A 55,194-nucleotide genomic window follows, 5' to 3' on the forward strand; every position below is an offset into this window, starting at 1 on the left:
TGATCTACCAGGAGCCGATGGCGAGCCTCAATCCGGCGATGAAGGTCGGGCGGCAATTGATGGAGGTCCCGCTCCTGCACGACAAGGTTTCGGAGAAGGAAGCTTATAGCCGCGCCTTGGAAATGGTGCGCGCCGTGCGCCTGCCGGACCCCGAGCGCATGATGCGTTCCTACCCGCACCAGCTTTCTGGTGGCCAGCAGCAGCGCATCGTCATTGCCATGGCCCTGCTTTCCAACCCGGCATTGCTGCTCCTCGACGAGCCGACCACCGCGCTGGACGTGACCGTCGAGGCGGGCATCGTCGAGCTGGTGAAGGGGCTTGGCGAGCAGTTCGGCACATCGATGATCTTCGTGTCACACAATCTCGGCCTGATCCTGGAGACCTGCGACCGGATCACGGTGATGTATTCCGGTGAGGCGGTGGAGACGGGGTCGATCAAGGACGTCTTCGATCATATGCGGCATCCCTACACGCAGGGCCTGTTCCGCTCCATCCCGCTGCCGGGCGCGGACAAGAATTCACGTCCGCTCGTGGCGATACCCGGCCAGTTGCCGCTGCCGCATGAGCGACCGAAGGGCTGCAATTTCGGACCCCGCTGCCATCATTTCAAGGCCGGCCTGTGCGACGCCGGTGAAATCCCGATGATCGCGGTGGACGGACATGAGGGTCATTTCAGCCGCTGCGTCCGCTTCAACGAGATCGACTGGTCCGCACTTCCCGAAGGCGCAAACACGAACAAGGAGCCGGTGACGCCCGGCAAGCCGGTGCTGAAGATCCAGGACCTGAAGAAATACTACCACGTGGCGGCGAACGCGGTGTTCGGCGGCGGCGAGACCCGCACCGTCAAGGCCAACGAGCAGATCAGTTTCGAGGCGCGCGAGAGCGAGACGGTCGCGATCGTCGGCGAATCGGGCTGCGGAAAGTCGACGCTTGCCAAGGTCCTGCTCGGTCTCGAAACCGCGACGTCGGGCACCGTCACCCTGGACAACGCCAATATCGAGAGCACCCCTGTGGAAGACCGCGACACCGACACGGTCGCCGGTATCCAGATGGTGTTCCAGAACCCGTTCGATACTTTGAACCCCAGTCATTCGGTCGGGTCGCAGATCATCCGCAGCCTCGAGAAATTCAAGGTTGGCAACACGGTGGAGGAACGCCGCCAGCGCATGTTCGAGCTGCTGGACCTGGTGAAACTTCCGCGCGCTTTTGCCGAACGCATGCCGCGCCAGCTTTCCGGCGGCCAGAAGCAGCGCATCGGCGTCGCGCGCGCCTTTGCCGGCAATGCGAAGGTGGTGGTTGCCGACGAGCCGGTTTCGGCGCTGGACGTCTCCGTGCAGGCGGCGGTGACCGAATTGCTGATGGATATCCAGCGCAAGAACAAGACGACGATGCTGTTCATCAGCCACGACCTGTCGGTCGTTCGCTATATCGCCGACCGAGTCGTCGTCATGTATCTCGGCTACATCGTGGAGCAGGGGACGACGGATCAGATTTTCTCGCCGCCCTACCATCCCTATACCGAGGCGCTTCTATCGGCGATCCCGATCGCGGATACCAGCGTCGTCAAGAAGCACATCGTGCTCGAGGGGGACATTCCCTCCGCGATGAATCCGCCATCCGGGTGCCCGTTCCAGACCCGGTGCCGCTGGAAACAGTTCGTGCCGGGAAACAAGTGCGAGACCGAAGTGCCGCCGCAGCGCGAGCTTGGCGGCGGGCATAAGAGCCTGTGCTGGCTCGACGACGAACAACTGGCATCGATGGAGCCGGTGATCAGCTTCGCTGCGGCGGATGAGGTCACTGCCGATCCGGCAAAGAGCTAGGAATGACCGAACCGACCTAGCCGCAGGATCTCATCTGGGCTGCGTAGCGCTCGGACATGCCGGCGGTCTTCCTGGCGTAGTTCTGGATCGCGGTGTTGTTGCGCCAGCTACCGCGTGCATAGCCGCCGTGCCCCGAATAGTAGGCCAGATAGAGATTGTAGGCGTCGTGCCGTGCAATGCCGAGCGTTTTGGCGGACTTGGCATGGTACCAGCCGACGAAGTCCGCTGCGTCCGAGAAGCTCGTGCGGCGCGCCATGTGGCTGCCGGTCTCGCGCTGGTACTGGAGCCATGTGCCATCCAGGGCCTGTGAGTATCCGTACGCCGTCGAAATCCGCTTGCCGGGAATGAAGCCGAGGATTTTCCTGCGGGGCGGGCGGGCGCGGCTGTCGAAACCGGACTCCATGCGGATCGTCGCCATGATGACATGGGCGGGAATCCCGTAGCGTTGCGAGGCGTGGCCGACGTCGCGGCGCCAGCCTCCGGTCCAGCCGGACTTCTGGCTGAAGACGGCGCAGACATCATTGATGCGGTCTGGCTTGCTCGCGCAGGCCGAGACGGCGAGGAGCAGCAGGATACACGACGAACGCAGGATACTCGAAATACGCATGCTGCAACCGTAGCGCGTTCCGGTAAACTAAAGCTTTCGGCGAATTTTAACGAATTCAGTCGGTGAAGGCCTGATCGTGCATTTGTGCTCACGCACCGGAAAAGGAATTATTTCCTTGCGGAGACTCTTTGTACAAAGTATAATTTTGCCATGTACAAAGCGTCATGTGGTCTACAATCATAAGGTGTGTACATATGGCAATACATGTTCAGGATGAGGAAGCCGATTGGCTCTTGCGCGAGTTCGCTCGCAGGCGAGGCCTCGGCCTTACCGCCGCGCTGAAGATCGCGGTACGTGAGGCCAGCAGGCAGGAAGACGATCGCGTCGCAACGTTCATGGCCCGTATCCAACCGGTAATAGACCGCTCTCGTGCCAGGCAGGTCGCGAAGGGAGCGACAACTGTGTCGCAGCGAGACGACAAGGCGTTCATGGACGAGATGTGGGGGGAGGAAAAATAATGTACGTTGATTCCTCCGCTATCGTTGCGATAGTCGCAGCCGAGGACGACGGCGCGGAACTCGCAGCGTCCCTGGGCAGGAGTGGCGATCGTGTCACTTCCGTCGTGACGCAGTTCGAGGCGGCAATTTCGCTCGGCCGACTTCATGACGACTATGAATTCGGCGTTTCACAAGTCGCCGAATTCGTCGACAAGGCCGAGATAAAGGTGCTCGACATTCCTGCCGACATCTTCGGCGATGTCGCTCAGGCATATCGCCGTTATGGGCGTGGGACAGGGCATCGGGCAAAGCTGAATTTTGGCGACTGCTTCTCCTATGCGTTCGCTAAGCGTCTGAACATGCCGCTCTTATTCAAGGGCGATGATTTCTCGCGCACGGATATCGAGTTGGGTTAGAGTCCAATGCAACTTGGATCAATCACGCGTTGACGTGGGAATTATCTCTCGAGAAGTGAAGATCTGTACATAGTATTATTGCCAATGTTACATGATTTTCTGTTCGAAGAGGCAAGATATGTTGCTTTCATATGTGCTGTTCATCCGACTCCATCTAAGAAGATCGCCGGCTCCCCGCCGGCGTGGTGTTCCAATCTCTGCTCGCGGGAATTCCGGCGGTGGACCACGCAGTCGTCGCCGTGATTCCTCCCGTCGACGAGCTAAGGGGACGTGGAAGTGGCCAATTGCGCGGATGGCTCGCTACCTGTGTTGCCTGACAGGTCGCAAAACATGAGTACTATTCTCATGTAAAACAACAACTTCAGCTCAAATTTGACCGATTGATAAAAATTCTCTTCGTGGTAGCATTTCCCGAAAAGGCGATTATGGGGACCCACGATGGCTGAGGGCCAGTACAAGCAGGGTGTCGCGGGCGGGCGCCTCGCACCTCCGCAATATGCCGAGAATTTCTCCGACCTGCATCCGCCGCTCGACCGTCACGAGGCACTGGTCGAGGCCGATCGCTGCTATTTCTGCTACGATGCACCCTGCATGCAGGCGTGCCCGACGTCGATCGACATCCCGCTGTTCATTCGGCAGATTTCGACGGACAATCCTCTCGGCGCAGCCAAGACGATCTTCGAGCAGAACATTCTCGGTGGCATGTGCGCGCGGGTCTGCCCGACCGAAACACTGTGCGAGGAAGTCTGCGTTCGCGAAACGGCAGAAGGAAAGCCGGTGCAGATCGGCCAGTTGCAACGCTACGCCACCGACGAGGCGATGGCGCGGGGCAAGCAGTTCTATACCCGTGCGGCGGCGTCAGGCAGGAAAGTTGCAGTCGTGGGGGCGGGGCCGGCAGGGCTTGCCTGCGCGCATCGGCTCGCCATGCACGGTCATGAGGTGACCGTCGTCGAAGCGCGGCCGAAAGCGGGCGGTCTCAACGAGTATGGCATCGCGGCCTACAAGGCGACCGACGATTTCGCACAGGCTGAGGTCGACTACATCACCGCGATCGGCGGCATCGCCATCGTCAACGACAAGGTGCTGGGACGCGACTTTGCGCTGTCGGAGCTTGCGGCCAGTTACGACGCCGTGTTTCTGGGAGCCGGCCTTGCGGGCGTCAACGCACTGCGCGCCGAGGGGGAAGAAGCGCCAGGCGTCGAGAATGCCGTCGACTTCATCGCCACGCTGCGGCAGTCGCAGGATCTTTCCGCGCTGGAAATAGGCCGCAGGATCGTCGTGATCGGCGGCGGAATGACCGCGATCGACGCCGCCATCCAGTCAAAGCTGCTGGGTGCCGAAGAGGTAACGATCTGCTACCGGCGCGGCAAGGAGCAGATGAACGCCTCTGAATTCGAGCAGGAACTGGCCGCCGCCAAGGGCGTCACGATCCGGCATTGGCTGCAGCCGAAACGGGTGCTGACGGAGGGCGGGCAGGTCGCCGGCCTCGAAGTGGAATATACCGCGCTGCGCGACGGAAGGCTGGTCGGAACCGGCGAGACGATCCGCATCGACGCCGACCAAGTGTTCAAGGCCATCGGCCAGTCGTTCGACGGCTCGCCGCTCAACGGCAGCGGCAATTCGATTGTCATGGAGGGCGGGCGCATCAAGGTCGATGGCGAGGGCCGCACCTCGCTTGCGGGGGTGTGGGCAGGCGGAGATTGCGTCGATGACGGGCGTGAAGACCTAACCGTGTCTGCGGTTGCGGCCGGGCGGGACGCTGCGGAAAGCATCCACCGCACACTCACCTCGAACGGGAGGGCATGAGCATGGCAGACATCCGCGGCAATTTCGTCGGCATCAAGTCCCCCAATCCGTTCTGGCTGGCATCGGCGCCGCCGACGGACAAGGCCTATAACGTCGTGCGCGCCTTCAAGGCAGGCTGGGGCGGTGTCGTCTGGAAGACGCTCGGCGAAGAGGGACCTCCGGTCGTCAACGTCAACGGGCCGCGTTATGGCGCGGTCTGGGGGGCAGACCGTCGGCTTTTGGGGCTGAACAACATCGAACTAATCACCGATCGCGACCTGCAGACGAACCTGCGCGAGATGAAGCAGGTGAAGCGCGACTGGCCCGACCGGGCGCTGGTGGCCTCGATCATGGTGCCGTGCGAGGAAAACGCGTGGAAGTCGATCCTGCCACTGGTCGAGGAGACCGGGGCTGACGGCATCGAGCTGAATTTCGGCTGCCCGCACGGCATGAGCGAGCGCGGCATGGGCGCCGCTGTCGGCCAGGTGCCTGAATATGTCGAGATGGTCGTGCGCTGGTGCAAGCAATATACCCGCATGCCCGTCATCACCAAACTGACGCCGAATGTCACGGATGTGCGCAAACCGGCGCGTGCGGCCCATGCGGGCGGGACCGACGCGGTGTCGTTGATCAACACGATCAACTCCATTACCTCGGTCAATCTGGACAGCTTCGCGCCAGAACCGTCGATCGACGGCAAGGGCACGCATGGCGGCTATTGCGGACCGGCGGTGAAGCCGATCGCGATGAACATGGTTGCCGAGATCGCGCGCGACCCCGAGACCCGTGGCCTGCCGATTTCCGGCATCGGCGGCATCACGACATGGCGCGACGCGGCCGAGTTCATGGCGCTGGGCGCGGGCAACGTGCAGGTCTGCACGGCCGCCATGACCTATGGCTTCAAGATCGTCCAGGAGATGATCGAGGGCCTCAAGGACTGGATGGACGAGAAGGGTCACGTCAATCTCGACGACATCATCGGGCGGGCGACCCCGAACGTCACCGACTGGCAATATCTGAACCTCAACTACATTGCCAAGGCGCGCATCGACCAGGATGCCTGCATCAAGTGCGGTCGCTGCCACATCGCCTGCGAAGACACCTCGCACCAGGCAATTACCAGCATCGTTGACGGCGTCCGCCACTTCGAGGTGATGGAAGACGAATGCGTCGGCTGCAATCTGTGCGTCAATGTCTGCCCGGTAGAGGGATGCATCACGATGGAGCCTCTCGCCGCCGGTACTCTCGACCAGCGCACCGGGAAGATCGTCGAGCCTGTATACGCAAACTGGACGACCCACCCAAACAACCCGATGGCCCGCGAGGCTGCGGAATAGTTCCTCCCAGCGGAGCGGAGTTGCCCACGTTGCGTATCGGGCAGCTCCGCTCCGGCTTTTTTCGTCCTCCACCCGATAAGAAACATGCATCGGCATTTCCGTCTGGCCCACTGGACCGGTGGTTTGCTCTTTCCTGTTTCCGCGACCTCGGCTAGGTCCTGTATACAGGGAGGACCACGATGTGAGTCAGCAAGCCGAACCCGCGATCGCAATGCGTCGCAACCTGGCATCATCTGCAACTGGCCGACAGAAGCTTCTGGGCCATCTGGCGATGATCCTGTTTACGGCGCTGGTCTCAGGTTCGTATTCGTTCGGCGCACTCGCGGCACCACATGTCGAACCAGGCGCGATCAACGCCATGCGGTTCGCGTTCGGTATCGGGGTGATGGCGGCGGCCGTGGCGATCCTGACCAAGGGGAATTTTCCCGCGCCGCGCGCGCCATGGCGCTACCTGCTGCTTGGCGGGCTCATGGCGGTCTTCTTCATCACCATGTTCATGGCACTGCGGCTCACCGATCCGGTCTCGACGGGCGCGGTCTTCACCTTGATGCCGCTGATGTCGGCCGTCCTCGGCTATTTCCTGCTGGGACAGGTGCCTCGGCCGATCGTGATCGCAAGCCTGATCTTCGCCGCACTCGGATCGGTCTGGGTGATCTTCGGCGGCGACGTGAACGCCATCCTTTCGTTCGATATGGGACGCGGCGAGATGATCTTCTTCATCGGCGTCGTCTGTCACGCGCTCTACTCGCCGCTCGTCAAGAAGCTGAATGACGAGCGCGAACCGTTGGCGGCCTTCACTTTATGGACGATGACGGGAACCGGGCTGTGCATCGCCATTTACGGCTTCAACGACGTGCTTGAAACCGACTGGCTCGCACTGCCGGCCGTCGTGTGGATCGCGATCGGCTATCTCGCCATCTTCACGAGCGCCGGCACCACCTTCCTCGTCCAGTATGGAGCTATGCGACTGCCGGCGGCGAAGGTGATGGCCTACACCTATCTGTCACCCTGCTTCATCATCATCTACGAGGCACTGCTAGGGCATGGGTTGCCCAGCCCGGCGGTGGCGGCAGGGGTGCTCGTCATCGTGCTGGGACTGGTGGTCATGGCGATGTCGCGGGACGGCTGACGCCTTCCAGCGGCCTCGTGTAAACCAATCGTTAACGCAAATCGGCAAGCTTCGCGCAAGGTTGGGTTGTTCCAGCACCTGCGAGAAGCTGAATGATCGTTATCAAGGCCACAGGCAAGACCGACGTCAAAGCCCTGCGCCGTCTGGCGACCGACCTGTCCGCCGACGAGGTCGATATCGCACCGCAGCAGTTGCAGCCCGCGATGCCGCGCAAAGGCGGAAAACCGACCGTGAGCACGCTGTCGGGCGTCGTGGTGTCTTACCAGACCCTGGAAGCGCTGCTGGAACTGCAGCCGGTCGATGTCGAGCCGAGCGGCGAATACGAGCTGCCGTAACCCGCTAATCCTTAGGCCTGAGGCCTTCGACGAAGAGTTGTTCGAGGAAGCGCGCAGCGTCTTCGAACCGGCCTTCGCCACCGCGATCGGCCCCCAGAACAGCGCGCACCTGAACGTCGAAGTCGGCATAATGCTGTGTCGTCGCCCAGATCGAGAAGATCAGGTGCCACGGGTCCGTGCGCACGATCTTGCCGGCGCGCATCCAACCGCGAATGACCTGCGCCTTCTCGTCGACCAGTGTCTTCAGTTCTCCCTCGATCATCGGCATGATGCGCGGCGCGCCCTGCAGGATCTCGTTTGCGAACAGGCGGCTTTCGCGCGGATAGTCACGCGCCATCTCCAGCTTGCGGCGGATGTAGCTGCGCAACTCCGTCATCGGGTCGCCGACGTCGTCGAGTTCACGCAACGGGGCGAGCCAGGTGTCGAGGAGGCGCTGCATGAGTGTGACGTGGATGTCTTCCTTGGAGCGGAAGTAATACAGCAGATTGGGCTTCGACATGCCCGCGGCCTCGGCGATCTGGTCGATCGTCGCGCCGCGAAAGCCGAGTTGCGAGAACACTTCGAGCGCCGCCTCGAGGATGAGCTCGCGCTTTTCGAGCTGAATGCGCGTCCTGCGCTTTGGCTTCACCGCCTCCATGTGCCACCCTTCTGATCGTCGCACGCCCATAACTGGACCAATCCTGTGGACCAGTTTTCCCTCGGCCTGTGGAGCGCGTCGCCAGTCGGCGGAATGCGCTAGTAAACGCTTGACCGTCCATATGGCGGTGCTAACGTTTGTCCAATCGGTCAAAAAATTTTGCGTAGCACATCTGCGCCCGAAGAACCAAGCGTTGGCCGAAACGAACGGGAACTCATAGGGGAAGCTTGGTCATGTCCAACAGGCTCAACGTCGCGCCGAACGATCTCAGCGCATTCTGGATGCCGTTTACGGCAAATCGTCAGTTCAAGCAGGCGCCGCGAATGCTGGTTGCTGCCAAGGACATGCACTACACCGCCTCCGACGGGCGCCAGGTGCTCGACGGCACGGCTGGCCTGTGGTGCGTCAATGCCGGTCACTGCCGACCGAAGATCACCGAGGCGATCCAGCGTCAGGCAGCCGAGCTTGACTACGCGCCGGCCTTCCAGATGGGCCATCCCATCGTGTTCGAACTGGCCAACCGGCTGGTCGACGTCGCGCCCGAAGGCATGGACCACGTCTTCTTCACCAATTCCGGTTCAGAATCCGTGGAGACGGCGCTCAAGATCGCGCTCGCCTATCAGCGGGTGAAGGGGCAGGGCAGCCGCACGCGTCTGATCGGGCGCGAACGCGGCTATCACGGCGTCAATTTCGGCGGCATTTCCGTTGGCGGCATCGTTACCAACCGCAAGATGTTCGGCACGCTGCTGACCGGTGTGGACCACATGCCGCACACCCACCTGCCGGCCAAGAACGCCTTCACGCGCGGCGAGCCGGAGCATGGCACCGACCTTGCCGACGAACTCGAGCGCATCGTGGCGTTGCACGACGCCTCGACGGTCGCGGCGGTGATCGTCGAGCCGGTGGCCGGTTCGACGGGCGTGCTCATCCCGCCGAAGGGTTATCTCAAGCGCCTGCGCGACATCTGCACCAAGCACGGCATCCTGCTGATCTTCGACGAAGTCATCACCGGTTTCGGTCGTCTCGGCACCCCTTTCGCTGCGGACTATTTCGGCGTCACGCCCGACATCATGGTAACGGCCAAAGGCGTCTCAAACGGCGTCATCCCGATGGGCGCGGTGTTCGTGAAGAAAGAAATCCATGACGCCTTCATGGATGGTCCCGAGCACCTGATCGAGTTCTTCCACGGCTATACCTATTCGGGCAATCCGATCGCCTGCGCGGCCGCTCTGGCGACGCTCGATACCTACAAGGAAGAGGGCCTGCTGACGCGTGGTGCCGAACTCGCTCCCTACTGGGAGGATGCGCTGCATTCGCTCAAGGATGCGCCCAACGTCATCGACATCCGCAATATCGGCCTCGTAGGCGCGATCGAGCTCAAGCCGATCGACGGCGAGCCGACGAAGCGAGCGTTCTCGGCCTTCGTGAAGGCCTTCGAGAAGGGCGTCCTGATCCGCACCACCGGCGACATCATCGCGCTGTCGCCGCCGCTGATCGTGGAGAAGAGCCAGATCGACGAGATCGTCGACTGCGTCCGCACCGTGCTGGACGAGGTCGCCTGAGCCATGGATCGGCCCCAGGCGACGCATGAGGTGCTGATCGACGACGACAAGGTGCGCGTCACGCGCTGGGACTTCGTTCCCGGCGCGGAGACTGGCTGGCACCGTCATGGCATGGACTATGTGATCACCACGATCACGCCATGCCCCATGCTGCTCGAGGAGCCCGGCGGCGAAACCCGCCGGGTCGACATGGGTGCTGGCATCGCCTATCGGCGCGAGGAAGGCGTGGAACACAACGTGGTCAATGCCGGCGATGCGCCGATGGCATTCGTGGAAGTCGAACTGAAGAACTGAGGAAACCCGACATGGCCGCACCCGGCGAGAACCTGCGCATCAATCCGGACCGCCTCTGGGATTCCCTGATGGAGATGGCTAAGATCGGGCCGGGTGTGGCAGGCGGCAACAACCGCCAGACCGTGACCGACGAAGACGGCGAAGGGCGGCACCTTTTCAAGAAGTGGTGCGACGAAGCCGGCCTGGTCACCGGAGTCGACAAGATGGGGACGATGTTTGCCCGTCGCGAGGGCACCGATCCCTCGTTGCCTCCTGTCTATGTCGGGTCGCATCTGGATACTCAACCGACCGGCGGCAAGTATGACGGTGTCCTTGGCGTTCTGGGCGGGCTCGAAGTTATCCGAACCCTCAACGATCTCGACATCAAGACGAAGCATCCGATCGTCGTGACCAACTGGACCAATGAGGAAGGCACGCGTTTTGCGCCTGCGATGCTCGCGTCCGGCGTGTTCGCCGGCATGCACGAACTCGACTGGGCCTACGACCGCAAGGACGCAAAGGGCCTCCGCTTCGGCGACGAGCTGGAACGCATCGGCTGGAAAGGCGAGGAAGACGTCGGTAACAGGCCGATGAAGGCGTTCTTCGAACTGCATATCGAGCAGGGCCCGATTCTCGAGGACGAGGACATCGACATCGGCGTCGTCACTCACGGGCAGGGGCTTTGGTGGCTGCAGGTGACGCTCACCGGCAAGGACGCCCATACGGGCTCCACGCCGATGCCGAAGCGGCGCAACGCAGGCCTTGGCATGGCGCGCGTGACCGAACTCGTCCACGAGATCGCGATGGACTTCCAGCCGGAAGCGGTCGGCGCGATCGGCCATGTCGAAGTCTATCCGAACTCGCGCAACGTCATTCCCGGCAAGGTGGTCTTCACGATCGATATTCGCACGCCGCATGCGGACGTGCTGAGCGCGATGCGCGAACGGATCGAAGCCGGCATCGAGACGATTTGCGAGGCGCTCGACATCGGCTTCGAGATCGAGGCGACGGGCCATTTCGAGCCTGTGACCTTCAACGAAGACTGCGTGAAGGCGGTCAGGGACGCCGCCGAAAGGCTCGGCTATTCGCACCGCGACATGGTTTCCGGCGCGGGCCACGATGCCTGCTGGATCAACCGTATCGCGCCGACGGCAATGATCTTCTGCCCGTGTGTCGACGGCCTTTCGCACAACGAGGCCGAGGAAATTTCCAAGGAGTGGGCCGGCGCCGGCGCCGATGTCCTCTTCCACGCGGTGGTGGAGACCGCGGAAATCGTGGAGTAGCCAATGACCCTTGCCACCGTCCTGGCCTTTGCTGCAATGGCCGCGCTGCTGATCATGTCACCCGGTCCCAACGGAGTGCTGATCGCGAAGACGGTGCCGACGTCGGGTCGCGCTGCCGGGTTCGCCAACATCGCGGGTTTCGTGGTGGCGTTCTTCATCCACGGAACGTTTGCGATCTTCGGCCTGTCGGTGCTGCTGCTGCAGTCGGCGCATCTGTTCACCGCCGTCAAACTGCTGGGTGCGGCCTACCTCGTCTGGATCGGGGCCAAGGCCCTGTACGATGCGTGGCGCGGGCGGCCGGTCGCGTTGCGGGAAATCGCTCCCGCACGCCGCAAGCGCACGCTGGCCAAGGCGTTTGGTGAGGGTTTTCTCACCAATGCGCTGAATCCCAAGGTAGCAATGTTCTACATTGCGGCTTTTCCGCAGTTCATCCCGCCCGATGCCGTTTCGCCGCTCGCAGCCAATCTGCTCGTGGTGGTGCATGCCTGCCTGAACGTGGCCTGGTTCGGGCCGATGGTGCTCCTGTTCGACCGGCTGTCTTCGGTCGCGCGTGGCGGTGCCATCCAGCGCGCCATCAAGGCGCTCACAGGCATGGTGTTCGTCGCTTTCGGCATCAAGCTCGCCACATTGCGCCCCTGATATTCCGGAGAATCTGCATGACACGAGTGATCAAGAACGGAACGATCATAACCGCCGACCGCAGCTACAAGGCAGACGTGCTGGTCGACGGTGGGACGATCATCGAGATCGGCAAGGACCTCAAGGGCGACGAAACGTTCGACGCAAGCGGCTGCTACGTCATGCCGGGCGGCATCGATCCGCACACCCATCTCGAAATGCCGTTCATGGGCACCTATTCGGCCGACGATTTCGAGAGCGGCACGCGCGCGGCCCTGTCCGGCGGCACGACGATGGTGGTCGACTTCTGCCTGCCGTCGCCCAACCAGTCGCTGCTGGAAGCGATCACCATGTGGGACAACAAGTCGACACGCGCGTCATGCGACTATTCCTTCCACATGGCGATCACCTGGTGGGGCGAGCAGGTCTTCAACGAGATGCCGGAGGTGGTGAAGCGCGGCATCACCTCGTTCAAGCACTTCATGGCCTACAAGGGCGCGCTGATGGTTGACGACGACGAGATGTTCTCGTCGTTCCAGCGCTGTGCCGAGCTTGGCGCCCTGCCGCTCGTGCATGCCGAAAACGGCGATGTCGTCGCTCAGCTTTCGCAGAGACTGCTCGCGGACGGCAATAACGGGCCGGAGGGCCATGCCTATTCGCGGCCGCCCGAGGTAGAAGGCGAGGCGACGAACCGCGCCATCATGATTGCCGACATGGCCGGCGTGCCGCTCTATGTCGTGCATACCTCCTGCGAGCAGAGCCACGAGGCGATCCGCCGCGCGCGCCAGAAAGGCATGCGCGTTTTCGGCGAGCCGCTGATCCAGCATCTCGTGCTCGACGAGAGCGAATATTTCGACAAGGACTGGGATCATTCTGCTCGCCGCGTGATGAGCCCGCCATTCCGCAACAAGCTGCATCAGGATTCGTTGTGGGCCGGCCTGTCGGCGGGTTCGCTGCAGGTTGTCGCCACCGACCACTGCGCCTTCACGACCGACCAGAAGCGCTTCGGCGTCGGGGATTTCACCAAGATCCCCAACGGTACGGGCGGTCTGGAAGACCGGCTTCCCGTGCTTTGGACCTATGGTGTCAACACCGGCAGGCTGACGCCGAACGAATTCGTTGCCGTCACCTCCACCAACATCGCCAAGATCCTCAACATGTACCCGAAGAAGGGCGCGATCCTCGAAGGCGCGGATGCCGACATCATCGTCTGGGACCCGCAGCGGACCAAGACGATCTCGTCGAAGAAGCAGCAATCGGTGATCGACTACAACGTCTTCGAAGGCATTGAGGTGAAGGGCCTGCCGCGCTTCGTCTTCACGCGCGGTGAACTCGCTCTCGATGATGGCGCCGTGAAGGCAGAGCCCGGCCACGGCAAGTTCGTGGCGCGTGAGCCGCACATGGCCGTCAACAAGGCGCTGTCGACCTGGAAGGAAGTGGTCGCACCACGTAAGGTGGAGCGGACCGGCATTCCGGCCACGGGCGTCTGAGGACACGATGAACGGGCCAGCCAGCGGGATCAAGCAAGCAGTCTCCACATCGCCCTCGGTGATCGAGGCATCGCGGCTGGGCCTGACATTCGAGACCGGCGACGGGCTGGTGCATGCGCTTTCGGACGTGGATCTCAGCGTCGGGAAGGGAGATTTCGTTTCCTTCATCGGCCCGTCCGGCTGCGGGAAGACCACATTCCTGCGCGTCATCGCCGACCTGGAACGGCCCACCGCAGGGACAATCTCGGTCAACGGGATGACGCCGGCGCAAGCGCGCCAGAAGCGTGCCTATGGCTACGTCTTCCAGGCCGCCGGCCTGTTTCCATGGCGCACGATCGAGCGCAATGTCGGACTTCCGTTGGAAATCATGGGCTACGCGAAGACCGAGACCGAGAGGCGCGTCCGTGCCTCGCTCGAGCTGGTCAATCTGGCAGGGTTCGCAAAAAAGTTTCCGTGGCAGCTTTCCGGTGGCATGCAGCAACGCGCATCGATCGCGCGGGCTCTCGCATTCGATGCAGACCTGCTGTTGATGGACGAGCCCTTCGGCGCGCTCGACGAGATCGTTCGCGACCATCTCAACGAGCAGCTCCTGGAGCTGTGGGCGCGCACCAGCAAGACGATCTGCTTCGTCACGCACTCCATTCCCGAGGCCGTGTACCTGTCGACGCGCATCGTCGTCATGTCTCCGCGCCCGGGACGCGTCACCGACGTGATCGAATCGACGCTGCCGCGCGAACGCCCGCTCGACATTCGCGAATCCCCTGAGTTTCTCGCCATCGCCGCGAGGGTGCGCGAGGGGCTGCGGGCAGGGCACTCCTATGAGGATTGAGCGCGGGCATGGCCGATAGTCTCCGTCAGAAGCTGCTGCCCGTCGCTGCCATCCTGTTCGGCATTCTCGTCGCCTGGTATGTCGGTGCGTATGTCATGAACGCGCCGTTCCAGCGCGACCTCGATCGGCGTGCCGACGAGACGCCCGCCTTTTCGGAGTTTGTCGTCAAGACGATGACGCAGCCGAAGCCGACATTGCCGGCGCCGCATCAGGTGGCGCAGAACTTCTTCGAGAATACGTTTCTGCGCAACGTCACCTCCAACCGCAGCCTTGTCTATCATGCGTGGGTGACGCTCTCGTCGACACTCACGGGTTTTGCCATGGGCACCTTGCTCGGGATCGCGATTGCCGTGGGCATCGTGCATGTGACCACGCTCGACCGAAGTCTGATGCCCTGGATCATCACGTCTCAGACCATTCCGATCCTCGCACTGGCGCCGATGATCATCGTGGTGCTGGCGGCAGTCGGCATCACGGGACTGCTGCCGAAGGCGCTGATCTCGACCTATCTGTCGTTCTTTCCCGTGGCCGTTGGCATGGTGAAGGGTCTGCGCTCGCCGGAAATCCTGCATCTCGACCTCATGCGCACCTACAATGCCGGCAAATGGGAAACCTTCTGGAAGCTGAGGCTGCCGGCATCGGTGCCCTACCTGTTCGCCTCGATGAAGGTGGCCGTCGCCGCTAGCCTCGTCGGGGCGATCGTCGGCGAGCTTCCCACAGGAGCGGTCGCGGGGATCGGGTCGAAACTGCTGAACGGATCTTATTATAGCCAGACGATCGACATGTTCTCCGCACTCGTCGCCGGTTCGATCGTCGCTGCACTGCTCGTCACGGCGGTGGGGATCATCGGTCGGCTGGTAGAACAAGCGATGGGAGCGCGCGCTGCATGAGCGGCTTGCGGCTCCCGTGGCAATCCGCGCTGGTTGCGCTGCTGGCAGTGATGGCTGCCGTCGCGCTGCCGATCGCGAACGCGGATACGGCGCTCGAAGCGCCCGGTGCATCGGCGATGATGGCGTTATCGATACTCGCGCTTCTGGCTCTTGCGATCGCGATTGATGCCATGCCGGTCGGCACGGGCTTGCGGGTTGCAGCACTGTTCTTCTGCGCGCATGCCAGCGTCGCTCTCCTGATAGCCGAACTGGGCAGCGTCAACGGCTCTGCGCGCCCAGCCTTTTATCTGTTGCTCGCGTCATGCTGGCTCATTGCGTGGCGCCTCGTGAGCGTCTTGTCGGGCATTGCACCTCGTTCGCGCGTGGGCGAGATAGCGGTGCGCCTTCTCGTTCCTTTCCTGTTCGGTGCCTGGATCCTGGTTCTGTGGGAAGCGATCGTGCGCGGCGCGGGCGTGCCGTTCGTGCTCCTGCCGCCGCCCTCGGCGATTGGGGTCAGGCTGGTGAATTCGCTGCCGACCTTGGCCGCCGACGTAAACCAGACGATCTTCAAATCGGTCTTCATCGGCTATCTGATCGGATGCGGCGCGGGCTTCGCCGCCGCGATCGTGGCGGATCGCTTCGTGTTCCTGCGACGCGGCCTGCTGCCGGTCGGCAATCTCGTCTCGGCCCTGCCGATCATCGGCGTGGCTCCCGTGATGGTCATGTGGTTCGGCTTCGACTGGCATTCCAAGGCGGCCGTCGTGGTCATCATGACCTTCTTCCCGATGCTGGTGAATACCATCGCGGGCCTTGGCGCATCGGGGCACATGGAGCGCGACCTGATGCGCACCTATGCCTCAGGCTACTGGCAGACGCTGGCGAAACTGCGCCTGCCGGCAGCGATGCCCTTCATCTTCAATGCGCTCAAAATCAACTCGACGCTGGCCCTCATCGGCGCCATCGTCGCGGAGTTCTTCGGCACGCCGGTCGTCGGCATGGGCTTCCGCATCTCGACGGAGGTGGGACGCATGAATGTCGACATGGTGTGGGCGGAAATCGCTGTTGCAGCGCTCGCGGGTTCCGTCTTCTATGGGGTGATTGCCCTGCTCGAACGGGCTGTCACGTTTTGGCATCCGTCTGTCCGTGGTGGATAGACAAATCCAGAGGGTAACAAAAAATGAAAAAGCTTATCGTATCGATGCTGGCAGGCGCGTTCTCTCTCGCCTCCGCCCAGGCCTTTGCCGCCGACGCGGTGACCCTGCAGCTCAAATGGGTGGCGCAGGCCCAGTTCGCCGGCTATTTCGTCGCCAAGGACAAGGGTTTCTACGAGGAAGAGGACCTCGACGTTACCATCAAGCCGGGTGGGCCGGATATCGCGCCGGAACAGGTGATCGCCGGCGGTGGAGCGGACGTGATCGTGACGTGGATGGCAGCCGCACTTTCGGCGCGCGACAAGGGCGTCGGCCTCGTCAACATTGCGCAGCCCTACAAGAAGGCAGGCATGCAACTCGTCTGCCCCGCCGACGGACCGATCAAGACCACCGATGATTTCCCCGGTCACACGCTCGGCGTCTGGTTCTTCGGCAACGAGTATCCGTTCTACGCCTGGATGAACAGTCTCGGCATACCGGTCGAGGGCGAGGCAGACGGCGTCACGGTCCTTAAGCAGTCCTTCGACGTGCAGCCCCTGATCCAGAAGCAGGCCGACTGCATCTCGGTCATGACCTACAACGAATACTGGCAGTTGATCGATGCCGGCTACAAGCCGGAGGACCTGACCGTCTTCAACTACACAGAGATGGGCGTCGACCTTCTGGAGGACGGCCTCTACGCGCTGGAATCGAACCTCGAGGACGAAGCCTTCAAGGACAAGATGGTCCGTTTCGTGCGCGCGTCGATGAAGGGCTGGGACTATGCGATCGATAATCCGGAGGAGGCTGCCGAGATCGTGATGGAAAACGGCGGCCAGGATGAAGCGCACCAGGTTCGCATGATGGGCGAGGTGGCGAAGCTCATCGACGAGCCGGACGGCAAGCTGATCGTCGAGGCCTACGAGCGCACCGCCAAGGCGCTGCTCGACCAGAAGATCATCGAGAAGGAGCCGGAAGGCGCCTACACCACCGATATCACCGACGCGCTGTAAACCGCTCGTCGACGACAGACGTAGAAGGGGCGAGCGATCGCCCCTCTTTCATTGACCGAGCCCTGAGAGATCGCCGGATGCCATGCGGCGCCGGCCTTCCTCGCGAAAGGCGCCGGGGGAGATCCCGGCCTGGCGTCGAAAGAAGCGGTTGAAGTAGGCGGGGTCGGAAAAGCCAAGCGAATAGGCGATCGCCTGGACCGGAGTGGGCGTGAAAACGAGGTCGCGCCGCGCGGCCTCCATGATCTGCAACGCCACCAACCCCATCACCGAAAAACCTGTTTCCGCGCGTGCCAGCCGGTTCAGATGTGTCGGCGACAAGCCGATCGCATCGGCATAGAATTGCACCGGCTTGTGGGTTCGAAAGTTTGCCGCGATCATCGTGACGAGCGTTTCGAGCCGATGCCGGTCGCGATCATCCAGTCCGTCGCCCGAAGCTCCGGTCCCGGCACGCGCCAGCGCCACGACCGCGCCCGTCATCAACGGTTCCAGCAGCAGCATGCGGCCCGAAGCAAACCCGGCGAGTTCGCCGTGAAGGCGATGAATGCAGTCCGTGGCATAGGCGGCATCTGCATCACCGGCGGACAGGGGAACGATGCGTGTCTGTGCGCAGAAGGCGGCGATCTGCCTGTCGGCGGCCACGAGCGACTGCAATCGATCAGCCAAAGCGGTGACCACCAGCCCGTCGACGTCCTTGGCGTAGGAAAAACCATGCACGGCGCCGGGCGGTATAAAGATGGCGCAGGGCGAGGCGAGAGACCGTTTGCCGGTCTGCTCGGCGATCTCGCCGCCGCCAGCGCTCAGGAGAAAAATCTGGAAGAAAGAATCGTGACGATGCTGCGCAATATGCCAATTGTGCAGGTGCGTCCTTTCCGGGATCGTCTCGCAGTGAATCCAGAAGTCGCCTGATTCACCTGATTTCTCACGATAAAGACGGTAGGACGGAACGACGTTCATCTCGTCTCCCTGCAGCGGTTGTGGTCGGATTGTGCAAGTCTTTGCCCGAAATGTCCATTGAGGCGGCCGGAAATGGCTTGGTATACAGGCTGTACGCCAAGCCATCCGGGAGGAGGAAAGCAGGATGCGAACGCAGGTGGCCATCATCGGCTCGGGGCCTTCCGGTCTCCTGCTGGGGCAGCTTCTTTCCGATGCCGGGATCGATACGGTTATCGTCGAGCGCGTGAGCCAGGACTACGTGCTCGGCCGTATCCGCGCAGGCGTCCTCGAAGAAGGCATGACCAATCTCCTAGACGAGGCGGGTGCAGGTGCACGCATGCATCGCGAGGGCCTGCCGCATGATGGGTTCGACCTGACGTTTTCCGGTCGCCATCACCGCATCGACCTCCACGGTCTCGTCGGCAAACGCGTCATGGTCTATGGCCAGACCGAGGTGACACGCGACCTGATGGACCGGCGCGCGGCGACAGGTGGCGTGACGATCTACGAGGCCGCCAATGTGCAGCCGCATGATTTCGAGGGCGACAAGCCCTACCTGACCTACGAGAAAGATGGCGTCGAGCACCGCATCGATTGCGATTTCATCGCCGGCTGCGACGGCTTTCACGGGGCCTCGCGCAAGGCCGTCGAGGGCAAGGGGCTCGAAATCTACGAGCGCGTCTATCCGTTCGGATGGCTCGGCATCATCGCCGAGGTGCCTCCGGTCAGTCACGAACTCGTCTACTCCAACCATGCGCGCGGCTTCGCATTGTGCTCGATGCGCTCGACGACGCGCAGCCGATACTACGTGCAATGTCCGCTCGACGACGACGTCGAGGCATGGACGGACGATCGTTTCTGGGACGAGCTTCGCGCCAGGCTGCCGCGCGAGACCGCCGAAGCCGTCATCACGGGGCCGAGCATCGAGAAATCACTGGCGCCGCTGCGTTCATTCGTTGCCGAGCCGCTTCGTTTCGGGCGGCTGTTTCTCGTCGGCGATGCCGGCCACATCGTGCCGCCGACCGGGGCCAAGGGCTTGAACCTTGCGGCCAGCGACGTACGCTACCTGTTCGAAGGCCTCCGCGAGCACTATGCTGACCGCTCGGATGCCGGTATCGACGTCTATTCCGCCCGCGCCCTGAAGCGTGTGTGGAAGGCGCAGCGTTTTTCGGCGTGGATGACCAACACGCTTCACCGCTTCCCCGATATGGGCTCGTTCGGGCAGCGCGTGCAGGAGGCGGAACTCGACTATCTTGTCGGTTCGAAGGCGGCTTCCACGTCGCTGGCGGAGAACTATGTCGGCCTGCCATACTGAGCCAGATCGATTATGCGGAGGATGAGATGAGCGAGATATCGCGGCGACATGCCCAAGGGATGGAAACCCGCAGGAAGGTGCTGGGCGATGCCCACGTCAATCGTGCGGAGGCCAACAAGACACCTTTCGACGAACCGTTCCAAGAACTCATCACCGAGGCGGCGTGGAGCCATGTGTGGTCGCGCGATACGATCAGCAAGCGCGAACGCTCGATGCTGACGCTGGCGCTGCTGGCGGGCCTCGGAAACTACGAGGAACTGGCGCTTCATACACGCGCCACGGCAAACACCGGGGCGACCCGCGACGACCTGATGGAAGTCATGCTGCATGTGGCGATATACGCCGGCGTGCCGCGCGCCAATCACGCAATCAAGGTCGTCAAGCAGGTTCTTGACGAGATAGACAAGGAGAAAGGGCAATGAGCGACGCGATGCTCTCGAACAGGAAACCGGAGACCGGCGCGTTCTTCCAGCGCGACCGCGAGTGGCATCCGCAGGCCTTCACGCCCGGCTACAAGACCTCCGTGCTGCGCTCGCCGCAAAAGGCGCTGCTGTCGCTCGACAACACCATTTCGGAGATCACCGGCCCGGTATTCGGCCACAACATCCTTGGTGAACTCGACAACGACCTCATCCACAACTTTGCCAAGCCGGGCGAAAGCGCGATCGGCCCGCGCATCATCGTCTACGGGCGCGTGGTGGACGAGCGTGGCAAGGGCGTACCCGGCGCATTGCTCGAATACTGGCAGGCCAATGCCGGAGGTCGCTACCGGCACCGCAAGGAAGGCTACATCGCGGCGCTGGACCCGAATTTCGGCGGATGCGGAAGGTCGATCACCGACGAAGACGGCTCCTACGCGTTCCGCACGATCCAGCCCGGTCCCTATCCATGGCCGAACGGGGTCAATGACTGGCGCCCGGCGCATATCCATTTCTCGGTGTTCGGGCATGGCTTCGCGCAGCGCCTGATCACCCAGATGTATTTCGAAGGCGATCCGTTAATTCCGCTGTGCCCGATCGTCAAGACGATCAACGATCCGGTCGCGATCGCCGACCTCACCGCGGTGCTGGACATGGGTGCGACGACACCGATGGACAGCCGCGCCTACAAGTTCGACATCGTCCTGCGCGGCCGCCGTTCGACGTTCTTCGAAAACCGCCCGGAGGGTAACTGACCATGGCCCAGGCACTCAATCGCCTCAAGGAAAGCGCCTCCCAGACGGCTGGACCCTACGTCCATATCGGCCTGACGCCGAACTTTGCCGAGATCGCCGGCGTGTACTCCGACGACCTCGGCACATCGATGGTCAACGACAAGACCAAGGGCGAGCGCGTCACCATCACCGGACGCGTGCTGGATGGCACAGGCACGGCTCTGAAGGATGCGCTGATCGAGATATGGCAGGCCGATGCGGCCGGGCTCTACAACTCTCCGGCGGAAATGCGTGGAGCGGCCGATCCCAATTTCACCGGCTGGGGTCGCTGCCCGACCAACATGGACACCGGCGAGTTCCGGTTCGAGACGATCAAGCCTGGCCCGGTGCCGTTCAAGGACGGCCGCAAGATGGCGCCGCACATCACGTTCTGGGTCGTGGCGCGAGGCATCAATATCGGCCTTCACACGCGCATGTATTTTCCCGAGGAGACGGAAGCCAACGACAAGGATCCGATCCTGGGACGCGTCGAGCATCGCGTGCGCGTACCGACCCTGATTGCGGAAAAGGGCGACGACGGCTACAGGTTCGACATCCATCTCCAGGGCGAGAAGGAAACCGTCTTCTTCGACATCTGACGGGCAGGGCCGTGAGCGTATCTCCCTTCGATCATCCGGTTCTTGGCGGTCTCCTCGGCGACGAGGAGGTCTCGCGCTTTTTTTCCGCCGAGGCCGAAATGCAGGCGATGCTCGAATTCGAGATCGCGCTTGCCGGCGCCGAGGCGGCAGAAGGCGTCGTTGCCGAAGAGGCGGGCGCAGCGATTGCAAAGGCGCTCGGCGGCTTCGAGCCCGATCTTGAGCGCCTGCGGGAAGGCACGGCGCGCGACGGCGTTGTCGTGCCGGAACTGGTGAAACAGCTTCGTGCCGTGGTTGGCGAGCCGCACGGCTCTTCAGTTCATTTCGGAGCGACGAGCCAGGACGTAATCGACACCGGCCTTGCCTTGCGAATGGTTCGGATCACGACGCTTCTGGAACAGCGCCTCGATGGTATCGTGGCGTTTCTGGCCGAACTCGAGGAACGCGACGGGTCACGTGAGGTTATGGCCCACACGCGCATGCAGGCCGCGATTGCCGTGCCTGCGTCGCGAAAGATCGCGAGTTGGCGACAGCCTCTCGAAAGGCATCTCGACAGGTTTGGTCCGGTGCGCGCGGAGGTGGCCGTCCTTCAGTTCGGCGGCGCGGCGGGCACGCTGGAGAAGCTCGGCGAGCGCGCAGCGGCGGTGACGGAACGCCTTGCGAAAGCGCTGGGTCTGCGCGCCGTGTCGCAGGCACGGCATAGCGAACGCGACGGCATCACGGGCTTTGCCTCATGGCTGTCGCTGGTCACTGGCAGTCTCGGCAAGATGGGCCAGGACATCGCGTTGATGGCGCAAAGCGAAGTCGGCGAGATCCGGCTGGCCACCGGCGGGGGCTCGTCGGCGATGCCGCACAAGGTCAATCCGGTGGGAGCGGAGACGCTGGTTGCGCTGGCACGCTTCAACGCCACACTGGTTTCCGGCATGCACCAGTCGATGGTGCACGAAAATGAGCGCTCGGGTGCAGCCTGGACGCTGGAATGGCTCATCCTGCCGCAGATGGTCGTTGCGACGGCGGCTGCCCTTCGATGCGCGGAGGCCCTGCTGCGCGGCCTTTCGTTCACGGACGCGCGCTGAAGCACCAGTGCTGCCCATCCGATGCACGTCCTGATTCCAGAACAAATCAATGCTCGTTCCGCGTGCAAATTAAGCAGCCATTAACCGCTTTGTTGGAATTGTCCGCTGGCGGGCAGGCGATTACCAAACATCGATTCTGACGTCCCTTGTCGTTCCGGCAGGGGTGCCGACGGATTCGCGCAATGCCCCGATATCTTGATGAATTTTCGGACCGAGATGTCCGACGAGCAGGGGCTGCGTCTATGAGAATTAGCGGGAAGATTTATGCGATCGTCGGCCTGATGGGGCTCGTGGCGATCTCCATCGGCGGCATCGCGGGATACGCGCTCACCGAGTACAATCAGCGCATGACCGCTCTGGACAATGCGTCTGCTCGCACACAGCTTGGAGAGCGTCTCAACCGCTATGTCACTGCCGTGGTGATGGACACGCGCGGCATGTACGTGGCCAAGACGCCCGAGGAACTCAACCGCTACGCCACCGCGATCGAAGGCTGGCTGAATTCCATGGACCAGTTGCTGGTCGACTGGCGCCCGCTCGTTGACGAAGGCGGCGTCGCCGACTTCGACGCCGTCGTGGCGACCTCCGCTGCGTTCCGCGAATACCGGACCGAGACGATCAGGCTCGGCCGTGAGGAAGGGCCCGATGCGGCCAACGCCCATGGCAACAACGACGGCAACCGCGCAAACCGCAAGGCGTTTCAGGCCGATATCGATGCCGTCGTCGAGCGTGACCAGCAGAAGCTTGAGGACATCAGGGCCGAGATATCCACATTCGAGACACGAATGACGATGCTGATTGTCGGCGTCGTCCTTGTCGGGCTTCTGGCCGGCGTCGGGGCCGCGTCCTACATCGGCTCGTCGCAACTGAGCCGTCCGATCCGCCGACTTACGGAGACGATGAAGACCATCGCCGACGGCAACCTGGATGCGGACATTCCGTTTGCCGGGCGCAAGGACGAGATCGGCGAGATGGCTTCCGCCGTGGAGGTGTTCAAGCAGAATGGCATCAAGGTTCGTGAACTCAATGCCCAGGAAAAGTCGCTGCAGGCCAAGAGCGCCGACCTTCAGACCAGCATCGCCGAGGTTGTGGCCAGCGCCGTGCAGGGCAATTTCGCACGCCGCATCGCCAAGGATTATCACGACGAGGACCTCAACCGGTTCGCGGCCAGCGTGAACGAATTGGTGGCCAGCGTCGATTCAGGGATCGCCGAAGTGCGCCGTGTCGTCGCGAGCCTAGCCGAGGGCGACCTGACCCAGTCGATGGAAGGCAGCTTCCATGGCGCGTTCGGTGAACTGCAGCAGAACGTCAACGCCACGATGGCATCGCTGCGCGAAGTGCTTCGTGAGGTTCGCTCGACCTCAGACACGATCGGCGCCAACACGGTGGAACTGCGTACGGCGGCCGACGATCTTTCGCGCCGTACGGAACAGCAGGCCGCCTCACTCGAAGAGACGTCGGCCGCGCTCGACCAGATCACCGCGACAGTGAAGGAATCCACCGATCGTGCCCACGAAGCCGGGCGCATGGTCGACGAGGCACGCACCTCGACCGAGCAATCCACGAAAGTGGTCGCCGAGGCCGTGACTGCGATGAGCCGCATCGAGCAGGCTTCCGGGGAGATCGGGCAAATCATCAGCCTGATCGATGAAATCGCCTTCCAGACCAATCTACTGGCGCTCAATGCCGGCGTCGAGGCGGCGCGCGCTGGAGAGGCCGGTAAGGGCTTCGCGGTCGTGGCCCAGGAGGTTCGCGAACTGGCACAGCGCTCGGCGACAGCGGCCAAGGACATCAACACGCTGATCACCAAATCGTCAGGAGAGGTTTCCACCGGCGTGCGCCTCGTCACGGCGACCGGCGATGCACTGGACACGATCCAGCGCCATGTCGTGGAGATCAACGAGCATGTTCATTCGATCGCGCGTGCGTCCGGCGAGCAGGCGACAGGGCTGTCGGAGATCAACACGGCGATGAACCAGATGGACCAGGTCACGCAGCGTAATGCAGCGATGGTGGAGGAGACCACGGCGGCCACGCACCGACTGTCTGGCGAATCGTCGAACCTTGGCAGGCTGATTGCGCGCTTCAAGGTCGATGGCGCGGCAGTTGTGCGGGAAGCGGACCGCTACAGCGTTCCGTCGGCATCGCCGGCACGGGCACTGAGCCAGCGCGTTGCAGGTGCATTCGGGGTCGCCGCTGAATAAGCAGACGCGACAAGCGAAACGAAACCAAGGGCGGCCGCGATGCGGGCGCCCTTTTTCGTGTGCGCTACATCGCGTTCATGGTCAGGAGGTCGTAGGCGGCGACCTGTTCCTTGTCCTGATTGTAGACGCCGACATCCCAGCGCACCTCGCCATAATCGTCGTTGCGGCGGGTCTTGTGCTTGGCCGTTAGGCGCACGGTGATCTCGTCTCCCGGCGAGACCGGCTTCATGAAGCGCAGATTGTCGAGGCCGTAATTGGCAAGGACCGGTCCCGGCGCGGGATCGACGAACAGCCCGGCGGCGAAGGACAGGATGAGGTAGCCATGCGCCACGCGACCGGGGAAGAACGGATTGGCCTTTGCAGCCTCCTCGTCCATGTGGGCGTAGAACGTATCCCCGGTGAAGCGAGCGAAATGCTCGATGTCGTCGAGGGTGACCTGCCTGCTCATCGTCCAGATCGTCTGCCCCAGTTCGAGCTCGCCGAAACGCATGCGAAAGGGATGTTGCGGCTGTTCGATCGTCTCGCTGCCGCCGACCCATGTCCGGGTGATGCCGGTCATCAGCGCGGGGCTCGCCTGTATGGCGGTGCGCTGCATGTAGTGCATCACGCCGCGAATGCCGCCGAGTTCTTCGCCGCCGCCGGCTCTGCCGGGACCGCCATGAAGCATGTGGGGCAGGGGGGAGCCGTGTCCCGTCGCTTCCTTGCCGGTATCGCGATCGGCGAAATAGAGCCGTCCATGAAACGCACCTGACGCCTCGACCATGCGACGGGCAATGGTGGGGTCGTGCGTGAACACGGATGCCACCAGCGAGCCCCCGCCACGGTTTGCCAACGTCGCGGCGTGCGCGATGTCACGGTAGCCCATGACGGTCGCCACCGGGCCGAAAGCCTCGACGGAGTGGACGTCGGAGACGGCGTCCGGATCGTCGCAGGCAAAGAGCATGGGTGCTATGAATGCGCCCTTTTCGGCATCCGCATCGGCCAATTCGATGCGGTCGGGGTCTCCAAACACCAGTCTTGCCTCGCGGGCGATGGTGGCGGCTTTCTCGCGGACGTCCTCGCGCTGGGCAAGGCTGGCCAGCGCTCCCATGCGCGTCGCCTCGCTGCGCGGGTTGCCGACGAGTGTCTTCGCCAGCCGCTCCGACAGTGCCTCGATCACCGCCTGCCTGTGCGCGTCGGGCGCGATGATACGGCGGATCGCGGTGCATTTCTGCCCGGCCTTTGCCGTCATCTCGCGATGCGCTTCCTTGATGAAGATGTCGAACTCTGGCGTGCCAGGTGCAGCGTCGGGACCGAGGATTGAGGCGTTGAGGGAGTCCTGTTCGGCGATGAAGCGCACCGAATTGGCTATAAGGTTCGGCTTGCCGCGCAGCATGCCCGCCGTTGCCGCGGACCCAGTGAACGAAACCACGTCCTGGCTGCCGAGGATGTCGAGCAGATTTCCGGAAGAGCCAGCGATGAACTGCACCGCGCCGTCCGGCAACAGGCCGCTTTCGATCATCATGCGGAACGCGGCTTCCGCCACCCACGCGGTGGCCGAAGCAGGCTTGACGACGGCCGGCACCCCCGCGAGCAAGGTTGGCGCGAGCTTTTCCAGCATGCCCCAAACGGGGAAGTTGAAGGCGTTGATGTGGACGGCCACGCCTCGCAGGGAGGTCGCGACATGCTGGCCCACGAAATTGCCACCGCGTGATAGCTGCTCCCGCGCTCCGTCGATGAAGATCGTGTCGTCCGGCAGCTCACGCTTTCCCTTCGACGCATAGACGAACATCGTGCCGATGCCGCCATCGATGTCGATCATGGAGTCGGCCTTCGTGGCGCCGGTTTCATAGGAGAGTTCGTAGAGCGGCTCACGCCGGTCGTTGAGGTATTGCGCCAGCGCCTTCAGCATCGCGGCGCGCTGGTGGAACGTCATTTCGCGCAAGGCGGGACCGCCGATCGTGCGGGCATGGTCGGCCATCATGGCGAAGTCGAGGGCGTCGGCGCCGATTTCAGCGATCGCTTCACCGGTGACCGCGCTCATGAGACGGTTCACATTGCCGGATGGCGCGACCCACCGGCCGGCGGCATAACTGTGCAGGGATAGAACGGTCATGCGGTTGCTCCGTTGCTGTCTACGCACGCTGGCAGATGCGAAAAGCCGCGAAAGCGCACACGGCCGGTGCGTTCCGGCTCGCCGGCGAGGCGATAGTTGGGGAAGCGTTCGAGCAATCGTGCGATTGCGATGCGCCCTTCCATGCGGGCTAGCGAGAATCCGGCGCACAGATGCGGCCCTTGCGCGAAGGCAAGATGGCGGTTCGGCTTGCGTGACAGGTCGAGGCGGTCAGGCTCATCGAACTGGCGCGGGTCGCGGTTGGCGGCGCCGATGCAAAGATGGATACGCGTGCCCGCGGCGATTTCCTCGCCCTCGAACGTGACCGGCTGGGTGGTCATGCGGTTGCCAAGCTGATTGGGCGACTGAAAGCGCAGGAACTCGTCCACCGCCGTATCGACAAGCGCCGGCTCCGCCAAAAGGCGCTGCTTTTCCGCAGGCCATTGCAACAGCTCGTGGAGCGCATTGCCGATCAGGTTCGTCGTCGTCTCATGGCCGGCATTGAGGATGAAGATGCAGTTCTGCAGGAGTTCCACGTCGGAGAGCTGCTGGCCGTCATTGCCGTTGATGAGACGGGTCAGCACGTCGGTGGCGGGATCGCCGGGGTTTGCCCGCCGTCGCGCGGCAAGATCGGCGAGGTAGGCCTTGAACTCGGTCACGGCGCGGTTGCCGCGCTCGTGCTGCTCGGGTGTCAGCGTTGGCTCGAGCGCGCCGAGGATCGCCAGTGACCAGTCGCGCAACGGCCCTCGCTCCTCGTGCGGCATGACGAAGAGATTGCCGATGACCTCCACCGGGATGGCGGATGCAAAATCCTCGATCAGGTCGACGTCACCCTTGTCGGCCATGCGATCAAGCAAACCCTCGACAAGGGCAACGAGGCCGGTTTCCATCGCGGCGATGGCGCGTGGCGTCAGCGCGCCCATCATGATCTTGCGCACCCGCGTGTGCAGCGGCGGATCGTTGAAGACCAGGCTTGTCGTGTGGTGCTCGTAAAGCGGTGTGGCGCCGAACTTCGGCAGGAACTCCAGCTTCTTATCGGACGAAAAAGCGCTGGTATCGCGATAGACGCGGTCGAGGTCGGCATAACGCGACAGCATGACGGAGCCGTCGGCAAAGCGCTTGACGGGCGCATGCTCGAGAAGCGCGCGATAGATGGGAAACGGATCGTCGGCAAAGCCGGCAGGCAGTGCCGTAATCTCGAAGGACGCCGCCAGGTCGGCGCTTGCCGCTATGGTCGCAGTATGCATCGTTTCTCCTCCCGCGATGCTGTGACCGTATTATTGACCGGCCGGCCGGTTTATGCAAGTCTGCTGTCGTTGGCGAAGGGAGGATCGCATGACGTTGAATGCGGAGGAAGTTGCGCGCCGAAGCGCGGAGGCGATGTGGGCGAGGGATGACGCTTCGAAATGGCTCGGGATGAGCCTCGACGCGGTGGGGCCCGGGACCGCGACGACATCGTTCACCGTCGAGAGTCATCACACCAACGGGCATGACATCTGCCATGGCGGCTACATATTCACGCTCGCCGATTCCGCATTTGCCTTCGCCTGCAATTCGCACAATCGCATCGCCGTCGCCCAGCACAACACGATCACCTACGTCGCGCCGGGCCGGCTCGGCGACCGGCTGACGGCAGTTGCGCGGGAGATCGCGCTTTTCGGTCGGTCAGGCATCTGCGACGTCCGCGTCAGCGACCAGCATGGCAATCTCATCGCCGAGTTTCGCGGCGCATCGCGCACGATAGAAGGCAGGCATTTCGAGGAAAACGTCGCGGGAGGAGCCGTGTCATGAAGGATTTGACGCCGAGAAAGGAAGACCTCGACCCGATCGAAATCGCATCGCGCGACGAGATCGCCGCGCTGCAGCTGCATCGCCTCAAATGGTCGCTGGCGCACGCCTACGAAAACGTGCCGCATTATCGCAAGAGTTTCGACGCGGCGGGCGTCCACCCGGACGACCTGGCCTCTCTGGCGGACCTGAGACGGTTTCCCTTCACCGTGAAATCAGACCTGCGCGACAATTACGCGTTCGGCATGTTCGCTGTGCCGCGGGAGAAGGTGCTTCGCGTTCATGCTTCATCCGGTACCACCGGCAAGCCGACCGTCGTCGGCTACACGAAGAACGACCTCGATGTGTGGGCCGAATGCGTCGCCCGCTCGATGCGGGCATCGGGGACGCGCCCGGGCGACATCGTCCACGTCTCCTATGGCTACGGCTTGTTTACCGGCGGTCTCGGTGCGCATTACGGCGCCGAGCGGCTGGGCTGCACGGTGGTGCCGGTATCTGGCGGCATGACCCAGCGCCAGGTGACGCTGATCGAGGATTTCCAGGCGACCACCATCATGGTGACGCCGTCCTACATGCTGTCTATCCTCGATGAGTATCGCGCGCAGGGCCTCGATCCGCGCAAGAGTCCGCTGCAGGTCGGCATCTTCGGCGCAGAGCCTTGGACGAACGCCATGCGGGCGGAGATCGAGGATGCGTTCGACATGCATGCCGTCGACATCTATGGGCTGTCGGAGGTGATGGGACCGGGCGTTGCGAACGAGTGCGTCGAGACCAAGGACGGTCTCCATATCTGGGAAGATCATTTCTATCCGGAAGTGATCGATCCCGAAACCGGGGCGGTCCTGCCGGATGGCGAGAAGGGTGAACTGGTGTTCACATCGCTGACCAAGGAAGCGTTCCCGATTATTCGCTATCGCACGAGGGACCTGACACGCCTGCTTGCAGGAACGGCGCGCAGCATGCGGCGCATGGAAAAGATCACCGGGCGTTCCGACGACATGATGATCCTGCGCGGGGTCAACGTGTTTCCCACGCAGATCGAGGAGCAGATCCTCAAGGTCAGGGGGCTTGCCCCGCATTTCCAGATCGAGTTGCTGCGCGAGGGGCGCATGGACGAGATGGTGGTTCATGTCGAGGCGGCACTGGGCCATGCCGTCGACGAGGCGCGACGCGTGGCGGCCGCTGATCTGGTGGTGCGCATCAAGGACGTGGTCGGCGTGTCCGTGCGTGTCGACGTTACCGAGCCGGAGACGGTCGCCCGAAGCCAGGGCAAGGCGGTACGCATTCTCGATAACCGGCCGAAGATCTGATGGCCCGCACGCGCGCCAAGGACCATGACGAAAAGCGCGACGCGATCCTGCATCGTGCCGCCATGGTCTTTGCGCGCGATGGTTACGATCGCGCCTCGATGGCCACGCTCGCGTCGGAATGCGGCGTGTCGAAGGCGTTGCTCTATCACTACTATGCGTCGAAGGAAGCGCTGCTTTTCGACATGATCCAGAATCACCTGGCGGCTTTGGTTGAAGCGGTGGAGGAAGCAGATGATGCCACACTGCCGCCGGAGGACCGGCTCGAATTGCTCGTCGCGGCTCTCCTGGAGGCCTATCGCGACGCCGATGCCGAGCACAAGGTGCAACTGACCACACTGGCGCTGTTGCCGGACGACCAGCAGGAGCAGCTCAAGACCCTCGAGCGTCGCCTGGTCGTGCTGTTCGCCGAGGCGGTGCGTGCCGTCGATCCGGAAGCGTTCGAAGGCCGCGCGCTCCTCAAGCCCGTCACGATGAGCCTCTTCGGGATGCTGAACTGGGTCTATATGTGGTTCCGTGACGGTGGCCCGGTCAGCCGCGACGAATATGCAAGGCTCGCCACACGCCTGCTCGTCGGCGGTCTCAGAAGCCTTCCGCGCTGAGCTTGCCAGCCGCGCATCCGGCGTGGCATCTCATGCGGCAATGAGCCAAGCCGACAAACCAGCAACCGCCGTGCTCGACGCACTGATCGACCGCCTGCACGAACAGGGCCGGTTGCGTGTGTGGTCGCTGGTGGTCACGATTTTCGGCGACGCGATCGTGCCGCGTGGCGGGCGCGTCGCGCTCGCCACGTTGCAGGAAATCATCGAGAGGCTTCGCATCGAGCCGGGCGCATTGCGCACCGCCATGTCCCGGCTGGCGAGTGACCGCTGGGTGACGCGCGAGCGGCAGGGCCGCAATTCCTACTTCAGCCTTGATGCGCATGGCCGGCACGCATTCGACCTTGCTACCCGGCGCATCTATGCAGGTGCGCCACCAGGGTGGGCCGGCAAATGGACGGTCGCCATCGCGCCTCCCGGGAGCTCCAACGGCGTCGATCTTGCCAGCCACGGTTTCGTGCGCGTCAATGGTGCCGTCTTCCTGCGCGCCGAAACCGAAGACGCCACGGATGCGCGTGCGGAACTGGCCGACATGCTCGTTATTCATGGGGAAAGTGCGGAGCACCCCGAGGCCATCCGCGCGCTCTGGCCGGCCCAGGAAATCGCGGAAGCCTATCTTGCCTTCGCGGCATCCTTTGCACCGCTGAAGGAGGCACTCAATGGCGGTGCGGTGCTGCGCGGCATCGATGCTATGGCCGCCCGCACGTTGCTGATCCATGACTGGCGAAGGATCGTGCTGCGCGATCCGGGACTGCCTGCGGCGCTTCTACCAGCGGATTGGCCGGCGGAGGCTGCACGCCACACCGCCGGTGAGATCTATGCGCGGCTGGCCACGCCGAGCGAAGACTGGCTGGACAAGGCGGAACTGCCGCCTGTCGCCGATCCTGCGCGCTTCGCCACGCGCTGGCGCTAGTCCTCGAGATAGGCGAAGGCGGACGCTGCCGTCACCGCAACACGCTCGTCACCGGAAGCGCGCATTTCGACGCGCGTATAGGCCATGCGCTTGCCGTTCGAGAGCACGTCGACGCGGATATCCACGTCGCCGGGCTTGAGGGGGCGAATGAAATGTGTCGTCAGGTCCACCGTCGTGCACATGCGCATGCGTCCATTGAGGGCGGCGAGCGTGACGACGGCTGCAGTATCCGCAGCCGAGGCCGTGGCCTGGCCGCAGATGACGCCGCCGATGTGAACCAGCCGATCGTTGCGGGGAAGCACGAAGCTTCCTCCCTTGGCATCGAACGCCACGGGCTTCAGCCCCAGCTCGACGATCCAGGGTGCAAAGACCTTGGCAAGTGTCTCCTCGGCTTCCTGCAGGTCGAATGGCTGCGACATCGTTCCTCCTCAATGTGTTACGAAAACTTGCGCGCTGAGCGAATTTTTGTTACATATAACCCAATGCTGGGATGTGCCATTATCCGAGCATGGAGGAGATGCGATGTACAGCCAGGGACTGATCGGCGCGAAGACAGAGAGCGCCGAAGACCAAGCCTTTCTCGACGCCTTCCAGAAGCGCATTGACGCGGAGGAGAAGATCGAGCCCAACGACCCGATGCCGGAGGGGTATCGGCGAACTCTGGTGCGCCAGATTGGTCAGCATGCGCATTCGGAGATCGTCGGCATGTTGCCCGAGGGCAACTGGATCACGCGCGCGCCGTCTCTTCGACGCAAGGCTGCCCTGCTTGCTAAGGTGCAAGACGAGGGCGGTCATGGCCTCTACCTCTATTCCGCCGCCGAGACGCTGGGCGTTTCGCGCGAGCAGATGACCGAGGAACTGCTTGCCGGCAAGGCGAAATACTCCTCCATCTTCAATTACCCGACGCTGACCTGGGCGGATATCGGTGCCATCGGCTGGCTGGTCGATGGCGCGGCCATCATGAACCAGATTCCGCTGTGCCGCTGCTCCTACGGTCCCTATGCGCGCGCCATGATCCGCGTCTGCAAGGAAGAGAGCTTTCACCAGCGCCAAGGCTACGAGATCATGCTGACGCTGTCTCGCGGCACCGCTGAGCAGAAGGAACTTGCGCAGGATGCGCTGAACCGGTGGTGGTGGCCCTCGCTGATGATGTTCGGGCCGCACGACACCGAGAGCCAGCACGGCGACCAGTCGATGCGTTGGAAGATCAAGCGCTTCACCAATGACGAGCTGCGCCAGCAATTCGTCGACGCGACCGTTCCGCAGGCAGAGGTGCTCGGGCTCTCGGTTCCCGATCCCGAGTTGAAGTGGAACGAGGAGCGCGGCTCCTACGATTTCGGACCGATCGACTGGGACGAATTCTGGCGCGTGGTCAAGGGCGGGGGGCCGATGAACAAGGAACGGCTCGAGGCACGTCGCAAGGCGTGGGACGAAGGCACATGGGTGCGTGAGGCGGCGCTGGCGCACGCCGAGAAACGCAAGGCGCGCCGCGAGGCGGCAAGATTGGCGGCGGAGTAGGAGGCAACCATGGCAAAGAACGAAATCCCGCTTTGGGAAGTCTTCATCCGCCCGCGCAACGGGCTTGCACACAAGCATTGCGGCTCAGTCCATGCTGCCGATGAGGTGATGGCTCTGCAGGCGGCGCGTGACGTCTACACGCGGCGCGGCGAGGGCGTCTCCATATGGGTCGTGCCGTCGGCGACGATCGTCGCATCGGATCCGGAGCACAAGGACGAGAATTTCGAACCCGCAATGTCAAAGGTGTATCGCCACCCGACGTTCTACGACATCCCCGACGAAGTGGGACACATGTGATGACGGTCCCGCCCGAGGTTCTCACGACCTTCCTGCTCAGGCTTGCAGACGATCATCTCATCCTCGGTCATCGCCTTTCGGAATGGTGTGGCCACGCGCCGATGCTTGAAGAAGACCTCGCCATGCCCAACATCGCGCTGGACCTGATCGGGCAGGCGCGGGCTCTCTACCAGTATGCCGGCGAGGTCGAGGGCAAGGGGCGCAGCGAGGACGATCTGGCCTATCTGCGGCGCGAGCGCGAATATCTGAACTGCCTCATGGTCGAACGCCCCAACGGCGATTTCGCCCATACGATGCTGCGCCAGCTCTACTTCGCCGCCTTCATGCATCCTTTCTGGGAGCGGGCGTCCGCGTCCGCTGACGCGACGCTGGCGGGCATCGCTGCAAAGGCGGTCAAGGAACTTGCCTATCATGTCCGCCATTGCGGCGAGTGGGTGATCCGGCTCGGCGACGGCACGGAGGAAAGCGCGCGTCGCATGGCCGATGCGGTAGAGGCACTGGCGCCCTACGTAGATGAACTTTTCGAGACAGACCCGGTCAGCGAGGCGATCGCGGAGGAGGGCATCGCGCCGCGGCTTGACGATTTGCGTCCGGCATTCACGGCAACGATCGAGCGCGTCTTCGCCGAGGCGTTCCTCGACATGCCGGAGGCTGCATGGCCGCAGTCAGGCGGCCGTCAGGGGCGCCATGGCGAAGCGATGGGGTTCCTGCTGGCCGAGTTGCAACACATGCAGCGGACCTATCCGGGAGCGACATGGTGAGCATCGCCGTTGAGAGCGCGGAGATGGCTAGGGCAGCATGGGCGGCCGCCGCATCCGTGCCCGACCCGGAAGTGCCCTGCGTGACGGTGGCCGATCTCGGCATCCTTCGCGCAGTCGAGATCGAGGATGGCGTCGCGGTTGCCCGGGTTACCCCGACCTATTCCGGTTGTCCTGCCGTACTGGCGATCGAACTCGCGGTCGAGGCCGCCTTGCGGGATGCCGGATTCGAAGCGCGGGTCGAGCGGGTGTTTTCGCCCGCCTGGACGACGGAGTGGATTACCGCTGAAGGCCGCTCCAAGCTCCGCGAATACGGGATCGCGCCGCCGGCACGCGCGTCCAATTCGATCCGTGCGCTGTTTGGCGAGACGCAGGTCGATTGCCCGCGATGTGGCTCGTCCGAAACCGAGCGCGTTTCCGAGTTCGGGTCCACGGCATGCAAGGCGCTCTATCGCTGTGCGACGTGCCGGGAACCGTTCGACTATTTCAAGTGCATCTAGGCAGGCCGATGGCATCGAGATTCCATGAGCTGAAAGTGTCGGCGATTGCCCGTGAGACGCCGGAGGCGGTTGCCGTCGCCTTCGACGTTCCCGATGAACTCAAGGAGGCATTTTCCTTCCGCCCTGGCCAGTATCTGACCCTGTCGGCCGAGATCGACGGAAGGGAAGCGCGGCGCTCCTATTCGATCTGCTCGGCGCCGGGCGAGGCGACGTTGCGGGTCGGCGTCAAGCGGGTCGCGGACGGACGCTTCTCCAGCTTCGTCAATGAGAAGCTGGCGGTCGGCGACGTCATCCGCGTGATGCCGCCGGAGGGGCGGTTCACCTCTCTCGTCGGAGAGAGGCATGACTACGTCCTCATCGCGGCGGGCTCCGGGATTACGCCCATGCTGTCGATCGCAAAGACCGTGCTCAATCACGAGCCCGACAGCACGGTCACTTTGATCTACGGCAATCGTTCGACCGACACGATCATGTTTCGCGAGGAACTGGAGGATCTGAAGGATCGGCACATGCGCCGCTTTTCGGTCATCCATCTGCTGTCGCGCGAAGCGCAGGACGTGGATCTTTTCAACGGTCGCATAGACGGGGCGCGCATCGCACAACTGGCGGAGCGCGGCTTGATCGACCTTGCTTCGGCAGACGGGATCTTTCTGTGCGGTCCAGGCGAGATGATCGATGATGTGTCGGCGCGCCTGAAATCGCTGGGCATCGATGACGACCGCGTGCGCTTCGAACGTTTCACCCCGTCAGGCGATGCACCAAAGCCACGTCCGCGCTCGGCTGCGGCCCGAGAAGCCGCCGAGGAGGGCGTGAGCATCGAAATCGTTCTCGACGGCGTGCGCCGCAGCTTTCCAATGGGCGACGCTGATGCCAACGTTCTCGACGCCGCACATCGCGCCGGGCTGGAAATTCCCTATTCCTGCGCCGGCGGCATGTGCTGCACCTGCCGCTGCCGCGTGGCCGAGGGCGACGCCGAGATGGCCGTCAACTACTCCCTCCAGCCGTGGGAGGTCGAAGCCGGCTTCACCCTGGCCTGCCAGACGCGGCCGACCTCAAAGCGGCTGGTGCTCGACTTCGACGCGGCGTGACGCCTACTTCCCCGACCTGATATCGCTCAGCGTCTTCGTTGGCGTAATTGCCTCGGGATCGAGCTTGATCTCGATAATCGATGGCTTGCCGCTCGCGCGGGCTCGCTCGAAGGCAGGCGCGAAGTCGGCCGTCCTCTCGACAGTCTCGCCGTGGCCACCGAAGGCACGGGCATAGGCGGCGAAGTCGGGGTTCTGCAACGACGTACCGGACACGCGACCGGGATATTCGCGTTCCTGGTGCATGCGGATGGTGCCGTAGATGCCGTTGTTGAGAATGACGACGATGACCGGCAGGTGGTATTGCACAGCCGTGGCGAACTCCTGCCCGTGCATCATGAAGTCGCCGTCGCCGGCCCAGACGATGACTTCGCGGTCGCGGAAGATGTGCTTGGCGGCGACGCCGGCGGGCATCCCGTAGCCCATGGAGCCGGAGGTCGGGGCGGCCTGGGTGTTGAAGCGGCGATGCCGGTGGTAGCGGTGCATCCACGTGGCGAAGTTGCCGGCGCCGTTGCAGATGATGACGTCTTCCGGCAGCACCTCTTCGAGATACGACATGATCGGCCCCATATGCACGTCACCCGGGCCCGTGGCCGGCGGCGTCGACCACTCCAGATAGCTCTGGTGGAGTTCCTCGGTGCGATTTGCCCAGACCGGAGACTTGGCCGGCGACGTCCCGGCAAAGGCTTCCGCGAACGCGGCCGGCGTGGCGTTGATGGCGACGGTGGGCCGGTAGACGCGCCCGAGTTCATGCGGGTCGGGATAGACGTGCACCAGCGTCTGGTCGGGATACGGGCTCTTCAACAGCGTGTAGCTCGAGGATGGCATCTCGCCGAACCGGCAGCCTACCAGCAGGACGAGGTCCGATTCCTTGATGTATTTGCCCAGCTTCGGATTGATGCCGATGCCGACATCGCCGGCGTAGCTCGAATGGAGCTGATCGCAGAGCGCCTGCCTGCGGAACGAGCAGCCTGCCGGCAGCGACCACCGCTCCAGCGAGGCGCACATCTGCTTGATGGATGCTTCGGTCCAGCGCGTGCCGCCAAGAATGACGAACGGCCTCTCGGCCTTATCGAGCAGCGCGGCAAGGGCATCCATCTCCGGCTGTCCGGGCCTGGTTTCAACCGGGGTATAGGGCAGGGCAGCCACGGCCTCGACCTCGTCGGTCAGCATGTCCTCAGGCAGGGAAATGACCACCGGGCCAGGACGGCCGGAGGTGGCGACAGCGAAGGCTCGGGTAAGAAGTTCCGGAATGCGGGTGGCGTCGTCTATCTCGACCACCCATTTGGCGATCGAGCCGTAGAACGCCTTGTAGTCGACTTCCTGGAACGCCTCGCGCTCCTTCATGTCGCGGGCGACCTGGCCGATGAACAGCAGCATCGGCACGGAATCCTGCCGCGCGATATGCACGCCGGCTGACGCATTGGTGGCGCCGGGGCCGCGCGTGACGAAGCAGATGCCCGGCTTTCCCGTCAGGCGGCCGTGACAGTCAGCCATCATCGCGGCACCGCCTTCCTGGCGGCAGATCACTGTTTCGATGCTGGAATCGTGCAGCGCGTCGAGCACTGCGAGATAGCTCTCGCCGGGAACGCAGAAGAGGCGGTCGACACCGTTTGCCTCCAGCGCGTCGACGATCAATTGTCCGCCGGTTCTCATTTCGCTTTCTCCTGCAGTTCCGCGAGGATTTCATCCGTATGCTGGCCGAGGCGCGGCGACGGGCGATCATATTTCAGGGGGGTGCCGTGCATCACCATGGGCGCACGCACGGACGGGAGCGTGTTGCCCATTCCGTCGTCCAGGTCCACCCGCATGCCACGCGCGATCACTTGCGGATCCTCGAACATCTCGGCGATGTTGTTGATCGGGCTGGCGGGAACGGAGGCGGCATCCAGCAGCGGCAGCAGCTTCTCGCGCTCCCATTGCGCAAGCGTCGCGACAAGCGTCTCGCGCAGTCGGACACGATTGGTGACCCGCGTCGGATTGGTCGCGAAGTCCGGATCGGTGGTCATGGCGTCGAGCCCGACCACCTTGCAGAAGCGCTGGAACTGGCCGTCATTGCCGACTGCGAGAATGAAGAAGCCGTCCTTCACCGGAAGCACCTCGTAGGGTGCGATGTTCATGTGGGCATTGCCCATCTGTACGGGCGCATTGCCGGAGACGAGATAGTTCAGGTTCTGGTTGCCGAGGATCGAAACCTGCGTATCGAGCAGCGCCATGTCGATATACTGGCCTTCGCCGGTCTGCTCCACATGGCGCAACGCCGCCTGGATCGCGATGACCGAATAGAGCCCGGTAAAGACATCGGAGACCGCAACACCCACCTTCTGCGGTTCGCCGCCCGGCTCGCCGGTGATCGACATCAGCCCGCCGATACCCTGGATAATGAAGTCGTAGCCTGCGCGCGGCGCGTACGGGCCATCCTGGCCGAAACCGGTGATGGAGCAATAGATGAGACGCGGATTGATCGCCTTCAGGCTCTCATAGTCGAGACCGTATTTCTTGAGGCCGCCGAACTTGAAATTTTCCAGCAATATGTCTGCGGTGGCGACGAGCTGGCGAATTGTCTCCGCCCCTTCCGGGGTGGAGAAGTCGATCGCGACCGAACGTTTGCCGCGATTTGTGGAGTGGTAATAGGCCGCGGAAAGATTCTCGCCGTCTTGGCTCATGACGAAGGGAGGTCCCCACTTGCGCGTGTCGTCGCCGCCGTCGGGATTCTCGACCTTGATGACGTCCGCACCGAGATCGGCCAGCACCTGGCCGGCCCAGGGGCCCGCCAGGATGCGGGCGAGCTCGATCACGCGTATGCCCTTGAGCGGCGGTTCGGCCATGGGGGTCAGCCTCCTCTTGCTGTTGAGGCTGCCTAGCAGATCGCACACCCGGGGTTAACCGAAAACTCCGAATAGCTTCATGAGGATTCCGCATCATTCCGAGTCCTGACGACGACCTGCCGTTCTGCCCAGTCGGCGAAATCTGCCATGATGAGATCGCGATTCAACTCGTTGAGGGATTCGTGGCGGTTCTGCGGATAAATCGTTGAAACGAGATTCGAAAAGCCCGTCCGGCGCATCCGGGTCGCGAGCCCTTCGACGACCTTTCCTCGCCCGGTGGAAGGGTCCATCCCGCCACCAACGAGGTGGAACGGCATGTCGCGAGGAACGGCATCGAAATTTCTCTCGTCCGCGGCCTGGAAGATGAGGTCGAAGATCGCCTTCCACATTCCTACCGACGCATCCCACCCGCACAGCGGATCCGCGACATATCTGTCGACTTCATCGTGATCACGCGAAAGCCAGTCGAATGCGGTCCTGCCGTCCGACACCTGATTGCCCCAGGTGGCGAATGTCAGCTTCGGCATCATGCGTGAGGGTACGTCGGATCCAAGGCGGAATCGTTCCCAGGCAAGCACTGCCTGAGCGGCCCGGCCTGCAAGTCCTGCGCTCAACGTGGCATTCCATATGGCAGCGCCGGCCACGCTTCGCGGATGCCTGGACACGAAGTTCAGTGCAATGAGCGCGCCCATCGAATGTCCGAAGACGATCACCGGTGTGCCCGGGTGTTCACTTGCAATCAAATCGTGGACGGCGAGCACATCGTCCATAACTTTGTCTAATGCGGGTTCTTTCCCGAACGAGCCCAACGGCGCATCGGGTGCGCTTGTATGGCCGTGGCCGCGATGATCGTGCACATAGACCGCAAAGCCTCGGGACGTGAGAAATGATGCAAAGCGCGCATATCGTGCGGCGTGCTCGGCCAAGCCGTGATTGATCTGAACGATTGCGCGGGGCGCTTCGGCGGGCAGGGCAACCAGAAGATTGAGCGTTGCGCCGGTCGGAGAATGCAGGCGTTGCTGGCGCTCGAAGGTCATGTTCACCCATTCGGTTTTTTGCGAAAGACTTTCAACCGGCAGCACGAGGCGCGAGTTGCCCGTTCGATAGACTTGTTATCTCCGAATTATCCCTCGGTTTGCCAGCGTTTTCATCACGCATGCGCGTGGAATGGGCAATCCATTTCCATGCCGAATAGGTGTGCATGGGACTTGCCAAGTACCATGGCGCGCTGTTTCATGGACGCTCACAACAAAAGACTAAATCCAGAGGGTCGTCGATGTTCACACGTAGAACGTTTTCACTGGCCGCCACGATGCTGGCGGGCGGCATTCTTGTCGGTGCGGCCGCCACGCCTGCTGCTGCGCAGACGGACATAGCCTTCACGCTCGATTGGCGTTTCGAGGGGCCTTCGGCAGGCTTCTTCCTGGCCCAGGACAATGGCTACTTCGAAGAAGAGGGGCTTAACGTCACCATCGACACCGGCGCCGGCTCGGTCGAGGCCATTCCGCGTGTCGCCACGGGCACGTATCAGATGGGCTTCGGCGACATCAATTCGCTGATCAAGTTCCTCGACCAGGACCCCGGCCAGGCCGTCAAGGCGGTCATGATGGTCTATGACGTGCCGACATTCTCGGTCGTCGGCCGCAAGTCGTTGGGCATCACCGAAGATCCCAAGTCGCTTGAAGGCAAGACACTCGGTGCACCGCCGCCGGACGGCGCGTTCGCCCAGTGGCCGGCGTTCGTCGACATTGCCGGCATCGACACCTCCGACATTACCATCGAGAGCATCGGCTTCCCGGTGCGCGAGCCGATGCTGGCGCAAGGCGAGGTCGACGCCGTCTTCGGCTTTGCCTTCTCCGTCGTGCTCAACCTCAAGGCCCAAGGCGTGCCGGAAGAGGATATCGTGCCGATACTGATGGCCGAAAACGGTCTTGATCTCTATGGCAACGCCATCCTCGTGAACACGGAGTTCGCCGAGGCCAATCCCGATGCGGTCAAGGGCTTCCTGCGCGCGCTCGCCAAGGGCTTTGCAGATGCCGTTGCAGATCCTGCCGCGGGAGCCGCCGCGGTCCTCACGCGCAACGACATCCTCGATCTCGATGTCGAGATCGAGCGGCTCACCATGGCAAACGAGATGAACATCAACACGCCTTACGTCCAGGAGAATGGCTTTGGCGGCATCGACATGGAGCGGCTCGGCCGCGCCTTCGAGCAGCTCACCGTTTCGATGGACCTGAGCGGGCAGGTAAAGCCCGAAGATGTCGTCGACCTGCAGTACCTGCCGCCGGTCGAAGAGCGCCAGTTCAAGTAGGGGACGGGACTGCCGCCTCCTGGTCTCCTCGTCGGGAGCCGGAGGCGGCATCCTTCGCTGCGCTGTCCACCGGGAGGCGCGGGAAAAGGCGCAGGAGAGGGCATCTGGATGGCCGACCATCTGGTCACGATCGACAACGTCGACATGCGTTATGGCGGGGCAGGCGGCGTGCTTGCCGTCTCCGGCTTGACGTTGAATGTCGAGAAGGGCGAATTCGCAGCGGTGGTGGGCCCTTCCGGCTGCGGCAAGTCGACCCTGATGCGGCTTGTCACGGGGCTTCATATTCCCCAGACGGGTGTGGTGAAAGTGGCCGGCGCCCAGGTGACGAAACCGATCTCCATCGTCGGCATGGCGTTCCAGAACCCGACGATGCTGCCGTGGCGGACGACGCTCGACAACATCCTTCTGCCACTGGAAATCGTCGAGAGGCACCGCAAGCGACTGCGCCGGCACAAGGCGGAGTATGTCGAGCAGGCAGAGCGGCTGCTCGAGACCGTCGGCCTGAAGGGGTTCGGCGACAAGTTTCCGTGGCAATTGTCGGGCGGCATGCAGCAACGCGCCAATCTGTGCCGGGCACTGATTCACGAGCCGGAGCTCTTGATGCTCGACGAGCCGTTTGGCGCGCTCGACGCCTTCACGCGCGAGGAATTGTGGCAAGTCATCCGCGATCTGCACGCAGCCCAGCAGGTGACCATCGTGCTCGTAACCCATGATCTGCGCGAGGCGGCCTTCCTCGCGGACAGGGTGTTCGTCATGAGCGCGCGCCCTGGCAAGGTGCTTCACGAGCACCGCATCGCCTTTCCTCGTCCGCGCGATCTCGAACTGATGTACCAGCCGGCCTTCACGGAAAAGGTCCACGAGTTGCGCGGCGAGATCGCGGATGCGAGGCAGGCGGCATGAGCGCGCAGGAAAAGAAGCCCGGGCTCAACTGGATCAAGCTGGCGCCGTGGATCTACACGCTCGGTCTGTTCCTGATCTGGGAAGTGGGTGTCAGGCTGTTCGACATCCGTCCGACGATCCTGCCGGCACCCTCGGCGATCGCCGGTGCGCTCTACCAGTACTGGCCCGCCATCCAGCGCCATTCGATCCAGACGCTGTTCACGACGACGCTGGGTTTCGGGTTGGCCGTGGTCGGCGGCTTGGCGCTGGGGCTTCTGGTGGGCTGGTCACGCGTAATCTATGCGGGGCTCTACCCGCTGATGGTTGGCTTCAACGCGATCCCCAAGGTCGCGGTCGTGCCGATCCTGGTCATCTGGTTTGGCATCGGCACGATCCCTGCCGTGCTCACCGCTTTTTTGATTGCGTTCTTTCCGATTGTCGTCAACGTCGCCACGGGCCTTGCGACTATCGAGCCGGAGACCGAGGACGTTCTGCGTGCGCTTGGAGCGAAGAAGATCGACATCATGCTCAAGGTCGGCATTCCCCGGTCGATGCCGTATTTCTTCGGCTCATTGAAGATCGCGATCACGCTGGCTTTCGTCGGTTCGGTGATTTCGGAAACGATCGCGGCCAATTCCGGCCTCGGCTACATGATGTCCGCGGCGCAAAGCCAGTTCAACGTGCCGCTGGTTTTTGCCGGCCTCATCATGCTGGCGATCGAAGGTATCGTAATGTACGCCCTCATGGCCTGGGTGGAAAAGCGCATGACCGGATGGGCGCATCGCAGCCAGCTCGCCAACGGGTAGAACTTGCAGCGCCGAAGGCCCGTAGCGTTCCGGGCCCTTTCATCGAGGCGATGGGCTACCAGCCGAACTGGAATGTCGCGCCCGTGCGGCCATTGCCGTTCTGCGCGACATGGCCGCTGGTGTTCCGGCCGAACTGGAAGAGGCCGTAGGCGTTGCCGTTGCCGCGTTGCGATACCGTGCCCTGGTGGCCATTGCCGTCCTGATGAACGACGCCGAAATTGCCCCGGCCGTCCTGAGCGACGCCTGCGGAATTGCCATGACCGTTCTGCCTGACGGCGGCGCCGCTCTTGACTGAGTTGACGATCGAATAGATCGCGAGACCCGCACGCATCGCACGCTCCTGGTCGGCGTTGGTCGGCTGCAGATTGATGCTCAGCGAGCCGCCGGCCTGCGCCGGTGCCGCAAGTGCGGATGTTGCGAGGATGATGGCGGTAAGCGCGGCGGCGAGGGGCTTGCGGGTCATCTCTGGTCTCCTTGGATCGTTGGTTGAATTCAATGCAAGGAGACTATGCCTGGGGCGCTGAACCGGATCGGAACCGGCCGTTCATCCGGCATTAAGATGAGGACCACCGATTGCGCATTGCAATCAGAATGAATAGCTGGAAAGCTGAGGGCGGTTTCGGAGCACGCAATGCTGCACATCTACGGTCATCCGTTCGCGTCCTTCTATTGGAAGGTGCTGATTGCGCTCTATGAGCGTGAGGTGCCCTTCGAGTTCCTGATGGTCGATCCCGAGCACCCTGAAAACAGCGACGCAATCAAGCTGCTGTCGCCGACCGGGCAGTTCCCGGTCCTCGTCGATGGAGATCGCACGGTCATCGAGTCCGCAGCGATCATCGAGTATCTCGACCTTCATCATGGCGATGCGCCGCCAATGGTGCCCGCCGATCCGCGCTTCGCGATCCAGGCGCGCCAGATGGACAGCATCTTCGATGACTATGTCCAGGGACCTATGCAGCGCATGGTCTTCAACGTGCTGCGCGATGAAGACAGGCGAGACCCCCACGTCGCCGACGAGGCGACGGCAGCACTGGACAAGGCATATGTGTGGCTTGAGCGTTGGTTCAAGGGAAGGGGGTGGGCTGCGAACGACACTTTCGGCATTGCAGACTGCTCCGCAGCCCCGGCGCTGTTCTATGCTCACTGGGCCTACCCGATTGCGCCCAATTACGAGGCGTTGCACGCGTATCGCGCGCGGTTGCTTGAGCGGCCGTCGATCGCCCGAGTCGTCGACGAGGCGAGGCCATGGCGTGCGTATTTTCCGCTCAAGGGCGATCGCTCGCCCGACTGAAACACGGCGAGCGCGCTGCCCAAAGACGAGGCGCGCTCGCGATCGCTTCATATCTGGTGGCGTATGACGTCTTCGCAGGCATAGGTTCGGCCACCCGCTTTCACTTCGAGCCTGACGTTGTAGGGACCGCCATTGCCGCCGAGCATGACGGAGCCGAGTGTCTCGGTCTGCCCGGAGCGGGTCTCGAATTCGCCGCCCTGGTTGATGTTTGCTCCCGGGCCGGTGACGACGAGCCGGTAGGTGCCCGCCATTGGCTCGCGCGATGACGCCCTCGCCTCGATGCCGCTCATGCCCGCTGACGCCGTCTCGACGATCTCGCAGTGCAGTGCTGCGCCGCTGTCATTGCCGGCGGATGCGAACCCCGTGCCCGCGACGGCGGCGAGGCCGAGCGCGGCAAATGCCAGATGCTTGCTGGATACGGTCATGACTGAACTCCTTTGACGGGCAGGGAGGATCGTTTTCCTCCCTGCCGGGTGGCCTGTTTGCGTGTCAGCGGCATGTCTGGACGAAGGCAGAGACATTGCCGCTGCCCGTCTGCCTGACATCGGCCGCGCATCCGTCGCCCACCTGGACGCCGGCGGTGATGTTGCCGCGCCCATCCTGAATGACGATGGCGTTGTGGTTGGAGCCGAACTGGGCGACCCCTGCCTCGTTGAAGCGCCCGCGCTGGTTGGCCTGCGCGGTGTTCCGCCGGCCGTTCTGGCCAATCGCGATGGTGTTGCCGCGGCCACGCTGGTTACCAATGGCACTGTTGCGCCACCCATCCTGATCGACGCCGATATTGTTGTTGTGGCCCGTCTGTCGTCCGCCGGCTTCGTTGCGGTGGCCGTGTTGCTGCAGCCAGATGCCGTTGGCCATGGCTGGAACGGAGGTGAGGCCCATGACGGCGGCGAGGGCTGCGGTGATGATGATCTTGGTGTTCATTGTCGTGCTCCTGATCGCTTGGCGTTCCTCTCGAGAACGATGCGACTATGGCCAGTGCCGTTCGAACGATGGCTGAACCACGTATTCAGCGAGCGTTCACCGAGGATGCCACTTGACCGCGACCCCGCGAGTGCAGACATTTCTGACGTTGGGGAACGGAGGGCGCAGCGTGCAGGATGTCGAAGAGGCAAAGCCGGATCCGGCGCAACCGCGCCCGATGTTCCGGGCATCTGACTTCGTGTCGCCGACGATGGCATTCGTCATTTTTGCACTGGGGCTGCTGGCCGGGTTCCCGATCGCGATTTTCGGCTTTGATCTCCTCCTCGACAATGCAGCCCCGCTGTTCTCCATCCTGCTTGGGCTGTTTGCCTTCGTCGTTCTGATTACCGTGCTGATCCTCGCTTTCCGTCGTCCGATCTGGGAGCGGATGTTCCGCTACGGACAGGTCGAGATGGACCGGTTCGCACAACCGCTGGCAGAAGTGGCGCGCTTTGCCGCCCAGCAGAAGGCGCCCGAGGCGACGGATGCGGCCCGCAATCTCGCCGAGATGGTGCTTGCCCGCTATTCGTGGGTGGTGACACGTCGCTGGCTAGTCGCAACGCTGACCGGCTTCATCGCGGCGATCGCCGCGCTTGCCGGCTCGGCTCTGCTGTTTCACCAGAACCGGTTGCTGGCGGTGCAGAACGAGCGGATCACCGAGCAGACCGAATTGCTGGTGACGCAAATCGAATTGGGTGAAGCGCAGCGCAGCACATCGATCGTGCCGGAGCTCCTGTCGATCGGCGATGCGCTCGGCCAGGAGACGTCCGCACTGCGTCGCGCCGCGAATGCCGACAACCAGGGCAATGACGGTGAGGAAGCGCAGATCGTGCTCGCCGACTACGACCTTTCCAATGCGTTGCGGGCACGCATCGTTGCCGCCAGCATTGCCGCGCGGCCTTACCGCTATCTCGTCTCGTCGCTCACGCGGGCGAGCGAAGAGGAGATCACCCGCCAGGCGCTGCAGCGCCGCACCGACCTGACGAATATCGTCGAGTCATTGGGCGAGCAGCAGAGACGATCCGATGAAGTGCTTGGGGCGACACCGGAAGATGGTCGCCTGACCGACCGCGTCGTGAGCCCGGAGCGGGGTCAGTTGCTGGTCATGCTCTATAATTCCGGCGTGATCGAGACGGAGTACCTAACCTTTAACGGCGCCGACTTCTCATTTGCGGAAGTCCGCTTGCGCACGCTCGCTCAAATGAGCTTCCAGCACGCGCTGATGCGCCATGCCGACTTTTCCGGCATCGTGCTCAACTCCGTCGATTTCGGCGCTGGGTATGTCGAGGGCGCGCGATTCCGCCGGTCCGAACTGATTTCCGTCCGGTTCGCGGGCATCGCATCCGATGCAATAAAACCGCCGATGAAATCCGATCCCGGCGTCGAGGTCTGGAACACCCATCTCGCGGGCGCGGATTTCACCGGGGCAAGACTGTTTGCAACGACGTTCGCCGACAGCCAGGCGCTGGCGGTGGCATTCGACGGCGCGCTGATTGCCAATACGAACTTCCGTAACGCATCGATCGCCGCTTCAACGTTTCGGCACGCGATGATCTGGGACTGCGACTTTTCCGGCGCCTACCTGCAGAGTGTCGATTTCGATGGTGCGATCGTCTTCAAGGACAGCTTCCTCGACGATCTGGCCGCCGTGGCGCAGCCCGGCACATTCGTGCCCGAGCGCTTCGAGCTTGAGCCGCTGGGGGCGGGCGAGCTGGCCAGCCATCCCCACAGCGCTTATTTCTGGCGGGTGGAGGGGCTCGAGCAGAGCAGGGCGTGGCGCGTGCGCCGCGTCGGCGAATTCGAGTAGGCCCACGCGCTTCGCCCACGCCGCCTTGCGTGCCGACGCCCCTTGGCCTACATACGCGCCGATCCAGCATGCCGCCACCGGTCGAGCCGGGCAGCGCGGCATCCCCACCAGATTTCGTCCAAGAGGGTTTCGGCTTCATGGCACGCCAGTTCATCTATCACATGTCGGGTCTCACCAAGGCTTACGGCGCCAAGAAGGTTCTCGAAAACCTTCATCTGTCATTCTATCCCGACGCGAAGATCGGCATTCTCGGCCCGAACGGCGCCGGTAAGTCCACAGTGCTCAAGATCATGGCGGGCATCGACAAGGAGTGGAGCGGCGAAGCCTGGCTCGCGGACGGCGCGACCGTTGGTTACCTCGCGCAGGAGCCGCAGCTTGATCCCGCTCTCGACGTGTTCGGCAATGTCATGGAAGGCGTGGCGAAGAAGACCGCTATCATCGAGCGCTACAACGAACTGATGATGAATTATTCGGACGAGACGGCCGACGAATCCGCCCATCTCCAGGACGAGATGGATCGTCTCAATCTGTGGGACCTCGAGCAGCAGGTCGAGATGGCGATGGAAGCGCTTGCGTGCCCGCCCAAGGACGCGGATGTCACCACGCTATCGGGCGGCGAACGCCGGCGCGTCGCGCTCTGCAAGCTGCTTCTGTCCGAGCCTGACCTGCTGCTGCTCGACGAGCCAACCAACCATCTCGATGCCGAGACAACGGCGTGGCTGGAAAAGCACCTACGCGCCTACAAGGGCTCGGTCATCCTGATTACCCACGATCGCTACTTCCTCGACAACGTCACCGGCTGGATTCTCGAGCTCGACCGTGGCCGCGGCATTCCATACGAAGGCAACTACACCGCCTATCTAGAGGCTAAGGCCAAGCGCATGAAGCAGGAAGGCCGCGAGGACGATGCCCGCCAGCGCGCCATCAGCCGCGAGCGCGAGTGGATCTCATCCAGCCCGAAGGCGCGCCAGACCAAGTCGAAGGCGCGTATACAGGCGTTCCAGGACCTGCTGGACGCCGCCGACAGCCGCCGGCCAAGCGATACCCAGATCGTCATTCCCTATGGCGAACGCCTCGGCAATGTCGTCATAGAGGTCGAGGGCATTTCGAAGGGGTTCGGCGACCGGCTGCTGATAGACGATCTCAGCTTCAAGCTGCCCCCCGGCGGCATCGTCGGCGTGATCGGGCCGAACGGCGCCGGCAAGTCGACGCTGTTCAAGATGATCACGGGCCAGGAGGCCGCCGACACGGGATCGGTGCGGGTCGGCGAAACCGTCAAGCTCGGCTATGTCGACCAGAGCCGCGATGCGCTCGATCCGGACAAGACCGTGTGGGAAGAGATTTCCGGCGGCGCCGAGGTGGTCAAGCTGGGCAAGCACGAGGCCAATACGCGCGCCTACTGCTCGTCCTTCAACTTCCGTGGTGGAGACCAGCAGCAGAAGGTCGGCAACCTGTCGGGTGGCCAGCGCAACCGCGTGCATCTGGCCAAGATGCTGAAGACCGGCGGCAACGTCCTGCTCCTCGACGAACCGACCAACGATCTCGACACCGAAACGCTGGCCGCGCTGGAAGACGCGCTGGAAAGCTACGCCGGCTGCGCTGTCATCATCTCGCACGATCGCATGTTCCTCGATCGGCTTGCGACCCACATCCTCGCCTTCGAAGGCGACAGCCATGTCGAATGGTTCGAAGGCAACTTCGAGGATTACGAGCAGGACAAGATCCGTCGTCTGGGACCGGAGGCGGTCAATCCGCACCGGATGACATACAAGCGTCTGACGCGGTAGTATGGAGCCTCTCAACGGGGCTCCCTTCCATGTTCAAGACGATATTCCTGACCTGCGCTCTGGCGGTTTCGATTGCCGCCGGAGTGTCTTCCGTCCAAGCAAAACCGGCGCGCTGCTTCACGACGGATGACGGGTACTTCCCGTGTGATTTCAGAGTGCTTGACCAAGACGGAAGTTTCGAGGTCTCGGCGCGCGGCCTTCCGACCTACACGCTCCTGATTGACACGCCGGGCTTTGCGGCCGCCTTCCTCAACTTCGGCGATCGCAACATCGCGCTGCCGGGCATGTACGTCCGCCGCAGCGACGACGCGGCGTGCTGGTCGAATCCGGAAACCGACACCCGCATCTGCGCATGGTGAGACCGTTCTTCGCCGGTTAAGCTGACGTAAAGGCCGGCGGCCTAAACATCATGGACGCGACCTCGGGACGGCCGCGCCGCAGCCTGGCGGCTGCATGTTCGGGACGGGAAGTATGAAGCGCGTCATCATAAGTGGCAGCGGGGTCAGCATACCCGAGGCCGTCATCACCAATGAAGATCTGGTCGACAGCTTCAATGCCTGGGTCGATCGGGAAAACGGCGACCGTGCCGCGCGCGGCCTGGAGCCGCTGCAAAAGTCGAGCGCCGACTTCATCCACCATGCGTCTGGGATAAGACGGCGCCACGTGCATACGCGAGAGGGCATCCTCGATATCGACCGCATGACGCCGCGCATCGCCGCGCGCGACGACGACGCGTTGTCGGTGCTTGCCGAATTCGGTGCCGCTGCGGCGCGCGCCGCGCTGGCCGACGCATCGATGCCGGCCGACGAGGTCGACCTCGTGATTTGTGCGTCGTCGCACCTGCAGCGCCTCTATCCGTCGATCGGCATCGAAATCCAGCAGGAGATCGGCGCGCGCGGAGCTGCCTTCGACCTCAGCCTGGGTTGCTCGTCGGCCGCCGCCGGCGTGCATGTCGCCTTCAACCTGGTGCGCTCCGGCGCGCATCGCAGGGCGCTGGTGGTCACCCCGGAACTGATCACCGCGCATCTGAATTTCCGCGACCGCCAGACCCATTTCATCTTTGGCGACGCGGCGACGGCTCTTCTCATCGAAGCCGTCGAAGAGGATGACCGTCCAGCCGGTCGCTTCGAGGTGCTCGACACGCGCAACTGGACGCAGTTCTCCAACAATATTCGATCGAACTTCAGCTACCTGAATCGGGCGGCCCAAGAGGATGTGAGTGTCATCGCCACCGAGGGGAACCTGATCAAGCAGCAGGGCAACAGGGTCTTCAAGGACGTGACCGTCGCCAGCCACCGGTTCATTGTCGACTTCCTCGCAGAGCACGGGCGGACGCCCGACACCGTGCGCCGCTTCTGGCTGCACCAGGCCAATGCGCGCATGAACCAGATGATCCTCAAGCTCGCCTTCGGCCGTGAGATCGGCCACGACACCGCACCCATGGTGCTGGAGGAACTGGGCAACACGGCTGCCGCCGGCGCCGTGGTTGCACTCCACCAAAACCACAAGGACATGGCGCCGGGGGAATACGGACTGCTGTGCACCTACGGAGCGGGATATTCGATCGGCGGCGCGCTGTTGCGCATGATATAGCATCGCTTTGGCGAATGGAATGATCAGCGCTTTTGGCTGGACGCCGGTCGCTGCCGAAGGCATTTTTGCACCTGCGATATGAGGTGCGATGCGAAATGTCCGATCTGTTTGAACAGCGTCATGACGAGCCGGAAATCCTGCCCGCCCGGAAGCTGCTGGCCCACGCAACCGGCGTCTTCGTCGCGTCGGGGCGAGACTTCATCACGACGGCCGTGGACGCGCTGGAACTGACTTTCGAGGGCGTCGCCGGTGATTTTCACGCCGGTTATACGCGGCACTCTGGCGGTCGTGAGCCCTGGTATGCGCGTGGCACCGAGATGCGCAACGAACGCCAGCTTTCGATCGTGGCCGCCGACGAACTGGCCGTCGTTGCTGCGCGGATGGGCATAAAGACAATCGAGCCGGAATGGATCGGGGCAAATCTGGTCATCCAAGGCGTGCCGAGGCTTTCGATGCTGCCGGCGGGGACGATGATGTTCTTCAAGGGCGGCGTGACCCTCAAGGTCGATGCGCAGAACGGCCCGTGCCGAATCGCCGGGCGCGCGGTGGCCGAACGCGCCGGCATGGCAGACGTCGAAGCAGGCTCGTTGTCATTCCCGAAAGCCGCCAAGCGCCTGCGCGGCGTGGTCGCCTGGGTCGAGAAGCCGGGCAGGGTGGAGACAGGCGAAGAGGTCTCCGTGCGGATACCGGAGCAATGGGTGTATCGCTAGGGGCAGTCGGCAATGGGCAGCCGGCACTGGGGAAAACGTGCCGGGACTTGATGGCGGTTCAAGTTGAGCAATTCTCCCCACTCCCCACTCCCCACTCCCCACTCCCCACTCCCCACTGCCTTCGACCTACTCCCCGTCTTCCACGTCGAGCAACCGCGTCGCCCGCCATCTCGTCAGCGTTTCGTTTATCTCGTCGACGACGAAGAAGCGGGCCGCGTCGCGGTCGTAGCCGTCCTCCAGCAACGCATCATAGCTGGAATGCTCGTGGCGGACATAGGTGATGGTTGCAATCCAGACCGCAATCGACGGCGGAAGCTCCCGCCTGTCGCGCTCGCTCGCCATCTCCCTGATTTTCTCGATGTCGGCATAGGGCGCCATCGGCAGAAGTGCCGTGAGAGCCTTGCCAATCGCGCGCTGGCGGTTGGTAGAAGGTCTCATCGAGGCGCTATCACCGCTTCCGCCACGGCGTCGGTGGAAGCGTAGTACGGCTTGATGTCGATGAGCGGGGTTTTGTCGAGCACGTCGATCGCCTCGATATGCAGCACGCCTTCTGCTTGGTCCAACCTCAAGAGCCTGACGACGTGAAGACCGATCGGGTTCGGCCTCGCCGGCGATCGAAGCGCAAAAGTGCCGCTGGCCGTTTCGGCGTGGCGCGGCTTCTGGATGATGAGATTGCGCTGCGACTGGTCGAGCCAGGTCAGGAGCACGATGTGGCTCGCCCGCTCCAGTCCCGCCAAGCCCTGGCGCCATTCTGCGCCGATCTCGACCGTCGCCGGCTGTCCGGTCTCTCGCGCTGCCTTCATGTTCTTCGGGCAAGCGGCGCGCTCGGTCCATGGCGAGCGGATACGGCCAATGAAGACCAGCCGTGCATCGTCGGCTGTCTCTGAGGGGTCGACATCCAGTTCGATCTCGCCCTCGCGCTTGGTGTGATTGATTGACATGGCTGCGTCGTCTCCAGGCTTGATCGCGTCATCCGGCTTGTCAGTGCGCCGAGAATGATATAAATATATGTTTATGTCTTTCTGGAGTTTGGAATGTTGACGCGATCCTCCATCGGCTTGGGCAGCATGGTAGATACCCTGAAGGCGGCTGGCGAATCCAGCCGCTTCCGAATTCTGCTGCTGCTGGCGCGCGGTGACCTGACCGTGACGGACCTGACGGAGATTCTCGGCCAGTCGCAGCCGCGCGTTTCTCGTCATCTCAAGCTCCTCATGGAGGCGCAGCTCATTGAGCGCTACCAGGAAGGGTCCTGGGCGTACTTCCAGCTCGCGGATGGCGAAACCGTGCGCGATTTCCTCTCCGGTATCGTCGGCAGGATCGACGCGCATGACCCTGTCGTCGAGCGCGATCTCGAGCGGCTCGGCGCCGTGAAGCGAAAGCGGCAGGAGAGGGCCTCGCACTATTTCAGCGCCAATGCCGCCAGTTGGGACGAAATCCGCTCGCTGCATGTGCCTGATGGTGCCGTCGAGACTGCAATGAAGCAGCTTGTCGGCGAGCGGCCGTTCCAGGCCATGCTCGACCTCGGAACCGGCACCGGGCGCCTGCTCGAACTGTTTGCGCCGCTTTACCGGCGTGGCGTCGGCATCGACCTGTCGCGCGAAATGCTTTCGGTTGCGCGGGCCAATCTCGACAAGGCTGCAGTGGCGCACGCGCAGGTCAGACAGGGCGACCTCTATGCGCCGCCGGTGGAACGCGACGCCTTCGATCTGGTGACGATGCACCAGGTCCTGCATTATCTAGAGGAACCGGGCCTGGCCATCGTCGAAGCCGCCCGCCTGCTGCGTCCAGCCGGTCGGCTGGTGATCGTCGACTTCGCGCCGCACGCGCTGGAATTCCTGCGTGAAGAGCATGCCCATGTGCGCCTCGGCTTTTCCGACCGGCAGATGGCCGAATGGCTCGATGAGGCCGGTCTCGAACTGGAGGCCGACCGTTCCTTTGCCCCAACCAGCGAAGCGCCGGGCCTGACCGTCAAGCTTTGGCTGGCGCGCGACCGGCGGCTGCTCGTCGCCGATTCCTCCCAATCCTTTTCCGCAGATACCGGAGAAACCGTCTGATGGCCGACCCACGCCTGTCCCGCCGCACCGACATCGGTGACCGTGTAAAAGTGTCGTTCGAATTCTTCCCGCCGAAATCGGACGAGATGGAGGGCAGGCTGTGGGAGACCATCACGCGTCTGGAACCGCTCTCGCCGAGCTACGTCTCGGTGACCTATGGGGCAGGAGGGTCCACCCGCGAGCGCACGGCCCGCACGGTCGGGCGCATCCTCGATGAGAGCATGCTGAAGCCGGCTGCCCACATGACGTGCGTGGACGCAACACGCGACGACGTCGACGCGGTGGTGCGTGAGTTCGCCGCGATGGGCGTGACACGGTTCGTTGCACTGCGCGGCGATCCGGCCGCCGGGGCAGGGGCGGCATACCGCCCGCATCCGCAAGGCTATTCCAACGGCGCCGAGCTCGTCGGGGCCATTCGCCGGCTCGGCGATTTCGAGGTCTCTGTATCGGCCTATCCCGAGAAGCACCCGGAAAGTGCCGACTTTGCCACCGATATCGACATGCTCAAGCGCAAGGTCGACAACGGCGCGACGCGGGCGATCACGCAGTTCTTTTTCGACAACGATCTCTACGAGCGCTACGTGGAGCGTGTGCGGCGCGCCGGCATCTACATTCCGATCGTGCCCGGCGTGCTGCCGATCCACAATTTCGCGCAGGTTGCGAGTTTTTCGGCGCGATGCGGCACGCATGTTCCAGCCTGGCTCGCGGAGCGCCTTGCCGGGCTGGATAAAGATCCCCACACCCACGCGCTCGTCGCGGCAGCGATCGCGGCGGAACAGGTTCTGGACTTGGTGGAGCGCGGAATTGGCGAGTTCCATTTCTACACGATGAACCGCGCCGACCTGGCGTTCGCGATTTGTCATCTCATCGGCATACGCCCGGTCATGCCCGCAAGGGCCGCTGCAGCCTGACGCCGTGGCCTGAACATGAAACGGCCGGAGAAAACTCCGACCGTTTCGTTGTTCGGTTGTCGTTTCAGCTAAGAGACGGCTTCGTTCTCAGGCCAGAATTCCCATCACGAGAGCGCCGACAAAGGCAAACGCAGCACAAATCATCAACGTATTGATTGGCTTCGCAAGTCCCATGGCTATGCCTCCTCTGCAGACCACGAATATGGAGTCTAGGCGCTCCTGACGCTCTGGCAAGCGCAATTTGTGCTGCGGTGCGGCATGAGCACGGGGCGACGTCGTCGCAACCGCCCCCAGTTTCTTGATTTCGTTGGCAAAACGAATCCCGCGAAACTGTGGGAAAAATCAGTTCGCGAGACCCCTGCGGAGGCGCCGAAACAGCCTGCCGTCGATGACCAGAAGACCGCCGCCGATCAGAAACATTCCAAGAAATTCAAACGTTTCAAGATGCTCCCCGAGGAATAGCACCCCCAGCAGGATTGCGCTGACCGGCACGAGCAGGGTTACCAGCGAGGTGTTTGTCGCCCCGGCCGAGCGGATCAGGTTGAAGTAGAGGATGTAGCCCAGGGACGTCGCGAGCACCGCGAGGCCGAGTACGGCGGCCCACACGGATGCGCTGGCGCTGAACAGGTCCTGCGTTCCGTGCCACAGCAGCACGACAGGCATCATGACGATGGTGGAGGCGGTCAACTGCCCGGTTGCGATCACCTGTGGCGGCAATGCGCGGAAGCGGCGGGCGAAGATCGCCGCACAGGCGTAGGAGAGCGCGGTGCCGAGCAGCGCGAACTTGGCCCAGGCCGGCGCTCCCAGGTCGGCCAGGACCCCGGGTCCGATCATCACGGCGGTGCCCGCTATGCCGAGCATGACGCCGGCCACCTTCTGCGCTGACAGCTTGTCGTCATCGGTCGTCATGTTGGCCAGTATCATCGTCCAGAACGGCGTGGTCGCATTGAGGATCGAGGCGGCGCCAGCGCCGAGTTCCGTCTGGCCGGCGAACATCAACGTGAACGGTATGACGTTGTTGAAAATGGCCAGCACGAAGAAACTGCCTGCCATCGGCAATGCGAGGCGAAACGACGGACCGGCGACCGCGAGGTAGAGGTGCAGGACCGCGGCGGCGATGCCGACGCGAAACAATACGAGCGTAAGCGGCGGTATTTCCGCGACCGCGATGCGCGCAAAGAAGAACGAGCCTCCCCACAGCAGGCTGAGCGCGGCCAGCATCGTCCAGTCGCGGATGGTCATCGGCTGTGCGCTTCGTGTCGGGGTCATAGGCTCTACGTTTGTTGGAATTCAGAAGGCTATTTGGTGCGGCAGCCGGTCACCACCCGTTTCACGCGCTGGTCCATGCCATCGATTGGCCGTGGCCGTACGCGAGAGTCACTTTTTCCTGCCATCCGGCCCTGTTAGGCTCCGCACGTTCAACCGGAGAAGCTCATGCAGCGATTCGAGAATGCGCGCGAGGCAGCGCTGGCCCTTCGTCCCGACGACCCGGTCTACTGCTTCAGGCCGCA

The 55,194-nt window shown here is 63.0% G+C and carries 58 protein-coding genes (2 of these 58 cut by a window edge); 43 read left to right on the forward strand and 15 right to left on the reverse strand.

Features of this window, described 5'->3' with window-relative positions:
- A protein-coding gene (locus tag AAFN84_RS04015) for an ABC transporter ATP-binding protein (protein WP_347513212.1) crosses the window boundary here: on the forward strand, positions 1–1,820 show its 3' portion. Its footprint begins 319 nt before the window's first position; only the last 1,820 of its 2,139 coding nucleotides appear in the window; its start codon lies beyond the left edge, outside the window; it ends in the stop codon at positions 1,818–1,820.
- 16 nt (positions 1,821–1,836) lie between these two features.
- On the opposite strand, the gene AAFN84_RS04020 is transcribed toward AAFN84_RS04015, so the two are convergent.
- Positions 1,837–2,427 carry a hypothetical protein gene (locus tag AAFN84_RS04020; protein WP_347513213.1) on the reverse strand — a complete coding sequence of 197 codons (591 nt, stop codon included), beginning with the start codon at positions 2,425–2,427 and terminating at the stop codon, positions 1,837–1,839.
- 194 nt (positions 2,428–2,621) lie between these two features.
- On the opposite strand from AAFN84_RS04020, the gene AAFN84_RS04025 reads away from it, so the two are divergent.
- The 6 genes from AAFN84_RS04025 (at position 2,622) to AAFN84_RS04050 (ending at position 7,866) form a co-directional block, all read left to right on the forward strand.
- Positions 2,622–2,885 carry a type II toxin-antitoxin system VapB family antitoxin gene (locus tag AAFN84_RS04025; protein ID WP_347513214.1) on the forward strand — a complete coding sequence of 88 codons (264 nt, stop codon included), beginning with the start codon at positions 2,622–2,624 and terminating at the stop codon, positions 2,883–2,885.
- Positions 2,885–3,280, forward strand: coding sequence for a type II toxin-antitoxin system VapC family toxin (locus AAFN84_RS04030; RefSeq protein ID WP_347513215.1), 396 nt, complete (start codon positions 2,885–2,887; stop codon positions 3,278–3,280). The genes AAFN84_RS04025 and AAFN84_RS04030 overlap by 1 nt, the downstream gene beginning before the upstream one ends.
- Positions 3,281–3,718: 438 nt before the next feature.
- The gene (locus tag AAFN84_RS04035) at positions 3,719–5,086 is read left to right on the forward strand and encodes an NAD(P)-dependent oxidoreductase (protein ID WP_347513216.1); all 1,368 of its coding nucleotides are present in this window, start codon (positions 3,719–3,721) and stop codon (positions 5,084–5,086) included.
- A 2-nt stretch (positions 5,087–5,088) separates the two neighbouring features.
- Positions 5,089–6,402: an NAD-dependent dihydropyrimidine dehydrogenase subunit PreA gene (gene preA, locus AAFN84_RS04040; protein WP_347513217.1), complete on the forward strand. Its 1,314-nt coding sequence runs from the start codon at positions 5,089–5,091 to the stop codon at positions 6,400–6,402.
- Between the two features lie 181 nt (positions 6,403–6,583).
- Positions 6,584–7,531 (forward strand): DMT family transporter, encoded by a 948-nt coding sequence (locus AAFN84_RS04045; protein WP_347513218.1) that lies wholly within the window; start codon positions 6,584–6,586, stop codon positions 7,529–7,531.
- 92 nt (positions 7,532–7,623) lie between these two features.
- Positions 7,624–7,866, forward strand: coding sequence for a hypothetical protein (locus tag AAFN84_RS04050; protein WP_347513219.1), 243 nt, complete (start codon positions 7,624–7,626; stop codon positions 7,864–7,866).
- Positions 7,867–7,870: 4 nt separating this feature from the next.
- On the opposite strand, the gene rutR is transcribed toward AAFN84_RS04050, so the two are convergent.
- On the reverse strand, positions 7,871–8,503 hold the full coding sequence (gene rutR / locus AAFN84_RS04055; RefSeq protein WP_347513220.1) for an HTH-type transcriptional regulator RutR: 633 nt from the start codon (positions 8,501–8,503) through the stop codon (positions 7,871–7,873).
- Positions 8,504–8,736: 233 nt separating this feature from the next.
- Between rutR and AAFN84_RS04060 the strand changes: the two genes are divergently transcribed.
- From AAFN84_RS04060 to AAFN84_RS04100, 9 genes are read left to right on the forward strand one after another with little or no spacing between them, the layout of a single operon-like run.
- Positions 8,737–10,065: an aspartate aminotransferase family protein gene (locus AAFN84_RS04060; protein WP_347513221.1), complete on the forward strand. Its 1,329-nt coding sequence runs from the start codon at positions 8,737–8,739 to the stop codon at positions 10,063–10,065.
- Between the two features lie 3 nt (positions 10,066–10,068).
- A complete protein-coding gene (locus tag AAFN84_RS04065) occupies positions 10,069–10,359 on the forward strand; it encodes a cupin domain-containing protein (protein ID WP_347513222.1) in 291 nt (96 codons plus the stop codon).
- Positions 10,360–10,370: 11 nt separating this feature from the next.
- Positions 10,371–11,621, forward strand: coding sequence for a Zn-dependent hydrolase (locus AAFN84_RS04070; protein ID WP_347513223.1), 1,251 nt, complete (start codon positions 10,371–10,373; stop codon positions 11,619–11,621).
- A gap of 3 nt (positions 11,622–11,624) precedes the next feature.
- Complete coding sequence (locus AAFN84_RS04075; RefSeq protein ID WP_347513224.1) at positions 11,625–12,260, forward strand: LysE family translocator; 636 nt, start codon at positions 11,625–11,627, stop codon at positions 12,258–12,260.
- A gap of 17 nt (positions 12,261–12,277) precedes the next feature.
- Positions 12,278–13,729: a dihydropyrimidinase gene (gene hydA / locus AAFN84_RS04080; RefSeq protein WP_347513225.1), complete on the forward strand. Its 1,452-nt coding sequence runs from the start codon at positions 12,278–12,280 to the stop codon at positions 13,727–13,729.
- 7 nt (positions 13,730–13,736) lie between these two features.
- Positions 13,737–14,558: an ABC transporter ATP-binding protein gene (locus AAFN84_RS04085; RefSeq protein WP_347513226.1), complete on the forward strand. Its 822-nt coding sequence runs from the start codon at positions 13,737–13,739 to the stop codon at positions 14,556–14,558.
- An 8-nt stretch (positions 14,559–14,566) separates the two neighbouring features.
- Positions 14,567–15,448, forward strand: coding sequence for an ABC transporter permease (locus tag AAFN84_RS04090; protein ID WP_347513227.1), 882 nt, complete (start codon positions 14,567–14,569; stop codon positions 15,446–15,448).
- Positions 15,445–16,581: an ABC transporter permease gene (locus tag AAFN84_RS04095; protein ID WP_347513228.1), complete on the forward strand. Its 1,137-nt coding sequence runs from the start codon at positions 15,445–15,447 to the stop codon at positions 16,579–16,581. Before AAFN84_RS04090 ends, AAFN84_RS04095 begins: the two co-directional genes overlap by 4 nt.
- A 23-nt stretch (positions 16,582–16,604) precedes the next feature.
- A complete protein-coding gene (locus AAFN84_RS04100; RefSeq protein ID WP_347513229.1) occupies positions 16,605–17,570 on the forward strand; it encodes an ABC transporter substrate-binding protein in 966 nt (321 codons plus the stop codon).
- 48 nt (positions 17,571–17,618) lie between these two features.
- Here the strand turns inward: AAFN84_RS04100 and AAFN84_RS04105 are convergent, their stop codons facing one another.
- Positions 17,619–18,524: a helix-turn-helix domain-containing protein gene (locus AAFN84_RS04105; RefSeq protein WP_347513230.1), complete on the reverse strand. Its 906-nt coding sequence runs from the start codon at positions 18,522–18,524 to the stop codon at positions 17,619–17,621.
- A 124-nt stretch (positions 18,525–18,648) separates the two neighbouring features.
- Between AAFN84_RS04105 and pobA the strand changes: the two genes are divergently transcribed.
- From pobA to AAFN84_RS04135, 6 genes are all read left to right on the forward strand, one after another.
- A complete protein-coding gene (gene pobA, locus AAFN84_RS04110; RefSeq protein WP_347513231.1) occupies positions 18,649–19,818 on the forward strand; it encodes a 4-hydroxybenzoate 3-monooxygenase in 1,170 nt (389 codons plus the stop codon).
- Between the two features lie 26 nt (positions 19,819–19,844).
- On the forward strand, positions 19,845–20,240 hold the full coding sequence (pcaC, locus tag AAFN84_RS04115; protein WP_347513232.1) for a 4-carboxymuconolactone decarboxylase: 396 nt from the start codon (positions 19,845–19,847) through the stop codon (positions 20,238–20,240).
- The gene (pcaH, locus tag AAFN84_RS04120; protein WP_347513233.1) at positions 20,237–20,992 is read left to right on the forward strand and encodes a protocatechuate 3,4-dioxygenase subunit beta; all 756 of its coding nucleotides are present in this window, start codon (positions 20,237–20,239) and stop codon (positions 20,990–20,992) included. The genes pcaC and pcaH overlap by 4 nt, the downstream gene beginning before the upstream one ends.
- A gap of 2 nt (positions 20,993–20,994) precedes the next feature.
- Positions 20,995–21,609, forward strand: a complete 615-nt coding sequence (gene pcaG, locus AAFN84_RS04125) for a protocatechuate 3,4-dioxygenase subunit alpha (RefSeq protein WP_347513234.1) — start codon at positions 20,995–20,997, stop codon at positions 21,607–21,609.
- 11 nt (positions 21,610–21,620) lie between these two features.
- On the forward strand, positions 21,621–22,682 hold the full coding sequence (locus tag AAFN84_RS04130; RefSeq protein ID WP_347513235.1) for a 3-carboxy-cis,cis-muconate cycloisomerase: 1,062 nt from the start codon (positions 21,621–21,623) through the stop codon (positions 22,680–22,682).
- Between the two features lie 242 nt (positions 22,683–22,924).
- On the forward strand, positions 22,925–24,886 hold the full coding sequence (locus AAFN84_RS04135; RefSeq protein WP_347513236.1) for a methyl-accepting chemotaxis protein: 1,962 nt from the start codon (positions 22,925–22,927) through the stop codon (positions 24,884–24,886).
- Positions 24,887–24,950: 64 nt separating this feature from the next.
- Here the strand turns inward: AAFN84_RS04135 and paaZ are convergent, their stop codons facing one another.
- Together paaZ and AAFN84_RS04145 are read right to left on the reverse strand one after the other, a co-directional pair.
- Positions 24,951–26,981 carry a phenylacetic acid degradation bifunctional protein PaaZ gene (gene paaZ / locus AAFN84_RS04140; RefSeq protein WP_347513237.1) on the reverse strand — a complete coding sequence of 677 codons (2,031 nt, stop codon included), beginning with the start codon at positions 26,979–26,981 and terminating at the stop codon, positions 24,951–24,953.
- Positions 26,978–28,225, reverse strand: a complete 1,248-nt coding sequence (locus AAFN84_RS04145; protein WP_347513238.1) for a cytochrome P450 — start codon at positions 28,223–28,225, stop codon at positions 26,978–26,980. Before AAFN84_RS04145 ends, paaZ begins: the two co-directional genes overlap by 4 nt.
- Positions 28,226–28,313: 88 nt before the next feature.
- Between AAFN84_RS04145 and paaI the strand changes: the two genes are divergently transcribed.
- Genes paaI through AAFN84_RS04165 form a run of 4 tightly spaced genes read left to right on the forward strand, consistent with a single transcriptional unit; the run spans position 28,314 to position 31,585 of the window.
- A complete protein-coding gene (gene paaI, locus AAFN84_RS04150) occupies positions 28,314–28,769 on the forward strand; it encodes a hydroxyphenylacetyl-CoA thioesterase PaaI (RefSeq protein ID WP_347513239.1) in 456 nt (151 codons plus the stop codon).
- On the forward strand, positions 28,766–30,076 hold the full coding sequence (gene paaK, locus AAFN84_RS04155) for a phenylacetate--CoA ligase PaaK (protein WP_347513240.1): 1,311 nt from the start codon (positions 28,766–28,768) through the stop codon (positions 30,074–30,076). Before paaI ends, paaK begins: the two co-directional genes overlap by 4 nt.
- Positions 30,076–30,675 carry a TetR/AcrR family transcriptional regulator gene (locus AAFN84_RS04160; RefSeq protein ID WP_347513241.1) on the forward strand — a complete coding sequence of 200 codons (600 nt, stop codon included), beginning with the start codon at positions 30,076–30,078 and terminating at the stop codon, positions 30,673–30,675. Before paaK ends, AAFN84_RS04160 begins: the two co-directional genes overlap by 1 nt.
- A gap of 40 nt (positions 30,676–30,715) precedes the next feature.
- Positions 30,716–31,585: a PaaX family transcriptional regulator C-terminal domain-containing protein gene (locus tag AAFN84_RS04165; protein ID WP_347513242.1), complete on the forward strand. Its 870-nt coding sequence runs from the start codon at positions 30,716–30,718 to the stop codon at positions 31,583–31,585.
- On the opposite strand, the gene AAFN84_RS04170 is transcribed toward AAFN84_RS04165, so the two are convergent.
- The gene (locus AAFN84_RS04170) at positions 31,582–32,004 is read right to left on the reverse strand and encodes a PaaI family thioesterase (protein ID WP_347513243.1); all 423 of its coding nucleotides are present in this window, start codon (positions 32,002–32,004) and stop codon (positions 31,582–31,584) included. The genes AAFN84_RS04165 and AAFN84_RS04170 overlap by 4 nt on opposite strands.
- A gap of 103 nt (positions 32,005–32,107) precedes the next feature.
- Between AAFN84_RS04170 and paaA the strand changes: the two genes are divergently transcribed.
- Genes paaA through paaE form a run of 5 tightly spaced genes read left to right on the forward strand, consistent with a single transcriptional unit; the run spans position 32,108 to position 35,746 of the window.
- Positions 32,108–33,103: a 1,2-phenylacetyl-CoA epoxidase subunit PaaA gene (gene paaA / locus AAFN84_RS04175; protein WP_347513244.1), complete on the forward strand. Its 996-nt coding sequence runs from the start codon at positions 32,108–32,110 to the stop codon at positions 33,101–33,103.
- A 9-nt stretch (positions 33,104–33,112) separates the two neighbouring features.
- Positions 33,113–33,400, forward strand: a complete 288-nt coding sequence (paaB, locus tag AAFN84_RS04180; RefSeq protein ID WP_347513245.1) for a 1,2-phenylacetyl-CoA epoxidase subunit PaaB — start codon at positions 33,113–33,115, stop codon at positions 33,398–33,400.
- On the forward strand, positions 33,400–34,161 hold the full coding sequence (gene paaC, locus AAFN84_RS04185; RefSeq protein WP_347513246.1) for a 1,2-phenylacetyl-CoA epoxidase subunit PaaC: 762 nt from the start codon (positions 33,400–33,402) through the stop codon (positions 34,159–34,161). Before paaB ends, paaC begins: the two co-directional genes overlap by 1 nt.
- Positions 34,155–34,658, forward strand: a complete 504-nt coding sequence (gene paaD / locus AAFN84_RS04190; protein WP_347513247.1) for a 1,2-phenylacetyl-CoA epoxidase subunit PaaD — start codon at positions 34,155–34,157, stop codon at positions 34,656–34,658. Before paaC ends, paaD begins: the two co-directional genes overlap by 7 nt.
- An 8-nt stretch (positions 34,659–34,666) precedes the next feature.
- Positions 34,667–35,746 (forward strand): 1,2-phenylacetyl-CoA epoxidase subunit PaaE, encoded by a 1,080-nt coding sequence (gene paaE, locus AAFN84_RS04195; RefSeq protein WP_347513248.1) that lies wholly within the window; start codon positions 34,667–34,669, stop codon positions 35,744–35,746.
- A 3-nt stretch (positions 35,747–35,749) separates the two neighbouring features.
- Here paaE and AAFN84_RS04200 read toward each other — a convergent pair whose 3' ends face one another.
- The 3 genes from AAFN84_RS04200 to AAFN84_RS04210 form a co-directional block, all read right to left on the reverse strand.
- Positions 35,750–37,399, reverse strand: coding sequence for a thiamine pyrophosphate-binding protein (locus AAFN84_RS04200; RefSeq protein ID WP_347513249.1), 1,650 nt, complete (start codon positions 37,397–37,399; stop codon positions 35,750–35,752).
- Positions 37,396–38,571, reverse strand: coding sequence for a CaiB/BaiF CoA-transferase family protein (locus tag AAFN84_RS04205; protein ID WP_347513250.1), 1,176 nt, complete (start codon positions 38,569–38,571; stop codon positions 37,396–37,398). Before AAFN84_RS04205 ends, AAFN84_RS04200 begins: the two co-directional genes overlap by 4 nt.
- Before the next feature lie 77 nt (positions 38,572–38,648).
- Entirely contained in the window at positions 38,649–39,608 is a 960-nt protein-coding gene (locus tag AAFN84_RS04210) for an alpha/beta hydrolase (RefSeq protein ID WP_347513251.1), read from the reverse strand.
- A gap of 275 nt (positions 39,609–39,883) precedes the next feature.
- On the opposite strand from AAFN84_RS04210, the gene AAFN84_RS04215 reads away from it, so the two are divergent.
- From AAFN84_RS04215 to AAFN84_RS04225, 3 genes are all read left to right on the forward strand, one after another.
- Entirely contained in the window at positions 39,884–40,882 is a 999-nt protein-coding gene (locus tag AAFN84_RS04215) for an ABC transporter substrate-binding protein (RefSeq protein ID WP_347513788.1), read from the forward strand.
- 108 nt (positions 40,883–40,990) lie between these two features.
- Positions 40,991–41,782, forward strand: coding sequence for an ABC transporter ATP-binding protein (locus tag AAFN84_RS04220; protein WP_347513252.1), 792 nt, complete (start codon positions 40,991–40,993; stop codon positions 41,780–41,782).
- Positions 41,779–42,567, forward strand: a complete 789-nt coding sequence (locus AAFN84_RS04225) for an ABC transporter permease (protein ID WP_347513253.1) — start codon at positions 41,779–41,781, stop codon at positions 42,565–42,567. The genes AAFN84_RS04220 and AAFN84_RS04225 overlap by 4 nt, the downstream gene beginning before the upstream one ends.
- A 55-nt stretch (positions 42,568–42,622) precedes the next feature.
- Here the strand turns inward: AAFN84_RS04225 and AAFN84_RS04230 are convergent, their stop codons facing one another.
- Positions 42,623–43,030, reverse strand: a complete 408-nt coding sequence (locus tag AAFN84_RS04230; RefSeq protein WP_347513254.1) for a curlin — start codon at positions 43,028–43,030, stop codon at positions 42,623–42,625.
- Positions 43,031–43,198: 168 nt separating this feature from the next.
- On the opposite strand from AAFN84_RS04230, the gene AAFN84_RS04235 reads away from it, so the two are divergent.
- A complete protein-coding gene (locus AAFN84_RS04235; protein WP_347513255.1) occupies positions 43,199–43,858 on the forward strand; it encodes a glutathione S-transferase family protein in 660 nt (219 codons plus the stop codon).
- A 47-nt stretch (positions 43,859–43,905) separates the two neighbouring features.
- Here the strand turns inward: AAFN84_RS04235 and csgH are convergent, their stop codons facing one another.
- Complete coding sequence (csgH, locus tag AAFN84_RS04240) at positions 43,906–44,283, reverse strand: curli-like amyloid fiber formation chaperone CsgH (protein WP_347513256.1); 378 nt, start codon at positions 44,281–44,283, stop codon at positions 43,906–43,908.
- Between the two features lie 64 nt (positions 44,284–44,347).
- A complete protein-coding gene (locus tag AAFN84_RS04245; RefSeq protein ID WP_347513257.1) occupies positions 44,348–44,782 on the reverse strand; it encodes a curlin in 435 nt (144 codons plus the stop codon).
- A gap of 169 nt (positions 44,783–44,951) precedes the next feature.
- Between AAFN84_RS04245 and AAFN84_RS04250 the strand changes: the two genes are divergently transcribed.
- From AAFN84_RS04250 to AAFN84_RS04270, 5 genes are all read left to right on the forward strand, one after another.
- Positions 44,952–46,628 carry a pentapeptide repeat-containing protein gene (locus AAFN84_RS04250; protein ID WP_347513258.1) on the forward strand — a complete coding sequence of 559 codons (1,677 nt, stop codon included), beginning with the start codon at positions 44,952–44,954 and terminating at the stop codon, positions 46,626–46,628.
- 137 nt (positions 46,629–46,765) lie between these two features.
- Positions 46,766–48,415: an energy-dependent translational throttle protein EttA gene (gene ettA, locus AAFN84_RS04255; protein WP_347513259.1), complete on the forward strand. Its 1,650-nt coding sequence runs from the start codon at positions 46,766–46,768 to the stop codon at positions 48,413–48,415.
- Positions 48,416–48,570: 155 nt separating this feature from the next.
- On the forward strand, positions 48,571–48,774 hold the full coding sequence (locus AAFN84_RS04260) for a hypothetical protein (RefSeq protein WP_347513260.1): 204 nt from the start codon (positions 48,571–48,573) through the stop codon (positions 48,772–48,774).
- Between the two features lie 112 nt (positions 48,775–48,886).
- Complete coding sequence (locus AAFN84_RS04265) at positions 48,887–50,008, forward strand: beta-ketoacyl-ACP synthase III (RefSeq protein ID WP_347513261.1); 1,122 nt, start codon at positions 48,887–48,889, stop codon at positions 50,006–50,008.
- Positions 50,009–50,103: 95 nt separating this feature from the next.
- A complete protein-coding gene (locus AAFN84_RS04270; protein ID WP_347513262.1) occupies positions 50,104–50,718 on the forward strand; it encodes an MOSC domain-containing protein in 615 nt (204 codons plus the stop codon).
- Positions 50,719–50,844: 126 nt separating this feature from the next.
- Here AAFN84_RS04270 and AAFN84_RS04275 read toward each other — a convergent pair whose 3' ends face one another.
- Positions 50,845–51,156, reverse strand: a complete 312-nt coding sequence (locus AAFN84_RS04275) for a DUF2293 domain-containing protein (protein ID WP_347513263.1) — start codon at positions 51,154–51,156, stop codon at positions 50,845–50,847.
- Entirely contained in the window at positions 51,153–51,659 is a 507-nt protein-coding gene (gene tsaA / locus AAFN84_RS04280; RefSeq protein WP_347513264.1) for a tRNA (N6-threonylcarbamoyladenosine(37)-N6)-methyltransferase TrmO, read from the reverse strand. The genes AAFN84_RS04275 and tsaA overlap by 4 nt, the downstream gene beginning before the upstream one ends.
- A 93-nt stretch (positions 51,660–51,752) precedes the next feature.
- Here tsaA and AAFN84_RS04285 point away from each other — a divergent pair, with 93 nt between their 5' ends.
- Positions 51,753–52,772, forward strand: coding sequence for a metalloregulator ArsR/SmtB family transcription factor (locus AAFN84_RS04285; RefSeq protein WP_347513265.1), 1,020 nt, complete (start codon positions 51,753–51,755; stop codon positions 52,770–52,772).
- The gene (metF, locus tag AAFN84_RS04290; protein WP_347513266.1) at positions 52,772–53,683 is read left to right on the forward strand and encodes a methylenetetrahydrofolate reductase [NAD(P)H]; all 912 of its coding nucleotides are present in this window, start codon (positions 52,772–52,774) and stop codon (positions 53,681–53,683) included. The genes AAFN84_RS04285 and metF overlap by 1 nt, the downstream gene beginning before the upstream one ends.
- 342 nt (positions 53,684–54,025) lie before the next feature.
- Here metF and AAFN84_RS04295 read toward each other — a convergent pair whose 3' ends face one another.
- Positions 54,026–54,925 (reverse strand): DMT family transporter, encoded by a 900-nt coding sequence (locus AAFN84_RS04295; RefSeq protein ID WP_347513267.1) that lies wholly within the window; start codon positions 54,923–54,925, stop codon positions 54,026–54,028.
- 192 nt (positions 54,926–55,117) lie between these two features.
- Between AAFN84_RS04295 and AAFN84_RS04300 the strand changes: the two genes are divergently transcribed.
- A protein-coding gene (locus tag AAFN84_RS04300; protein ID WP_347513268.1) for an alanine racemase crosses the window boundary here: on the forward strand, positions 55,118–55,194 show its 5' portion. It continues 1,144 nt past the right edge of the window; only the first 77 of its 1,221 coding nucleotides appear in the window; its start codon is at positions 55,118–55,120; its stop codon lies off the right edge, out of view.

Origin of the sequence: Mesorhizobium sp. CAU 1741 (assembly GCF_039839275.1) — a bacterium.
Lineage (GTDB): Bacteria > Pseudomonadota > Alphaproteobacteria > Rhizobiales > Rhizobiaceae > Aerobium.

Bases quoted from the DNA above. Each gene is read 5' to 3' on its own strand.
- paaI (WP_347513239.1), top strand. From the start codon at position 28,314: ATGACGTTGAATGCGGAGGAAGTTGCGCGCCGAAGCGCGGAGGCGATG.
- AAFN84_RS04020 (WP_347513213.1), bottom strand. From the start codon at position 2,427: ATGCGTATTTCGAGTATCCTGCGTTCGTCGTGTATCCTGCTGCTCCTC.
- csgH (WP_347513256.1), bottom strand. From the start codon at position 44,283: ATGACCGTATCCAGCAAGCATCTGGCATTTGCCGCGCTCGGCCTCGCC.
- AAFN84_RS04285 (WP_347513265.1), top strand. From the start codon at position 51,753: ATGTTGACGCGATCCTCCATCGGCTTGGGCAGCATGGTAGATACCCTG.
- AAFN84_RS04245 (WP_347513257.1), bottom strand. From the start codon at position 44,782: ATGAACACCAAGATCATCATCACCGCAGCCCTCGCCGCCGTCATGGGC.
- paaK (WP_347513240.1), top strand. From the start codon at position 28,766: ATGAAGGATTTGACGCCGAGAAAGGAAGACCTCGACCCGATCGAAATC.
- paaD (WP_347513247.1), top strand. From the start codon at position 34,155: ATGGTGAGCATCGCCGTTGAGAGCGCGGAGATGGCTAGGGCAGCATGG.
- pobA (WP_347513231.1), top strand. From the start codon at position 18,649: ATGCGAACGCAGGTGGCCATCATCGGCTCGGGGCCTTCCGGTCTCCTG.
- AAFN84_RS04090 (WP_347513227.1), top strand. From the start codon at position 14,567: ATGGCCGATAGTCTCCGTCAGAAGCTGCTGCCCGTCGCTGCCATCCTG.
- paaZ (WP_347513237.1), bottom strand. From the start codon at position 26,981: ATGACCGTTCTATCCCTGCACAGTTATGCCGCCGGCCGGTGGGTCGCG.
- AAFN84_RS04165 (WP_347513242.1), top strand. From the start codon at position 30,716: ATGAGCCAAGCCGACAAACCAGCAACCGCCGTGCTCGACGCACTGATC.
- AAFN84_RS04075 (WP_347513224.1), top strand. From the start codon at position 11,625: ATGACCCTTGCCACCGTCCTGGCCTTTGCTGCAATGGCCGCGCTGCTG.
- AAFN84_RS04215 (WP_347513788.1), top strand. From the start codon at position 39,884: ATGCTGGCGGGCGGCATTCTTGTCGGTGCGGCCGCCACGCCTGCTGCT.
- AAFN84_RS04050 (WP_347513219.1), top strand. From the start codon at position 7,624: ATGATCGTTATCAAGGCCACAGGCAAGACCGACGTCAAAGCCCTGCGC.
- AAFN84_RS04145 (WP_347513238.1), bottom strand. From the start codon at position 28,225: ATGCATACTGCGACCATAGCGGCAAGCGCCGACCTGGCGGCGTCCTTC.
- paaC (WP_347513246.1), top strand. From the start codon at position 33,400: ATGACGGTCCCGCCCGAGGTTCTCACGACCTTCCTGCTCAGGCTTGCA.
- paaE (WP_347513248.1), top strand. From the start codon at position 34,667: ATGGCATCGAGATTCCATGAGCTGAAAGTGTCGGCGATTGCCCGTGAG.
- AAFN84_RS04205 (WP_347513250.1), bottom strand. From the start codon at position 38,571: ATGGCCGAACCGCCGCTCAAGGGCATACGCGTGATCGAGCTCGCCCGC.
- AAFN84_RS04105 (WP_347513230.1), bottom strand. From the start codon at position 18,524: ATGAACGTCGTTCCGTCCTACCGTCTTTATCGTGAGAAATCAGGTGAA.
- paaA (WP_347513244.1), top strand. From the start codon at position 32,108: ATGTACAGCCAGGGACTGATCGGCGCGAAGACAGAGAGCGCCGAAGAC.
- AAFN84_RS04035 (WP_347513216.1), top strand. From the start codon at position 3,719: ATGGCTGAGGGCCAGTACAAGCAGGGTGTCGCGGGCGGGCGCCTCGCA.
- tsaA (WP_347513264.1), bottom strand. From the start codon at position 51,659: ATGTCAATCAATCACACCAAGCGCGAGGGCGAGATCGAACTGGATGTC.
- AAFN84_RS04060 (WP_347513221.1), top strand. From the start codon at position 8,737: ATGTCCAACAGGCTCAACGTCGCGCCGAACGATCTCAGCGCATTCTGG.
- hydA (WP_347513225.1), top strand. From the start codon at position 12,278: ATGACACGAGTGATCAAGAACGGAACGATCATAACCGCCGACCGCAGC.
- preA (WP_347513217.1), top strand. From the start codon at position 5,089: ATGGCAGACATCCGCGGCAATTTCGTCGGCATCAAGTCCCCCAATCCG.
- AAFN84_RS04135 (WP_347513236.1), top strand. From the start codon at position 22,925: ATGAGAATTAGCGGGAAGATTTATGCGATCGTCGGCCTGATGGGGCTC.
- AAFN84_RS04225 (WP_347513253.1), top strand. From the start codon at position 41,779: ATGAGCGCGCAGGAAAAGAAGCCCGGGCTCAACTGGATCAAGCTGGCG.
- AAFN84_RS04085 (WP_347513226.1), top strand. From the start codon at position 13,737: ATGAACGGGCCAGCCAGCGGGATCAAGCAAGCAGTCTCCACATCGCCC.
- AAFN84_RS04065 (WP_347513222.1), top strand. From the start codon at position 10,069: ATGGATCGGCCCCAGGCGACGCATGAGGTGCTGATCGACGACGACAAG.
- AAFN84_RS04095 (WP_347513228.1), top strand. From the start codon at position 15,445: ATGAGCGGCTTGCGGCTCCCGTGGCAATCCGCGCTGGTTGCGCTGCTG.
- paaB (WP_347513245.1), top strand. From the start codon at position 33,113: ATGGCAAAGAACGAAATCCCGCTTTGGGAAGTCTTCATCCGCCCGCGC.
- AAFN84_RS04025 (WP_347513214.1), top strand. From the start codon at position 2,622: ATGGCAATACATGTTCAGGATGAGGAAGCCGATTGGCTCTTGCGCGAG.
- AAFN84_RS04220 (WP_347513252.1), top strand. From the start codon at position 40,991: ATGGCCGACCATCTGGTCACGATCGACAACGTCGACATGCGTTATGGC.
- AAFN84_RS04270 (WP_347513262.1), top strand. From the start codon at position 50,104: ATGTCCGATCTGTTTGAACAGCGTCATGACGAGCCGGAAATCCTGCCC.
- pcaH (WP_347513233.1), top strand. From the start codon at position 20,237: ATGAGCGACGCGATGCTCTCGAACAGGAAACCGGAGACCGGCGCGTTC.
- pcaG (WP_347513234.1), top strand. From the start codon at position 20,995: ATGGCCCAGGCACTCAATCGCCTCAAGGAAAGCGCCTCCCAGACGGCT.
- AAFN84_RS04235 (WP_347513255.1), top strand. From the start codon at position 43,199: ATGCTGCACATCTACGGTCATCCGTTCGCGTCCTTCTATTGGAAGGTG.
- AAFN84_RS04275 (WP_347513263.1), bottom strand. From the start codon at position 51,156: ATGAGACCTTCTACCAACCGCCAGCGCGCGATTGGCAAGGCTCTCACG.
- AAFN84_RS04100 (WP_347513229.1), top strand. From the start codon at position 16,605: ATGAAAAAGCTTATCGTATCGATGCTGGCAGGCGCGTTCTCTCTCGCC.
- AAFN84_RS04200 (WP_347513249.1), bottom strand. From the start codon at position 37,399: ATGAGAACCGGCGGACAATTGATCGTCGACGCGCTGGAGGCAAACGGT.
- pcaC (WP_347513232.1), top strand. From the start codon at position 19,845: ATGAGCGAGATATCGCGGCGACATGCCCAAGGGATGGAAACCCGCAGG.
- rutR (WP_347513220.1), bottom strand. From the start codon at position 8,503: ATGGAGGCGGTGAAGCCAAAGCGCAGGACGCGCATTCAGCTCGAAAAG.
- AAFN84_RS04170 (WP_347513243.1), bottom strand. From the start codon at position 32,004: ATGTCGCAGCCATTCGACCTGCAGGAAGCCGAGGAGACACTTGCCAAG.
- AAFN84_RS04265 (WP_347513261.1), top strand. From the start codon at position 48,887: ATGAAGCGCGTCATCATAAGTGGCAGCGGGGTCAGCATACCCGAGGCC.
- ettA (WP_347513259.1), top strand. From the start codon at position 46,766: ATGGCACGCCAGTTCATCTATCACATGTCGGGTCTCACCAAGGCTTAC.
- metF (WP_347513266.1), top strand. From the start codon at position 52,772: ATGGCCGACCCACGCCTGTCCCGCCGCACCGACATCGGTGACCGTGTA.
- AAFN84_RS04030 (WP_347513215.1), top strand. From the start codon at position 2,885: ATGTACGTTGATTCCTCCGCTATCGTTGCGATAGTCGCAGCCGAGGAC.
- AAFN84_RS04210 (WP_347513251.1), bottom strand. From the start codon at position 39,608: ATGACCTTCGAGCGCCAGCAACGCCTGCATTCTCCGACCGGCGCAACG.
- AAFN84_RS04160 (WP_347513241.1), top strand. From the start codon at position 30,076: ATGGCCCGCACGCGCGCCAAGGACCATGACGAAAAGCGCGACGCGATC.
- AAFN84_RS04070 (WP_347513223.1), top strand. From the start codon at position 10,371: ATGGCCGCACCCGGCGAGAACCTGCGCATCAATCCGGACCGCCTCTGG.
- AAFN84_RS04295 (WP_347513267.1), bottom strand. From the start codon at position 54,925: ATGACCATCCGCGACTGGACGATGCTGGCCGCGCTCAGCCTGCTGTGG.
- AAFN84_RS04230 (WP_347513254.1), bottom strand. From the start codon at position 43,030: ATGACCCGCAAGCCCCTCGCCGCCGCGCTTACCGCCATCATCCTCGCA.